60 protein-coding genes and 1 riboswitch are annotated in these 57,671 nt (G+C 36.7%); of the genes, 30 read left to right on the top strand and 30 right to left on the bottom strand.

Annotated elements, in window-relative coordinates:
* Window positions 1-668 precede the first annotated feature (668 nt).
* From WQ54_RS18805 to WQ54_RS18795, 3 genes are all read left to right on the top strand, one after another.
* Window positions 669-1,091: an HIT family protein gene (locus tag WQ54_RS18805; protein WP_046586249.1), complete on the top strand. Its 423-nt coding sequence runs from the start codon at window positions 669-671 to the stop codon at window positions 1,089-1,091.
* Window positions 1,092-1,294: 203 nt separating this feature from the next.
* Complete coding sequence (gene serC / locus WQ54_RS18800) at window positions 1,295-2,374, top strand: 3-phosphoserine/phosphohydroxythreonine transaminase (RefSeq protein WP_046586248.1); 1,080 nt, start codon at window positions 1,295-1,297, stop codon at window positions 2,372-2,374.
* A 182-nt stretch (window positions 2,375-2,556) separates the two neighbouring features.
* Window positions 2,557-3,081, top strand: coding sequence for a tryptophan transporter (locus tag WQ54_RS18795; RefSeq protein WP_046586247.1), 525 nt, complete (start codon window positions 2,557-2,559; stop codon window positions 3,079-3,081).
* Between the two features lie 314 nt (window positions 3,082-3,395).
* On the opposite strand, the gene WQ54_RS18790 is transcribed toward WQ54_RS18795, so the two are convergent.
* Window positions 3,396-3,587 (bottom strand): hypothetical protein, encoded by a 192-nt coding sequence (locus WQ54_RS18790; protein ID WP_046586245.1) that lies wholly within the window; start codon window positions 3,585-3,587, stop codon window positions 3,396-3,398.
* A gap of 424 nt (window positions 3,588-4,011) precedes the next feature.
* On the opposite strand from WQ54_RS18790, the gene WQ54_RS18785 reads away from it, so the two are divergent.
* Together WQ54_RS18785 and WQ54_RS18780 are read left to right on the top strand one after the other, a co-directional pair.
* On the top strand, window positions 4,012-4,368 hold the full coding sequence (locus tag WQ54_RS18785; RefSeq protein ID WP_046586328.1) for a YtxH domain-containing protein: 357 nt from the start codon (window positions 4,012-4,014) through the stop codon (window positions 4,366-4,368).
* A 297-nt stretch (window positions 4,369-4,665) separates the two neighbouring features.
* Window positions 4,666-5,256, top strand: a complete 591-nt coding sequence (locus WQ54_RS18780; protein WP_046586243.1) for an HTH-type transcriptional regulator Hpr — start codon at window positions 4,666-4,668, stop codon at window positions 5,254-5,256.
* A gap of 19 nt (window positions 5,257-5,275) precedes the next feature.
* On the opposite strand, the gene WQ54_RS18775 is transcribed toward WQ54_RS18780, so the two are convergent.
* Window positions 5,276-5,605: a DUF1878 family protein gene (locus WQ54_RS18775; protein WP_046586241.1), complete on the bottom strand. Its 330-nt coding sequence runs from the start codon at window positions 5,603-5,605 to the stop codon at window positions 5,276-5,278.
* Window positions 5,606-5,933: 328 nt separating this feature from the next.
* On the opposite strand from WQ54_RS18775, the gene WQ54_RS18770 reads away from it, so the two are divergent.
* A complete protein-coding gene (locus tag WQ54_RS18770; protein ID WP_046586239.1) occupies window positions 5,934-6,113 on the top strand; it encodes a hypothetical protein in 180 nt (59 codons plus the stop codon).
* Between the two features lie 162 nt (window positions 6,114-6,275).
* Here the strand turns inward: WQ54_RS18770 and WQ54_RS32875 are convergent, their stop codons facing one another.
* Together WQ54_RS32875 and WQ54_RS33785 are read right to left on the bottom strand one after the other, a co-directional pair.
* The gene (locus WQ54_RS32875; protein WP_084822163.1) at window positions 6,276-6,359 is read right to left on the bottom strand and encodes a YjcZ family sporulation protein; all 84 of its coding nucleotides are present in this window, start codon (window positions 6,357-6,359) and stop codon (window positions 6,276-6,278) included.
* Window positions 6,360-6,466: 107 nt separating this feature from the next.
* Window positions 6,467-6,553, bottom strand: coding sequence for a YjcZ family sporulation protein (locus WQ54_RS33785; RefSeq protein WP_046586238.1), 87 nt, complete (start codon window positions 6,551-6,553; stop codon window positions 6,467-6,469).
* A gap of 327 nt (window positions 6,554-6,880) precedes the next feature.
* On the opposite strand from WQ54_RS33785, the gene WQ54_RS18760 reads away from it, so the two are divergent.
* A complete protein-coding gene (locus WQ54_RS18760) occupies window positions 6,881-7,768 on the top strand; it encodes a peptidylprolyl isomerase (RefSeq protein WP_046586236.1) in 888 nt (295 codons plus the stop codon).
* 43 nt (window positions 7,769-7,811) lie between these two features.
* Here WQ54_RS18760 and WQ54_RS18755 read toward each other — a convergent pair whose 3' ends face one another.
* The 6 genes from WQ54_RS18755 to WQ54_RS18725 form a co-directional block, all read right to left on the bottom strand.
* Window positions 7,812-8,024, bottom strand: a complete 213-nt coding sequence (locus WQ54_RS18755; protein WP_046586235.1) for a sporulation YhaL family protein — start codon at window positions 8,022-8,024, stop codon at window positions 7,812-7,814.
* 105 nt (window positions 8,025-8,129) lie between these two features.
* Window positions 8,130-9,074: a 3'-5' exoribonuclease YhaM gene (gene yhaM / locus WQ54_RS18750; RefSeq protein ID WP_046586232.1), complete on the bottom strand. Its 945-nt coding sequence runs from the start codon at window positions 9,072-9,074 to the stop codon at window positions 8,130-8,132.
* A gap of 516 nt (window positions 9,075-9,590) precedes the next feature.
* Window positions 9,591-12,575 carry an AAA family ATPase gene (locus WQ54_RS18745; RefSeq protein WP_046586230.1) on the bottom strand — a complete coding sequence of 995 codons (2,985 nt, stop codon included), beginning with the start codon at window positions 12,573-12,575 and terminating at the stop codon, window positions 9,591-9,593.
* Window positions 12,572-13,819 (bottom strand): DNA repair exonuclease, encoded by a 1,248-nt coding sequence (locus WQ54_RS18740; RefSeq protein WP_046586228.1) that lies wholly within the window; start codon window positions 13,817-13,819, stop codon window positions 12,572-12,574. The genes WQ54_RS18745 and WQ54_RS18740 overlap by 4 nt, the downstream gene beginning before the upstream one ends.
* A gap of 148 nt (window positions 13,820-13,967) precedes the next feature.
* Complete coding sequence (locus WQ54_RS18735) at window positions 13,968-16,496, bottom strand: bifunctional diguanylate cyclase/phosphodiesterase (RefSeq protein ID WP_046586226.1); 2,529 nt, start codon at window positions 16,494-16,496, stop codon at window positions 13,968-13,970.
* Window positions 16,497-16,829: 333 nt separating this feature from the next.
* Complete coding sequence (locus tag WQ54_RS18725; protein ID WP_046586222.1) at window positions 16,830-17,684, bottom strand: MBL fold metallo-hydrolase; 855 nt, start codon at window positions 17,682-17,684, stop codon at window positions 16,830-16,832.
* Window positions 17,685-18,211: 527 nt separating this feature from the next.
* Between WQ54_RS18725 and WQ54_RS18720 the strand changes: the two genes are divergently transcribed.
* Both WQ54_RS18720 and WQ54_RS18715 read left to right on the top strand, forming a co-directional pair.
* Window positions 18,212-19,306 (top strand): YibE/F family protein, encoded by a 1,095-nt coding sequence (locus WQ54_RS18720; RefSeq protein WP_231597578.1) that lies wholly within the window; start codon window positions 18,212-18,214, stop codon window positions 19,304-19,306.
* A complete protein-coding gene (locus tag WQ54_RS18715; protein WP_046586219.1) occupies window positions 19,303-20,067 on the top strand; it encodes a YibE/F family protein in 765 nt (254 codons plus the stop codon). Before WQ54_RS18720 ends, WQ54_RS18715 begins: the two co-directional genes overlap by 4 nt.
* A gap of 106 nt (window positions 20,068-20,173) precedes the next feature.
* On the opposite strand, the gene WQ54_RS18710 is transcribed toward WQ54_RS18715, so the two are convergent.
* Entirely contained in the window at window positions 20,174-21,427 is a 1,254-nt protein-coding gene (locus WQ54_RS18710; protein ID WP_046586217.1) for an ABC transporter permease, read from the bottom strand.
* Entirely contained in the window at window positions 21,420-22,319 is a 900-nt protein-coding gene (locus WQ54_RS18705) for an ABC transporter ATP-binding protein (protein ID WP_046586215.1), read from the bottom strand. The genes WQ54_RS18710 and WQ54_RS18705 overlap by 8 nt, the downstream gene beginning before the upstream one ends.
* 129 nt (window positions 22,320-22,448) lie before the next feature.
* Between WQ54_RS18705 and WQ54_RS18700 the strand changes: the two genes are divergently transcribed.
* Complete coding sequence (locus WQ54_RS18700) at window positions 22,449-22,634, top strand: YhzD family protein (protein ID WP_046586212.1); 186 nt, start codon at window positions 22,449-22,451, stop codon at window positions 22,632-22,634.
* A gap of 161 nt (window positions 22,635-22,795) precedes the next feature.
* Here the strand turns inward: WQ54_RS18700 and WQ54_RS18695 are convergent, their stop codons facing one another.
* The gene (locus WQ54_RS18695) at window positions 22,796-23,572 is read right to left on the bottom strand and encodes an enoyl-CoA hydratase (protein WP_046586210.1); all 777 of its coding nucleotides are present in this window, start codon (window positions 23,570-23,572) and stop codon (window positions 22,796-22,798) included.
* Window positions 23,573-23,877: 305 nt separating this feature from the next.
* Window positions 23,878-25,374: a coproporphyrinogen III oxidase gene (locus WQ54_RS18690; RefSeq protein WP_046586209.1), complete on the bottom strand. Its 1,497-nt coding sequence runs from the start codon at window positions 25,372-25,374 to the stop codon at window positions 23,878-23,880.
* Window positions 25,375-25,571: 197 nt separating this feature from the next.
* Between WQ54_RS18690 and WQ54_RS18685 the strand changes: the two genes are divergently transcribed.
* On the top strand, window positions 25,572-25,901 hold the full coding sequence (locus WQ54_RS18685) for a hypothetical protein (protein WP_046586207.1): 330 nt from the start codon (window positions 25,572-25,574) through the stop codon (window positions 25,899-25,901).
* 459 nt (window positions 25,902-26,360) lie between these two features.
* Here the strand turns inward: WQ54_RS18685 and WQ54_RS18680 are convergent, their stop codons facing one another.
* Entirely contained in the window at window positions 26,361-27,275 is a 915-nt protein-coding gene (locus tag WQ54_RS18680; RefSeq protein ID WP_046586206.1) for a phosphatidate cytidylyltransferase, read from the bottom strand.
* 105 nt (window positions 27,276-27,380) lie between these two features.
* Between WQ54_RS18680 and WQ54_RS18675 the strand changes: the two genes are divergently transcribed.
* Window positions 27,381-27,938 carry a hypothetical protein gene (locus WQ54_RS18675; RefSeq protein WP_046586204.1) on the top strand — a complete coding sequence of 186 codons (558 nt, stop codon included), beginning with the start codon at window positions 27,381-27,383 and terminating at the stop codon, window positions 27,936-27,938.
* Between the two features lie 225 nt (window positions 27,939-28,163).
* Here WQ54_RS18675 and WQ54_RS18670 read toward each other — a convergent pair whose 3' ends face one another.
* From WQ54_RS18670 to WQ54_RS18660, 3 genes are all read right to left on the bottom strand, one after another.
* The gene (locus WQ54_RS18670; RefSeq protein ID WP_046586202.1) at window positions 28,164-29,033 is read right to left on the bottom strand and encodes a Cof-type HAD-IIB family hydrolase; all 870 of its coding nucleotides are present in this window, start codon (window positions 29,031-29,033) and stop codon (window positions 28,164-28,166) included.
* A 350-nt stretch (window positions 29,034-29,383) separates the two neighbouring features.
* A complete protein-coding gene (locus tag WQ54_RS18665) occupies window positions 29,384-29,731 on the bottom strand; it encodes a YlbF family regulator (RefSeq protein WP_046586200.1) in 348 nt (115 codons plus the stop codon).
* Window positions 29,732-29,956: 225 nt separating this feature from the next.
* Window positions 29,957-30,211 (bottom strand): hypothetical protein, encoded by a 255-nt coding sequence (locus WQ54_RS18660; RefSeq protein ID WP_156178018.1) that lies wholly within the window; start codon window positions 30,209-30,211, stop codon window positions 29,957-29,959.
* A gap of 129 nt (window positions 30,212-30,340) precedes the next feature.
* Between WQ54_RS18660 and WQ54_RS18655 the strand changes: the two genes are divergently transcribed.
* From WQ54_RS18655 to WQ54_RS18620, 8 genes are all read left to right on the top strand, one after another.
* Window positions 30,341-31,720: a YheC/YheD family protein gene (locus WQ54_RS18655; protein ID WP_084822160.1), complete on the top strand. Its 1,380-nt coding sequence runs from the start codon at window positions 30,341-30,343 to the stop codon at window positions 31,718-31,720.
* Between the two features lie 110 nt (window positions 31,721-31,830).
* Complete coding sequence (locus WQ54_RS18650; RefSeq protein ID WP_052737866.1) at window positions 31,831-32,919, top strand: YheC/YheD family protein; 1,089 nt, start codon at window positions 31,831-31,833, stop codon at window positions 32,917-32,919.
* A gap of 1 nt (window position 32,920) precedes the next feature.
* Window positions 32,921-34,291 carry a YheC/YheD family protein gene (locus tag WQ54_RS18645; protein ID WP_046586193.1) on the top strand — a complete coding sequence of 457 codons (1,371 nt, stop codon included), beginning with the start codon at window positions 32,921-32,923 and terminating at the stop codon, window positions 34,289-34,291.
* Window positions 34,278-35,339: a YheC/YheD family protein gene (locus tag WQ54_RS18640; RefSeq protein ID WP_046586190.1), complete on the top strand. Its 1,062-nt coding sequence runs from the start codon at window positions 34,278-34,280 to the stop codon at window positions 35,337-35,339. Before WQ54_RS18645 ends, WQ54_RS18640 begins: the two co-directional genes overlap by 14 nt.
* A gap of 133 nt (window positions 35,340-35,472) precedes the next feature.
* Window positions 35,473-35,682 carry a YheE family protein gene (locus tag WQ54_RS18635; protein ID WP_046586189.1) on the top strand — a complete coding sequence of 70 codons (210 nt, stop codon included), beginning with the start codon at window positions 35,473-35,475 and terminating at the stop codon, window positions 35,680-35,682.
* Between the two features lie 53 nt (window positions 35,683-35,735).
* Complete coding sequence (locus tag WQ54_RS18630; RefSeq protein ID WP_046586187.1) at window positions 35,736-35,927, top strand: hypothetical protein; 192 nt, start codon at window positions 35,736-35,738, stop codon at window positions 35,925-35,927.
* Between the two features lie 121 nt (window positions 35,928-36,048).
* Entirely contained in the window at window positions 36,049-36,948 is a 900-nt protein-coding gene (locus tag WQ54_RS18625) for a CdaR family transcriptional regulator (RefSeq protein ID WP_046586185.1), read from the top strand.
* A 129-nt stretch (window positions 36,949-37,077) separates the two neighbouring features.
* Window positions 37,078-38,190: an ABC transporter ATP-binding protein gene (locus tag WQ54_RS18620; protein WP_046586183.1), complete on the top strand. Its 1,113-nt coding sequence runs from the start codon at window positions 37,078-37,080 to the stop codon at window positions 38,188-38,190.
* An 84-nt stretch (window positions 38,191-38,274) separates the two neighbouring features.
* On the opposite strand, the gene WQ54_RS18615 is transcribed toward WQ54_RS18620, so the two are convergent.
* Window positions 38,275-38,517 carry a hypothetical protein gene (locus tag WQ54_RS18615; RefSeq protein ID WP_046586181.1) on the bottom strand — a complete coding sequence of 81 codons (243 nt, stop codon included), beginning with the start codon at window positions 38,515-38,517 and terminating at the stop codon, window positions 38,275-38,277.
* Window positions 38,518-39,014: 497 nt separating this feature from the next.
* On the opposite strand from WQ54_RS18615, the gene WQ54_RS18610 reads away from it, so the two are divergent.
* On the top strand, window positions 39,015-39,224 hold the full coding sequence (locus WQ54_RS18610; RefSeq protein ID WP_046586179.1) for an alpha/beta-type small acid-soluble spore protein: 210 nt from the start codon (window positions 39,015-39,017) through the stop codon (window positions 39,222-39,224).
* Between the two features lie 208 nt (window positions 39,225-39,432).
* On the top strand, window positions 39,433-39,555 hold the full coding sequence (locus WQ54_RS35315) for a hypothetical protein (RefSeq protein ID WP_269431579.1): 123 nt from the start codon (window positions 39,433-39,435) through the stop codon (window positions 39,553-39,555).
* A 90-nt stretch (window positions 39,556-39,645) separates the two neighbouring features.
* Here WQ54_RS35315 and WQ54_RS18605 read toward each other — a convergent pair whose 3' ends face one another.
* Both WQ54_RS18605 and WQ54_RS18600 read right to left on the bottom strand, forming a co-directional pair.
* Complete coding sequence (locus WQ54_RS18605) at window positions 39,646-39,963, bottom strand: YbjQ family protein (protein ID WP_046586178.1); 318 nt, start codon at window positions 39,961-39,963, stop codon at window positions 39,646-39,648.
* Window positions 39,944-40,147 carry a hypothetical protein gene (locus WQ54_RS18600; protein ID WP_046586176.1) on the bottom strand — a complete coding sequence of 68 codons (204 nt, stop codon included), beginning with the start codon at window positions 40,145-40,147 and terminating at the stop codon, window positions 39,944-39,946. The genes WQ54_RS18605 and WQ54_RS18600 overlap by 20 nt, the downstream gene beginning before the upstream one ends.
* Window positions 40,148-40,335: 188 nt before the next feature.
* Here WQ54_RS18600 and WQ54_RS18595 point away from each other — a divergent pair, with 188 nt between their 5' ends.
* The 5 genes from WQ54_RS18595 to WQ54_RS18575 all read left to right on the top strand — a co-directional run bounded on the left by WQ54_RS18595 (window position 40,336) and on the right by WQ54_RS18575 (window position 47,976).
* Window positions 40,336-40,653: a hypothetical protein gene (locus WQ54_RS18595; protein WP_046586173.1), complete on the top strand. Its 318-nt coding sequence runs from the start codon at window positions 40,336-40,338 to the stop codon at window positions 40,651-40,653.
* A gap of 341 nt (window positions 40,654-40,994) precedes the next feature.
* Window positions 40,995-41,501: a universal stress protein gene (locus WQ54_RS18590; protein ID WP_046586171.1), complete on the top strand. Its 507-nt coding sequence runs from the start codon at window positions 40,995-40,997 to the stop codon at window positions 41,499-41,501.
* A 728-nt stretch (window positions 41,502-42,229) separates the two neighbouring features.
* Window positions 42,230-43,606 carry a Na+/H+ antiporter NhaC gene (gene nhaC / locus WQ54_RS18585; RefSeq protein WP_046586170.1) on the top strand — a complete coding sequence of 459 codons (1,377 nt, stop codon included), beginning with the start codon at window positions 42,230-42,232 and terminating at the stop codon, window positions 43,604-43,606.
* 182 nt (window positions 43,607-43,788) lie between these two features.
* Window positions 43,789-43,968: riboswitch (cobalamin riboswitch) on the top strand.
* A gap of 130 nt (window positions 43,969-44,098) precedes the next feature.
* Window positions 44,099-46,381: a ribonucleoside-diphosphate reductase subunit alpha gene (locus WQ54_RS18580; RefSeq protein ID WP_231597575.1), complete on the top strand. Its 2,283-nt coding sequence runs from the start codon at window positions 44,099-44,101 to the stop codon at window positions 46,379-46,381.
* A gap of 548 nt (window positions 46,382-46,929) precedes the next feature.
* Window positions 46,930-47,976, top strand: coding sequence for a ribonucleotide-diphosphate reductase subunit beta (locus WQ54_RS18575; RefSeq protein ID WP_046586169.1), 1,047 nt, complete (start codon window positions 46,930-46,932; stop codon window positions 47,974-47,976).
* Window positions 47,977-48,071: 95 nt separating this feature from the next.
* Here the strand turns inward: WQ54_RS18575 and WQ54_RS34345 are convergent, their stop codons facing one another.
* Window positions 48,072-48,185: a YhdX family protein gene (locus WQ54_RS34345; RefSeq protein WP_197089626.1), complete on the bottom strand. Its 114-nt coding sequence runs from the start codon at window positions 48,183-48,185 to the stop codon at window positions 48,072-48,074.
* Window positions 48,186-48,424: 239 nt separating this feature from the next.
* On the opposite strand from WQ54_RS34345, the gene sda reads away from it, so the two are divergent.
* Window positions 48,425-48,574, top strand: coding sequence for a sporulation histidine kinase inhibitor Sda (gene sda, locus WQ54_RS32865; RefSeq protein WP_084822154.1), 150 nt, complete (start codon window positions 48,425-48,427; stop codon window positions 48,572-48,574).
* Window positions 48,575-48,663: 89 nt separating this feature from the next.
* Here sda and WQ54_RS18570 read toward each other — a convergent pair whose 3' ends face one another.
* Window positions 48,664-49,083 carry a universal stress protein gene (locus WQ54_RS18570; protein WP_046586167.1) on the bottom strand — a complete coding sequence of 140 codons (420 nt, stop codon included), beginning with the start codon at window positions 49,081-49,083 and terminating at the stop codon, window positions 48,664-48,666.
* Window positions 49,084-49,334: 251 nt separating this feature from the next.
* On the opposite strand from WQ54_RS18570, the gene WQ54_RS18565 reads away from it, so the two are divergent.
* Complete coding sequence (locus WQ54_RS18565; protein WP_046586165.1) at window positions 49,335-50,804, top strand: SulP family inorganic anion transporter; 1,470 nt, start codon at window positions 49,335-49,337, stop codon at window positions 50,802-50,804.
* Between the two features lie 60 nt (window positions 50,805-50,864).
* Here the strand turns inward: WQ54_RS18565 and WQ54_RS33780 are convergent, their stop codons facing one another.
* The 6 genes from WQ54_RS33780 to WQ54_RS18545 all read right to left on the bottom strand — a co-directional run bounded on the left by WQ54_RS33780 (window position 50,865) and on the right by WQ54_RS18545 (window position 56,447).
* Window positions 50,865-51,035, bottom strand: coding sequence for a transcriptional regulator SplA domain-containing protein (locus WQ54_RS33780; RefSeq protein ID WP_156178017.1), 171 nt, complete (start codon window positions 51,033-51,035; stop codon window positions 50,865-50,867).
* Between the two features lie 166 nt (window positions 51,036-51,201).
* Window positions 51,202-51,801, bottom strand: coding sequence for a DedA family protein (locus tag WQ54_RS18560; protein ID WP_046586162.1), 600 nt, complete (start codon window positions 51,799-51,801; stop codon window positions 51,202-51,204).
* A gap of 331 nt (window positions 51,802-52,132) precedes the next feature.
* On the bottom strand, window positions 52,133-53,029 hold the full coding sequence (locus tag WQ54_RS18555; protein ID WP_046586161.1) for a YitT family protein: 897 nt from the start codon (window positions 53,027-53,029) through the stop codon (window positions 52,133-52,135).
* A gap of 253 nt (window positions 53,030-53,282) precedes the next feature.
* Window positions 53,283-53,414: a hypothetical protein gene (locus WQ54_RS35310; protein ID WP_269431578.1), complete on the bottom strand. Its 132-nt coding sequence runs from the start codon at window positions 53,412-53,414 to the stop codon at window positions 53,283-53,285.
* A 144-nt stretch (window positions 53,415-53,558) separates the two neighbouring features.
* Entirely contained in the window at window positions 53,559-55,148 is a 1,590-nt protein-coding gene (locus WQ54_RS18550) for a catalase (protein WP_046586159.1), read from the bottom strand.
* A gap of 315 nt (window positions 55,149-55,463) precedes the next feature.
* The gene (locus WQ54_RS18545; RefSeq protein ID WP_046586157.1) at window positions 55,464-56,447 is read right to left on the bottom strand and encodes a Gfo/Idh/MocA family protein; all 984 of its coding nucleotides are present in this window, start codon (window positions 56,445-56,447) and stop codon (window positions 55,464-55,466) included.
* Window positions 56,448-56,649: 202 nt separating this feature from the next.
* Here WQ54_RS18545 and WQ54_RS18540 point away from each other — a divergent pair, with 202 nt between their 5' ends.
* Window positions 56,650-57,507: a Cof-type HAD-IIB family hydrolase gene (locus WQ54_RS18540; protein WP_046586156.1), complete on the top strand. Its 858-nt coding sequence runs from the start codon at window positions 56,650-56,652 to the stop codon at window positions 57,505-57,507.
* Between the two features lie 70 nt (window positions 57,508-57,577).
* Here WQ54_RS18540 and WQ54_RS32860 read toward each other — a convergent pair.
* Window positions 57,578-57,671, bottom strand: a 94-nt coding sequence (locus WQ54_RS32860) for an IS3 family transposase (RefSeq protein WP_156178016.1), incomplete at its 5' end; no start/stop codon positions are given.

The raw sequence follows: 57,671 nt of genomic DNA, 5'->3' as shown, positions 1-57,671 counted from the left end.
TAACACTTAACAAGGGGATGATCGCTTTGAACAATGGTGATTTTCACATCAGATAGCATTTACTAAAATGTTAAATGAGGTGTTTATCAAAGCAAACTTCTTATAAAAGAAGTAAAATTGTAACCATTGATAGAACAACCTTACGAAATGAGGTGTCTACGGGCCGCAATTCTCTGAATTAAACGCTCGAGTTGTAATCATTTTGTTAAATGAGGTGTTTGTCAAAGACATTTTCTAAACCTGTTAAGACGGATAATCACTTAACAAGGAGATGGTCGTTTTGGACAATGGTGATTTTCACATCAGATAGCATTTACTAAAATGTTAAATGAGGTGTTTGTCAAAGACAATATCCCAAATTTTGAGTAATTTTTCCCTTCTTCAAGAACAGGGTGAGCAGCGTTCACCTTGTTCTTTTTTCTTTTCTTCAAAAAATTATGATAAAATACGATTATCATCAAACATAACATAATAGCTCTGAAAAGGATGTTGAAAATTGTTCTCCCAATTTGATTTTGTCACTTGTTGATTAGAACGTTTTCGCGAGACTCCTGCAGGGAGCATAAGGACAAGGTAACCAAACAGGCGCCTAACGCCGAGGAAGTTCACTGCCCACTCTCTATAAAGTTTTAACAGAGCAAAAAAATGAAAAGAAGGTGTGTGAGGACATGAGTAATTGTATTTTTTGCAGAATCGTCAACGGAGAAATTCCTAGTGCAAAAGTATTTGAAAACGAGCATGTATATGCATTTCTTGATATTAGTCAAGTAACAAAAGGACATACATTGGTTATACCAAAGGTACATAAAGAAAATATTTATGAACTGACACCTGAAATAGCAAGCAAAGTATTCGAGGTTGTTCCGCAAATTGCAAATTCAATTAAAAAGCAATTCCAGCCTGAAGGGTTGAATTTATTAAATAATAATGGTGAAAAAGCCGGTCAATCCGTTTTCCACTATCATATGCACATCATTCCTAGATACGGACAAGGAGATGGGTTTGGTGCAGTTTGGAAAACTCATGCTGACCAATATACACCTGAACAGCTTCAAGAAATTGCAACAACGATTAACGAGGGTATTTCCTAAAAGGGTCTGTCTGTTTAGACCCTTTTTTTACCACATAAAATCACTCTTCGTTTTGTGCCTAACCTCTCGTTTTTACCTTTTAAAATTGATAACGTTTTCCTTTTTATCTTTCACAAAGATGAAAATATTCAGTCTATATTTCCTGCAATTTTCATGTTAGGATATGAGTATTATTTAACGTACAACCCAAGGAGGCAAAACAGTTGAGAGCTTATAATTTCAATGCAGGACCAGCGGCGATTCCATTACCTGTGCTTGAACGTGCACAAAAAGAATTAGTTAATTTCCAAAACACAGGAATGTCTGTAATGGAGCTTAGCCATCGCAGTAAAGATTACGAGGAAGTACACAACCGAGCAAATACTTTATTAAGGGAGCTTTTAGGAATTCCTGACACATATGAAGTCCTATTTTTACAAGGCGGGGCCAGCCTGCAGTTTTCAATGATTCCAATGAATTTTCTCCATGAGAATAAAACAGCTCATTTTATTATGTCTGGGGCATGGTCTGAAAAAGCACTAAAAGAAGCACAGCTTTTGGGAGAAACTCGCATCTTAGCTTCAAGCAAAGATGAGAACTATTCCCATATTCCTAAGGACTATTCTTTAGCTGGGATTGAAGATGGAGCTTATTTGCACATCACATCTAACAACACCATTTTCGGTACTCAATGGCAAGACTATCCGACTAGTCCGATTCCATTAATTGCTGATATGTCCAGCGATATTTTATGCAAAGAAATCGATGTGGAGAAATTCTCACTTATTTATGCAGGGGCACAAAAAAATCTTGGTCCTTCAGGTGTAACAGTCGTTATCGTGAAAAAAGACTTTTTGGAAACAGCACGTACGAATGTCCCTACCATTTTAAATTACTCAACACATGCGAAAAATAACTCTTTATATAACACACCGCCAACTTTTGCAATCTATATGCTTTCTCTAGTATTAGAGTGGGTTAAAGAGCAAGGAGGCGTGAAAAACATTCAAAAAATTAACGAAGAAAAAGCAGGCTATATTTATGCCGCTATTGATGAAAGCGAAGGGTTTTATAAAGCACATGCTACTAAGGACAGCCGTTCTTTAATGAATATTACCTTCACTCTTCCTAACGAAGAGTTAACGAAGGAATTCCTTCAATTAGCAAAAGAACGCAACTTTATTGGTCTTGCAGGCCATCGCTCAGTGGGCGGCTGCAGAGCTTCTACTTACAACGCAGTTCCTAAAGAAGCATGTATTGCACTAGCTGAATTCATGACTGAATTTAAGAATCAACATCAATGATTATTTTTCTAAAAGGGCTGACATAAACCTTAAGAGTCAGCCCTTTTCCCTTTTTACATGGCGAAAAATTCTGTACGTCCTGACATTTTACTGCTATAATATGACTAACTTCTCCCGCATTAGGAAAATAGTTCACTATTGGGGAGAAACTAGTTCATAGTTTAGAAGAGGAGAGTTGAGAAATGAATACAAGAGTGTTAGTTATCCTTTCTTTATTTGCAGCAATTGGAGCCGTGCTTCATATGGTGATTCCGCCTTTTTACCAAGGGATGAAACCGGATATGATGCTGATTATGATGTTTATTGGAATCCTTTTATTTCCTAGTTTAAAAAATGTCACATTACTTAGCATTGTGACAGGAATTTTGTCCGCTTTGACAACATCGTTTCCAGGCGGTCAACTTCCAAATCTTGTAGACAAATTCATTACAGCGTTTGTGTTCTTCGGTTTATTGTTAGCAGTAAAGAAAATAGCGCAAAAAGTAGTAACGGCTACGGTGTTAACTGTAATCGGAACAATTGTTTCAGGAACAATTTTCTTGTCTGCCGCACTTGTTATTGTTGGTTTACCAGGTGGCGCAGCATTTACCACCCTGTTCTTAACTGTTGTTTTGCCAGCAACATTATTTAATGGAGCAGCTATGATCATTATTCTGCCAATTGTTCAAGCTATTTTTAAACGCTCAAATTTAATCACAACTGCATAAGAACTGTAACCCGATCCATTCTGTGATCGGGTTTTCTTTTTATGCTTTTTTGCCAACAGGATTTGTTCTGACAGAGACGAAAGGATGGACCTTTATTCTCTTCCAGGCCGGTTCTGTCCGTCATACATAGCTCGTATGACGGACTTTTCCTTCGCTCCCCAGCACGGTACTGTCTTTCACATATGGCTCATATGACGGACTTTTACTCTGCTTCACTGATTTCACAAGCCACAAGCTGACGTTATAAGTAACCCATAAATTTTAATATCAGTTTTAGTTTCAAGAACTCTCAAAGACTTATTTGCTGCCAAACATTATTGAAAATAAAGCAGGATCACGCCAATAAACAATGCTACTGCCCCTCCTGAAGCAAGAACAGTTACTTTTTGTTTGACAATCTTTTTAGGCGGATAAGATGCTGATTGCTGGAGAAGTTTCAAAAAATGAAAAGCTCCAATAAATAGTAATAAACTAATTAAAAAAAATAAAAAGATCACACCTGCCATACTCATCCCCCTTTAAATTTTTATGCTTTTTTCTAAGTTGCTGACCAATAACTAGTCTGTTGTTTTCCGTGCTGCAATTATCTTAAAAAGGCAGTCCTGGAGCCTCCTGAGCGAATCTTCCCTGTCCTGTTACTCCCCGCAATAATCTAAGTATTAGTTCTAATTACCACACACTGATTCGAACACACTGAAGCTGAAAAAGAAAAGCTAGTTTAACAGACCCCTTTTTAAAAACCTAAACATGTCCATTAATAATACCCTGCGAAATAAACCAAGCCCTTAACTCTTATATAAATAACTATGCCAGGTCCGTTTATTCTATGTATAATGTTTAATGAGGAAAGATTTGGGTACTTTGGTAAGAAGGATGTTTTTTATTAATGGAGAAAATTTACATATACAAGTCATGATTGGAGTGCTGAAAATGTCAAATAACAAATCATTATTATGCGGTTTAGTTGTTGGCGGCATTATTGGAGGAATTGCTACGTTACTGACGGCTCCCTCGTCTGGAAAGGAGCTTCGCGGCCAGCTGAACCTTAACCGTCATAAGCTTCAGGAAACATTAGATCAGCTGAAGTCCGAGAGTATTGCTTTAAAAAATCAAGTGATGATAACAGCTAAAGAAAGCTCTGTTGTCATAAAAGATGTTTCCAATGATCTAAAAAGAACCATTAATCAATTTCAGCAAGAAATCGAACCACATAAAAAAGATCTGCAAAAGGAAATAGAGGAAGTAGAACAAAAAATAAAGCAACTTGAACAAACGTTACAAGCATAGGACAAGAGCCTCTGCTTCAAAACCGCATAAAGACTCATTTTATTAGCTAATCCCTTGTCTATTAATAAAATTTATCCCTAGCTTGGTTTAACATTTGTTCACCTAAATATTTTTGTTTTCAAGTAAAAAGTGTGTAAGACAAAATTTGCTAACACACTTTTTTTATGCCGTAAAGTCTTGATATATAAGGAATTATGAAAATATTTAAAAATTTCGTAAATTTACATCTTTATTAATCTTTATTTTATTGGCATAATAGAGAATAATACATTTTGGGAAGAACAGGGGTGACCGGTGATGAAGCATAATGAAAAGGAATATACAATAAAAGAAGCCTTATTATTTAGTCAACGCGTTGCGCAGCTTAGTAAAGCTTTATGGAAAACGATCGAAAAAGATTGGCAGCAGTGGATCAAGCCCTATGATTTAAATATCAATGAGCACCATATTCTTTGGATTGCTGACCATTTAAATGGAGCTTCCATTTCAGAGATTGCTAAATTCGGAGTGATGCACGTATCTACTGCATTTAATTTTTCGAAAAAGCTTGAGGAAAGAGGCTATTTAGAGTTTTCTAAAAAAGTTAATGATAAGCGAAATACGTATATTAAGCTTACTAAACAAGGTGAGGAAGTTCTTGCACAGCTTTTAGAGGATTTTAGTCCGGATAGGAACTCTGTATTTAAAGGAGCTCTCCCGCTTCAAAATTTGTACGGGAAATTTCCTGAAATGATTGAAATGATGTGCATCATCCGCAATATTTATGGTGATGATTTTATGGAGATTTTTGAACGCTCCTTTAATAATATTGAGGATTCATTTTATGAGGAAAATGGAACCCTTACAAAAAAAGAACGTAAGACGGAACAATTATTATCCTCGAGCTGACATTATATACATGCATCATTCACATGAGGGCAAGAAATTCATTCATTAAAGAGCGATACAAGCCCTGTTTTGACATAGCTTGAACGGTTTCGCCAATTTCAAGCTTTTCATTCAACTGACCTGCAAACTGCGTAAGGAGATCTGTAAAGATCACTAATCCTTGCGCTTTTTGTTCCTCATGGTGAAAAGCAAGCTCATCACATATTTTATATAGTTCCTCTATTTCCCCTCTCGTTAATCCTCTTTCCATGACTAAGCGATAAAAAGGAAATCGGTTGGTTTCAACCATTTGCAATAACAACGTTTGATAATATTCCAAGGTCTCCAAACGCTTTTCTAATGAATCCATGCCTTACCTTCTTTCTAATCACAATTCTTGACCTTTATTGTATAGTATTTCCTGTTAATTAGAAAGCTACAATAGAAAAACGAAAGCATATTTTTACATTTTTCGTAAACAGTTAGATTTATAGTCATTTGATGCAATCTGTTGTTCTTTTTATTATACTGTCTTTGATTTACAAAAAATTAACATCTTACTCGTTATTAATTGATTATAACGGTTGGATATATTTGTAACTTTTTTACATTTTCATCATTTTACCGAGATTCAAAGCTATCTTTTTCATAAATAGTTTGGTAATCTAATATGTATAGTGAGGGAAGGGGGATCTCAAATGTTAATTTTCTTCATTTTGTTTGCAGTCTTTATCTTGTTTTATATAAACAAGCTTACAAATGCTTTATGCTTAGTACGTGAGATTCCTGAAGACCGCCAAACAAAGGTATTTAGAACAATAAATGTTCTTATTACAATTTTGTTAATTTCTTCATACATAGAAATCTTGTTTACCTAAGTGCCTGGCTAGATGAGTTAATATGGCAATATAAAGCTTAATTAATGATCGGCTGTTTCCAAAAGGGTCTGCATCCTTAAGCAAACATGATATAAGGAATTTTAAAATCCCTATATATGTTGTGGGACTGCCCCTTTGTGTGAGACAGCCCCATTTCTCATCTTATAACCATGCTGCACCAACAATGATTAACAAAATGAACAATACAACGATCAAAGCGAATCCGCCTGCGTATCCTCCGCTCATTATGACACCCCCTTTCAATATGCTTACGGTATCCTATGCTGAAAAGCCTATATTTGAATAGGCAACTGCCACATTTATGAGAAAATTATCTTTTTTCCGGTCCTCTTTTAATAAAGATAAGAAGCCCCAATAATAATTAGCAAAATGAATAATACGACAATCAAAGCAAAGTTGTTAGAATATCCTTTACCCATATCCACTACCTCCTTTATCTTTTCAAAATATCCTATGATAAATGTTCCTATTTGTTTGGACGTTTGCCCAGTTCCTTTTAAATTCATTTTGCTGGTTCAGCCCTGCTCTCGGAAAGTAACGTCTAAAAATGTTGAATAACCTTGAAAAAACTTTTTGAATTTGTCACATTATGGTATAGTATTTCTTGTACTATCTTGGAAGGTTGCGATTCTACATCTGAGGCAGTATAAGATTAAAAACGTCTTTCGCCATTTGCACTTGGCACTTAGCCAGGTTTTTCTAATGGAATACAATCTAAATATCATGACTAGGAGTTGTATCAAAAGATGAAAAAGGTAGCAATTGCACTAGCAGCAGCAACAAGCCTCTTTGCTTTAAGCGCTTGCAACAACGGAAATTCAGAGGCTGTTGTAGAGACGAAAGCAGGTAATATTACAAAAGAAGAATTTTACGAAGCAATGAAGGAACGATTTGGTGAAGATGTTCTAACAGAGCTTGTTCATGAAAAGGTGTTAAGCGAAAAATATAAAGTTTCCGATAAGGAAGTTCAAGCTGAGTTTGATAAATATAAAGCGCAATTAGGCGCTCAATTTACAAGTATGGTTGAAATGCAAGGAGAAGATGTTGTTAAACAAATTCTCAAAGTTGACTTACTTAGAAAAAAAGCAGCTGAAGCGGAAGTAAAAGTGACAGATGGGGATTTAAAGGCATACTACGATACGCTTAAGGGCAAAGTGAAAGCCAGCCACATCTTGGTAGAAGATGAGGCAAAGGCAAAAGAAGTGAAAGATAAGCTTGCAAAAGGCGATAAATTTGAAGACCTTGCAAAAGAATATTCAACAGATACAGGCTCAGCTCAAAATGGCGGAGAATTAGGCTGGTTCGGCAAGGGTCAAATGGTGAAGGAATTTGAAGATGCAGCCTTTAAGCTAAAGGAAGGACAAGTAAGTGAACCAATCAAAACAGATTACGGTTATCATATAATTAAGGTTACCCAAACTGTAAAACCTTTTGATGAAATGAAGGAATCCTTAACGGAAGATGTACGCAGCCAAAAAATCCAGCAACCTGACACAGTCCAATCTGCGTTAGATAAAGCGATTAAGGATGCAAATGTTGAAGTGAAAGATGATGAATTTAAGGATTTATTTAAGGAAAAAACAGCAGAATCTGAAACAGATACAGAAAATGAAGCTAATACTGAAGAAAAGTAATAAAAAAGAGGCTGAATTCAGCCTCTTTTTTGCATTAAACAGTTTAGATCGCAGTTTGATCATTTTGAACTTGTTGTTCCAATGTTTCTCGTTTTTTTTGGCGCTCTTGTTCGATTCTCTCAATAAATACTTGCCCTTCCTTCTCGATAAACTCATGATCAATCTGTTTATCTTCCCGAGCAGTTTTAAACGCCATATAACCACTAATAAGGATCCCGATAATACATACATATATCCACCATGGCAATAAAAGCATATATGCTCCCCCTTTTATTACTTGTATAAATGATATGACAAGCCCTTTTATTAAAACTTATGCAGGGGAAGCAATTGTTATTCCAACTATAGATGTGTCAATTAATTATTTATGAAAGGTTGGCTTGTAAAACGATCGATTATCTAATGCAAATACTCTCTCTGTATATTCACCTGGCTTTACTCTTTCAAGGGCGCGATCAAGCATGTTCATCTTTGCATCAAGGTTATCGATATAATGGAGAATTTCCGCCTCCTTAATCATTGGCGGCTTCGGACTTCCCCATTCTGCCTTGCCATGGTGACTCAACACTAAATGCTGAAGGACAATTACTTCTTCTCCTTCAATTTGCAAATGCTCAGCAGCTTTTGCAATTTCATTTACCATGATCGAAATATGACCTAATAAATTCCCTTCTACCGTGTACGTTGTGCTAATGGGACCAGAAAGTTCAATTACCTTACCTAAGTCATGAAGGATGACACCTGAATAAAGCAAATCAGTATCCAGACTTGGATATAAAGAAGCAATAGATTTGGCTAAATCAAGCATTGAGACAACATGGTATGCTAAACCAGAGACAAATTCATGATGATTTTTTGTTGCAGCCGGATATTCCATAAATGCTGTTCCATGCTTTTTTAAGAGATAGCGTGTAATCCGTTGAATTTTAGGATTTTTCATTTCAAAAATATATTGTGTTATTTTATCGTTCATGACATCCTTAGGGACTGGAGCCGTTTCTAAAAAGTCAGAGATATTAACAGTTTCTTCCTCATGCTTAGGACGAATGTTGCGAATCTTTAATTGATTTCGGCCACGATAATGATGGATATCTCCGTAGATTTTCACAATGCTTTGGGGAGCATAGGCGGCCTCATCTTCTGCTGTAGCGTCCCAAAGCTTTGCTTCAATTTCACCAGATGTATCCTGTAAAATAAGGGTCAGGAATGCCTTTCCGTTGCTGGCAATCCCCTTTGTAGCTGACTTAATAAGCAGATGTACATCCACTTGCTCCCCAACATCATAATAGAGTATTCCTTTAGCCATAATCAAAGCTCCTCTCAGTTTTAACAATTTCTCTTTTAGTACAGTTCTTTTTATCATTAACGCGATTTTGGCATTTCCGGCAAATCAGCCTTTGCCAAATGCATATCTTTTTTCTTAAAGGCTGTTTTTCGCAAGCTTAATTATTCATTTACGTGTTCTCTTGAATAAAAGTGAGACTATTAAGGAATTACCCAATGAAGGCATATAATTAACCATGTTTTGTATGACGTCCCGCTTTAATTTGCCTGTTGATTTCCGTTGCAAGCACTCTCTTCCTAAGGCAGGTGGCCACGAGAGCCTCCTTGACTTGCTCAGGTCTCTCCCCTGTCTCGTTACTCCCACAGGAACCTCACTCCTTAAGCTCCAATCATTATAGTGGAAAAATCAACTATGTGCATGACAGCTTTTAAAGAAACAAAAATCTTTTTAAAAAAGAGACTTTTTAAATTATTACTTGTGTATGATTTAGTATAGCATAGGAATCAATTTACAGCTTTAAATCACATAAATCTTTCCTTATCCGGCATGTATCTCTGACAGATTGATAACATGATGGAACAAAGCTGATTTCGCCATATGCTGATGACAGGTAAAGTAAATGACTTGGTTTTCCTGCTTAAGCTCCTGTAAAAGCTTTACGCTATTAGCTGTTCGTTGATGATCAAAATGTACAAAGCTGTCATCAATCATAATGGGTAATCGGATTTGTTCATTGATTGCTTTTATCAATGCTAAGCGAATCGATAGATACAGTTGTTCGGCAGTTGCTTGGCTAAGTTCTTCCGCATAAAAGCTTATTCCATCTTTGCGCTCAACAATAAACGATTGCTTATTTTCAGGTAAAAACACATGCCGATATTTATTCGATGTGAGTTTCTTAAAATAGGCTTCAATATAGGTGATTAATGACGGAAGCTTCGTTTTCCGATGCCGTTCTACTGTTTGGTTTAATAAATCCTTTGCCAGGGCCCGAATCACCCACTGTTCAGCAAACTCCCTTACGATAGCCTTCTCATTTTCAAATGCATGGCGGAGGTGTGAATACATACCGCTTTGTTCCATTTCCTTAAGCTTAATGATTACATTGGAGTATTTTTGCTGTGCGGCCTTTTCATTTTTTACAACAGCTTCTATCATTTTTTCTAACTCAAATAATTTTCCATCAGGATCCTCGTATTCATCCATCTGAATTGTCTCAAAATCAATCTGCTTGTCTGTTTTCAGCTGTTTTTCAATCCAAAGCAGTTTCTTATTTATTTCTTCTCTTTCAAGGTGGCATTTGGCAAGCTTACGGAATTCTTCCTCATCAGCCACGCCAACTTTTGTGATTAACGTCTCCTTTTCCTGCCTCAAAAAGCTCACCTTTTCTGATAGTGTGTTCATCGCTTCAATTGTTTCTGATATACGATCCTTCACTTTCATTCGCTTCTTATTTTTATCAGCTTCTTTGCTGGAAAGGTTCATTAACTCATATACTGCTTCCTCAATCTCAGATTGTTTAATGCCACAAACTTCCTGTGCTTCTGCTACTATTTGTTCAAATTGTTCTAACTCTTCCTTTATTCCTTTAAGCTCTGAGAGAACCTGTTGTTTTTTTAGCAGCAGCAGTTGAATATGCTGCAAAAGTTCAAATGCTTCTAACAAAGCCTCTGCTGATGTATGTTTCTCTAGTTTTAACTGATGCACTAATTGAGCAATTCTCTCTGAATGTTGAAATTGATCTTTTTCCCATTCCTCATAAAGCTTTAAAACACGATCATAGGTTCTTTCATGCTGTTTATGTAAAAGCTCCTCATGATGAATAGCCTGCTTTAGTTTATTATCCTTTTCAAGTAAATTCATCATTTGGGACAAAGATTGATTGTCTCCATCTCTTTCCTCAAGTGATGATAAATCCCTTTCAAGCTCCTGCTGTCTCTCCCTTAAATGAATGATCAAAGGATCCTCTTTTTTCAGAATCCGCTTTAATTGCAGGCATGCTATAATCATACCGCCTATCAGGATACTAACGACCATCCAGTTTTGGTGAGTGACAAAATAAAGGGCGCTTATTAATAATAGGATAGACAAACTGCCAAGCAGAATGCCGCGCTGTTTTTTCTCTTGCCTATGGTCACCTTTTCTCTGTATTATTTTTAAGAGAATTTGCTGATGCTCTGCTTTTAAATGGGAGGGATTCGCCGCTTCTTTTCTAGCAATTTCATTTTCTAATGACGTTCTTTTCTCATCAGGTAAAACATCCTTTTCGAATTCGCTCAGATTCCATTCAGATTCTTCCAATGACGTCTTGGCTTGATCAAATTGTCTGTCTAACATTTCCTTCCGCTGTCTTAAGTGCTGGTCCTCAGTTATTATCTTTTTGATTGCCTCTTTTATCGGGACTGTTGCAGGAATCTTTATCATCTCTTCATCTTGAAGATGGGGGTATAACCTCTGTTTGTAAAGAGCTAATTCATTTTGCAGCTGTTCAAGACTTTGTTCCTTCTGATGTCTTTTTTTGTTTTTTTCCTTATATAATGGAAGCTGTTCCCGCAAAGAGTGAATAGATGGGAGCATTTGCAGCAATGTCTTATTAACAATAAGCTCCTTCTCCTCAGCTTCATATTGCTGAATTTTACTTTGTAAGGAATGAAGCTGCGCTTCCATTGGCTGAAGAGTCAATAACAGATGATCCAGCTTTTTTAACCCATCCTCTGGAAAACCCTCTGTATCAGGAAGCAGCCTTAATTGTTCTAGGCACCAATCTTTTTCCCTGATCATCGGGAGAACTGATTGCAGTTTTTCAAGCTCTCTTTGCCTTGTTACATATCGCTGTTTTTCCGCTTCTAATGAATCGAGCTGTTTTTCTATAGAATCTTTTTCATCTAATAAATGTTGGTACTCATTATTTTTTCGTTTTGCCTCCAGCAATTGGCTATTGCTCTCTTTTAGTTTTGAAAGGGTCTCATTAAGTAACGGTCTTTTTCCGCTAGGCTTATAGAGCGTGTCTTGTTGCCTGATAAGGGAATGTTCAACTGCAAATAGGGCATCCGCTCCATAAATGCTTGATAGAAACAAAAACTTTCCAATTTGATCTGAATTTAGTTTTTGAACCTGTTGAAGCCCGTGTATATCAAACGAGAAAATGGACTTATACGTCTCTCTGTCGATCCCGCCTAGTAATGTTTGTAAATGCTCTTCATTTAAAATATCCCCCTGTTCAGATTTAATTTTTAGTTCCCCACCAGATTTTCCAGGGCGTCTTTCTATTTTTAATCGGATATTGTCTAATGAATTTACAATCAAGTAACCACCATATGCAGCGCCATTTTTTGGTTCATAACGATTTTCGGTTTGCAGTTTTGAAGGGAATCCAAATAGAATGCTATGAATAAAGGACATAATCGTTGATTTCCCTGCTTCGTTTTCACCATAAATGACCTGAAGCTCTGGATCCTCTAATATAATTCTTTGATTCTCAAACTTTCCATAACCATATATCATTAGTTCTTCAATCTTCAAGCCTTCTTCACCTCACTTTGCGCGAGTAATTCTTTATGTATAAGCTGCTCTGCTTCTGCTAATAACTGTTTTTGTTCCTCCAGAGTAAACGCGGCAATATATTTTCGGTAGATTGGATGCTGTGCGAGCGGCTGAATAACCTCATCAAAAGACTGATAGTTTTCAACTGTCATATGCAAATCATTGAAAAAGGAAGAAAGCTTTGGACTTTTTTCAATCAAATCAGTTGTTTGATTAACGATTTTGACTACCCATACAAAAGGGTCATATTCAGCTTCCTCTTCATTAAGAGCATCTATTAAATCGTCAATCGTTTCTTTTGATTGTAGGGAGCGGGATAATTCACCAGCTCCTCTTAATGTTATCGTTAAACAAACTGAGCGTTGATTTTTGCGAAATTGTTCATTTACATTTTGACACGTTCTTATTAATTCTGAAAAACTAGTAAGGCTGGCAATTGAGAGTTCAACAACTTCCCAGATCACTTCCTCTGCGGAAATGAACTCTATATTCGCATCCTCTTCATGCATATCAACTAAATAAAACCCTTTTTCTCCTGACTCCTTACGATGCCTTCCTTGAATATTTCCTGGATACGCAATGAATGGATTTCGTTCATGGAGAATTTGACGCTTATGAATATGTCCTAATGCCCAATAATCAAAATCCTTGCTGAGTAAATCACTGATTTTGAACGGGCAATACACTTCATGCTCCTTATTTCCTTCTATTGAGCCATGGAGCATTCCAATGTGAAAAACAGAATGATTATCTTTTTTCTGATAGTGCGCCGTCATATTTTCCATGACAGAACGGGAAGGATAGCTATATCCATATATATAGGCATATGGGACCTCGCCTTTTGAAAATACCTTCATTTCAACCTGCTTGCATGAGAAAACATGGACATTGCCGGGCCACTCAAGATCCAGCCAATTTCCTCCCATATGATCATGATTGCCATGAATAACGTATACTTCTATACCAGCTTCTGCCAACCGTTCAAATTCCTTTTTCAGCCTTAGCTGTGCCTTTAGACTTCTCTCCTCACCATCGTATAAATCACCTGATAAAAGGACGAAATCAACCTGTTCTTTTATCGCGCTTGAAATTAACTTCGAAAAAGCTAGAAACGTGCTTTCCTTTATTTTTTCAAATAGCTCTGAAGGCAAATGCTTTAAGCCTACAAACGGGCTATCAATATGTAAATCTGCAGCATGGATAAATCGAATTGATTTCCTCATATATTTGTTCCACCTTTATATTTGGACCTGTTCTACCTGTAACCATCTTAATGATGAAAATCTTACTTTATTTTACCATTGTTAGAATGCGAATGCACGTTCCCAACATATAATAATAGGGGCAGCCTCAATAAGGCCAGCCCCTACTTTATCTTGAAGCAACTATACGTGCAAATTCGGTCTCACATAAAGGCATATAAAAGTAATACCCCTGCATAACCTGACATCCATTATTCAGTAGATATTCCTTTTGATGCTCTTTTTCAACTCCTTCTGCAATAATGTCTAATCTTAGACTCCTTGCTAAGTGAATAATCCCCTCTGGAATTTCAGTATTAGAACCATTTTCATCCATTTCTTTAATGAATGACTTATCTATTTTAAGGCTGTTAATCGGTAAATTGCTTAAGTAGCTTAACGATGAATAGCCGGTACCAAAATCATCAATAGAAATGGTTACCCCCAATTGACTTATTTCTTCAAGAGCAGCTTTCGTCTCTTTAAGATTCTTCAGCAAGGTACCCTCAGTAATTTCAATTTCTAAAAGCTCAGGGGGAAAACATAAATCGCTTAAAGCAAGCTTTATACTCTTTATAAACTTAGAGGGTTCTGTAAACTGCTGAGCTGAAACATTTACGGAAATACTCATTCTTTCTAGAAAATTTTTATTCCACTCCATCATTCTGGACATCGATTTCCTTAAGACTAATTCAAACAAAGATTGAATAAGGCCTGATTCTTCAGCAATTGGGATGAAGACTGAAGGTAAAACATACTGATGGTCATGGTCTTTCCACCTTGCGAGTGCTTCAGCACCGATAATTTCCCCTGTATCTCCCTGTACCTTTGGTTGATAGTACACTTCAATGTTTTGATCTTGAATTGCTTTTCTAAGACGTGCTTCAATATGCAGCCTTTCCTTATTTGTATTTCCTTCATTCGGATCATAAATGACTACTTTATTTCCTCCTTGCTTTTTTGCCTTATACATCGCTTGATCAGCATTCACAATAAGCTTGTCTATATCGTTTGTATGGGCGGGATAAAAGCTTATTCCGCAGCTTGCGCCAATATATATCTCCCTATCGTTTAATTCAAAAGGCTGTTTGAGTTGATCGACAATTGTAAAAGCAAAATGACACACCATTTGTTCGTTTGTATCCTCAAGCAAAATAATAAATTCATCACCACCCTGTCTTGCAACAAAGCTAATGCCCTCTGGTAAACAATTCGTTATACGTTCAGAAATAAGTTTTAATAACAGATCACCTGATTTATGACCCATTGAATCATTAATATGTTTAAAACGATCGATATCCATAAAAATCACACCAACGATCCCATTCATCAAATTGGCCTTATGAATCATTTCTGCCAGCTTTTCTTGAACAAACCTGCGATTAGGCAAAGTTGTTAATGGATCATGATATGCCTGGTATTTAATAACCTCCTGACTTTTCTTAAGGTCATCAGTGTAGGTTTTTAAATCATTTGATAATGAATTTATATTTGTTGCCAAATGGCCAAGTTCATCCTTTCGATTCAGGCTTATCCTGTTGTTAAAATGTCCTTGTGCAATCATATTTACATGGTCGGCAATCATAGCTATAGGATTAGTAATTGATTTTGAAAAGACCAAACTTATTAGAATAACAAGAATCATAAAAACAAGTGATGATAAAAGATAATCGATCAATTCCCTGTTTAATTGCTTTTGGATTAGATCATAATCATAGGTTATACCAATGACATATGGTTCCTTTGAATTTAGATCAACGGGGACAAAGGTTTTGATGACATGTTTATTTTTTAATACTTGATTATACCTTTTATCTTTTCCTGATTTTACTGCAGCTTGAATATAATTTGCGTCTTTTTCTTTATTTGTAAATAGATATGTCCCATACCAAATGGGCTGTGCTGAAATACGAATATAGCTATTTCCGTTTAAATGAACAACTTCTTTTTCTTTTCCAAAGTTTTTTGGATTAAAAACGGTTAATTCAAGTACTCCTTCAAGATTTTTCGTTACCTCTTCCATGACATTTCCTGGTCCAAACCGTTTCTCATATTCTAAGACTTCGTTATCTCTTAAATAAGGATTGATAATATAATTTGCCTTTCCATCATAATAATAACCCCATTTATCTGTGTGATCAGGATTACTGGAGGCAACTTCAATTGGACCTGACCAATAATTTGGCAAGGTTTGCCCTTTCCCAACGTTAACCGGTTGTTCGGAAAAAAGCTGCTGAAATGCTGTATACCAGTATCCCCACCCCTTAGTAGACATATTGATTTCATATGGATCTGAAGATTTAATTCCGACAATATCAGTTTCTGTCTTCGTTAAAAGAGTTATATGTGATACCATAAGCTCCGTTGCAAGCTCTTTTAACCTGTCATTGGAAACGTCCTGATGGGTGGATGGGAGTGAATTTCTGATCGCAATTGAAGCAGTTCTCAGTTCCCTGCCGATAATGTTTTCTACATAGAGAGAACCTTCTTTTGCAGTCTCAACCAGATAGGAAAGCTGCTGAACGATCAATGAAATTTCCCTTTCATTCGATGATATTAAGTTATTTTTGGAGCGTATATAATGGAGGGTATTGTTTGCAATTAAAATACAAAGAACAAGTGTTGAAAAAATTAAAGGTAATTTCTTTTTTATAGACATCGGACTACCTCCGTTACCTTTTATACCGAATGAGAAAATTCATAAATTAGAATTCCCAAATATTTTCGTGCTGAATCACCTAATAAATAAAAAAGCAGCATTACATTCGTGTAATACTGCTTTCATTCAAAGTTATTTCCTTCTTTTAATGGCAATATTATTGCCTGATCAATTGCGCGATTGTAACATTTCTTAAGCTAGCCTTTAAAGCCCCTTATAAATTAACTTTGCGGTTCCTCCAACTAAAAAAACAAAGATTCGCTTTTCTTATTTGCAGCTGCTATTCTTTTTAAGTTCCTTGAGATTCTCTAAATAATTTGACCAGAAAGCTAATTATTTTTTCCCGAACCCATTCACAAAGTATTCAATCGTTTCAAGCTCTTCTTCATTCAGATCCCTATTTATGTGCAATTGATAAGCTTCCTTAATATCTTCAATGCTTCCATCCAGTTGCTCTGTCAATGCAGCTACAGTCCTCAATAGTATGGCTTCTTGCTGATACTCATCCTTTGAAATTGGTTTCCAATGTGAAAGAACATAAATTTCAGCATCAAATTGATCGATCAAATCTAATAATTGAATCGTATGTTTTGTCGTATAATTCCGTTTATTTGAATAAATATCTGCATAAATAGAATCACCGAGAAATAGTATTTTTTCTTCTTTAATATAAACGACAATTGAGTCTGGAGAATGATCGCCACCTACATGCTGCAGAAGGCAAGATACTCCTCCCAAATCAAGCTCCAGTCTTTGTTCAAAGGTTAAATCCGGTAAGGATATGCTAATATTTCTATTACTTCCAAATTCCTCTTTGATTGCATTGGCACAAAATTCAATCTCCACTCCAGATTCCACTCGTTCTTCTAAAGCAGCATCTGTCCACTCATAGGAAACAAGCTTTTCCATTTCAGCTTTCGTTTGTATGGAAGCAACTGAAAGCATATTCAAAGCAGACAAACCAAAGATATGATCCCAGTGCCAATGTGTAAGCACAACTATGCTGGGAATAAGAATGCCATTTTCTTTAAGCTCATCAAGAAAATAGCTCGCATGTGCTTCTGAATTTCCAGCATCAATCATTAATGATCTATTATCACCAATAACAACTCCTAGAATAGGTCTATCTGTTTCTGAAACAGGTGTTTGATACCAGCATCGATTGCTTAGTTTTTTTAACATTTGCATATACCTTCCCCCTAAAACAACTATCCTTCAAAAACCTTTACTTATTTTAAGTAAAACGAAAACGCTAAAAAACCTCCAAACGTTTTTATGAAAATATGGAGAAACATTTGGAGGTGGCTCAATTATTTATCAAAAACACTATCACAAAACAAAAGCGCCTTGACCAGTCAAAACAAGTATAAAACGTTATCCTTGTTTTGGAAAATGTCTCTATCGAATTATTTCAAAAATTTCTTATTTTGCTTCGAAGAAATTTATGATAAGATGATCTGTCTTTTGACTAAATCTTGACTGTTTAAAAACATTCCTGTTATCCTATGTCCATTGTTAACTAAATACAGCCATTTAGGGAGAATCCTTTGCTATAGATACGCTCTTGCAAAGATCAATGCACTTTTTTAAAATATGTAAATTTCAATTATGTCCATAAAACCACCAATTTTCCAAATTAATAATCAATCCCAATAATTGGAGGATTTTTTTTGAATATTATCTTAAAGAAACTAAAAAAAACAACTTACAAACAAATATTTCTGTACACCATAATAGGACTTTGTTTTGCCGTTTCAGTTATTTTTGTTAACAACAATTATTCATTCTACAAACGTCCAATAGCCGAAGTCATCAAAACCAGCATGGAAAATTCAACTGAAATAATGGATATACATAATAATGAGGATCGTCTATACGTTCAGCATTTAATCGCACAAATAAAAAATGGAGAAAAGAAAGGGAAGCTTATCCATTTAACTAATGAGTTTTCATCATCTGGAGCTTATGATCAGGAATACCATGTCGGAGATGATTTAATTATTTCAATTGATAAGAAACCAAAAGAAAATTCGGATTTAACTGGCACTATAAAAGATGTAAAGCGGGATAAACATGTTTTGATGATCGCATGGATTTTTATTTTTACTTTACTGATTGTTGGAAAAAAGCAAGGGCTTTTTTCGATTATCAGCTTAGCGGTCAATGGTGCTTTGTTATCTTTTGCGTTAGATGTTTATATGACTGCATCAACCATGAGTTTGTTATGGATATGCGGTATTAGTGTGGTTTTATTTACAATAATTTCTTTGTTGCTTGTTAACGGCTTTAATGGGAAAACGTATGCCGCAATTATTGCGACTCTTTTAGGAACGTTTATATCTCTGCTAATTACGTTTCTTGTTATGAAGCTAACGTTAGAAAACGGTCTTCATTATGAAGAAATGCAATTTCTGACTCGCCCTCCTCAATTGGTGCTTATGTCGGGGGTATTGGTTGGATCGTTAGGGGCCGTAATGGATGTAGCGATTACCATGTCTTCTTCTATATTCGGGTTGTACGAAAAGAATAACAATATACCTGTAAAAGCACTTAAAAAGTCAGGAATGGACATTGGAAAGGATATTATGGGGACTATGACGAATATTTTGTTTTTTGCTTATATTAGTGGTTCCATTCCAATGCTGATCTTGTATTTAAAAAACTCTTCTCCATTGGGATTTACACTTTCTATGAACCTTTCATTGGAATTGGCTCGAGCCCTAGCTGGCGGGATTGGGATTGTGCTGACGATTCCAATCGGTCTCTATATGTCTATTTTTTTCATTAATCGAAAGAGGGCAAGATCATGAATGTATTAGTATTGCTAGCAGCTATTTTATTGCTATTAATGATCCTCATTGGCGGAGAAAAAGGGGCAAGATCATTTATTGCCCTTTTCTTTAATTTTGCTGTATTGTTTCTTACGATTCTTTTTATGACAGATCCACACGTCAATCCAATTCTCTTAACTGTGATTGCATCTGTTTTGATTAGTTGTATTACTCTCTTTTTTATAAATGGGGCGAACCGTAAAACAGCAACAGCATTCTTTTCTACTATTATCACAATTGTTATATTACTGTTTTTTATTCTTTTTGTGACAGAAAATGCAATGATTCAGGGGTTTGGTGAGGAAGAAACAGAGGAACTTAGCGCTTTCTCCCTATATATCGGTGTGGATTTTGCTAAAATTGGAGCAGCCGTGGTGATTATGAGTACAATAGGGGCGATTACGGATGTAGCAATTTCCATTGCCTCACCCATGCGCGAGATATTGAATCATAATCCACAAATAAGCAGGAAAGAGCTATACAAATTTGGAATTAGCATTGGAAAGGATATATTAGGAACCAATACGAATACATTATTTTTTGCGTTCTTTGGAGGCTATCTCGGACTGCTTATCTGGTTTAAGGATTTATCCTATTCGATAGGAGATATCGTAAATTCAAAAGTATTTAGTGCGGAAATGATCACGATATTTTGTGCCGGAATAGGTATAGCTCTGATAATTCCAATTACATCATGGATTACTGCATATTTTTTAACGAAGACAAGTGAAAATAACTAGCATTAAAATAAGCTTTCAAACAGGAAAACTAAGAAATAAATTCTGGCAATAATAAAGGATCCTAATGTAGGTTCATTAGGATCTCCTTTATTTAAGTAAATGCTGACTACTTATCCTTAGACATCATTAAAGCCCTTTTCAAATCTTTAAAGGACGAAGATTTTCCATAAATAAGAACGCCTCCTTTGTACACACGGGCGCCAAAGATAGCCAGCAAGGTAATGGAAGCTAACAGAAGTGCAATTGATAATCCGATTTCCCAAGATGGTATATTTAACATTCCTACACGCAAAAACATAATCATTGGTGTAAAAAACGGAATGTAAGAACTGATGGTAATAAAAGTAGTATCCGGGTTTGATAATCCAAACATCGCGATCATAAAGGCTCCAATAATTAAGAAAATCATTGGTGAGATTAATTGCTGAGCATCTTCAATTCTGCTGACAAGCGATCCAAGAAAGGCAGCGAGTGTTGCAAATAAGAAGTATCCTAATAGGAAGTAAATTCCTGCATAAATAAACGTTGAAAGCGGAAGCTCAGTAAAACCTAAAAATCCCCCTGTTAACGTATTTAAATTTTCAAATTGGGACCGAACCGATAAATAGCCGCCAACAAGAATAATAACCATTTGTGTGATGCTAACCAATCCAATCCCAATTAATTTTGCAAACATTTGCTTTACTGGAGATACACTGGATATTAGGATTTCCATTACACGAGATGATTTCTCTGTTGCTACTTCAGTTGCAATCATACTGGCATAAAAGATAACAGAGAAATAGATTACAAACAGCAAAACATAGACAAGCCCTCTCGCTTGATTTAATTCCTCTTCTGATTTCGCATTATTTTCTAGAGCAACTTTATTCACTTCAACAGGCTGAAATAATTGAGTTAACTCGTTAGACTCAATCCCAAGCCGCTCTTTGCCAATTCCAAGCTTTGTTTGCTGGAGGACCTGCTCAATTTGAGTAAAGACCTCTTGATTTGTTATTGATAACGTTTTGACTGTTGCTGTTGGGAACTGGTTTCCATCAAGAGCTAAAATAATAAAGCCATCCAGCTCCTCTTCTATTACTTGCTTTTTCAGCTCGGATTCTGAGGCTGTAGACTTTTCCACCTCAATCGGTACTTTACTTGAATCTAAATTCCTTTCAAACACTGGATACAAATTTTCTGTTTGATCAAGAACTGCAAAGGTTTTTGGGCCATCGTCCTTCGAGAATGTATCAATAATAGTCGTGATATTCGATAAGCCGTAAAGTATAAGGACCGTCAGTAAAGTTGTAATAATGAAAGATTTTGTTTTAATTTTCCTAAAATACGTGTGTGCAACCATAATCCAAAACTTATTCATAGGAAGCACCTACCTTCTCTACAAAAATATCATGTAACGATGGTTCTTCAAGTGCAAACTTTCGAACGAACCCTTTGTTTTGGAGTTTCTGAAAAATATGCTGTGAGATCTCCTTATGTTCAACTTGAAGCTCGGCACCTTCAGAAGTTTTTTTGAACTTTGTCACCCCTGTTGTTTCCTTTAAGAAGCCCATATCAAAATCACCTTGTACAAACACATTCTTCTTTCCAAATGATCGTTTAATCTCACGGAGTGAACCATGAACAACAGGCTTTCCATGATGCATGATACATAAATGCTGGCAAAGCTCTTCAACATGCTCCATACGATGGCTCGCAAACACAATTGACGTACCAGATTCTTTTAACTCAACTACTGATTTCTTTAATAACTCAACATTTACTGGGTCCAACCCACTAAAAGGTTCGTCTAAAATAAGAAGCTTTGGTTTATGTAAAACAGCAGCAATAAATTGAATTTTTTGTTGATTTCCTTTTGATAGCTCCTCGACCTTTTTATTTGCATAATCAGGAACTTTAAACCGCTCAAGCCAACGTTCCATTTCCGTTAATGCTTCATTCTTGGACATTCCTTTTAATCTGCCTAAATAAATGAGCTGATCTTTTACTTTCAGCTTAGGATATAAACCTCTCTCTTCAGGTAAGTATCCAATTTGGTCACTTTCTTCATAGGAAATTTTTTTACCATTCCATGTAATTGATCCTTCAGATGGGGTTAATAATCCCAAAGCCATACGAAAGGTTGTCGTTTTCCCGGCACCGTTCGCCCCAAGAAAACCAAAAATCTCCCTTTCTGGAATCGCAAGCGATAGCTGATCAACTGCAGTATGTGAACCGAACCGTTTTGTTACATGATCTATATACAGACCCATACGCTCTCCTCCTTTGTAACTATTTATACGAGTGACTTTGGTAAAGGTTTCAATCTCCCATGCAGGAAAACGAAGGAAAAGTAAGAATTATATAATAATAATGTTTTCTTGCTAGGGAGGAATGGGAGAATGGCCCTTTACTATTTAACAGTTTTCGAGAAAAATGGGGAAAAGCTCTGTGACGAAAGTTTTGAAGCTCAATCTGAGCAAGAAGCAAAACAAATCGGTCAGCGTAAGCTTGAAGAAAATAATTGGGTAGTAAAAACGCACCGCTGCACTTCGGCGGCTGGAAAGCTCTTATTGTTTGGACGGTAAAATCAACTGCCTTCAGTAATGGTTTTAATGCACGTTATGTTTGATTAAAGCGAGACTTATCGGAGCTTTACGGGCAGTTTCTCATTGCTTCTATTTTAACAGTTACTGCCCGTTTAGTTGGGATAAAAAAGGCTGAATCTGCTTCAGCCTTTTTACATTCTTTAATTTTCGTTAAATTGCGGCACTCGTTTCTCTAAAAAAGCCTGAACCCCTTCACGATGATCGTCTGTACATCTCATCTCAAGCTGTTTTTTCGCTTCCTGATTAAGTGTATCAATTAATAGAGGTAGCGCTTGTTTGCTAAAAATCGCTTTTGATGCGATCATGGCTTTTAATGGCCTTGCTCCCATTTTGAGCTTTATTAGTTCAAGCTGCTCTTCTGTATCACCCTCATACACCGCATCAATCACTCCTGCCTGTAAAGCTTCAACTGCAGTCATTGATTTTCCTTCCCAAATCAACTGTTTAGCTGCATTCTCACCAAGTCGATTTTTTAAGAAGAAATGGCCCCCGCCGTCGGGAATAAGTCCTATATTAATAAAATTCATCGCTGTCTTTGCATTTTTTTCTGCCATGACATAGTCGCAAGCTAATGCAAAGCTAAGTCCTAAACCCGCAGCAGCACCATTTAATAGACTCACAGTAACAGCAGGCATCGTGTAAAGGGTCATGATCATCTTTTTTATATCGTTCATGACAGGCTGAAATTCTTCATCATTTGTGCTTGATAGCATTGTTTTTAGGTCTCCTCCGGCTGAAAAGGCGCGGCCTCTTCCAGAGATAAACAACAGTTTGACATCAGATGCTGCTATTTCCTCTAACCCTTCTGACAATTCTTTGATCATCTGCACATCCATTGCATTTAAGGAATCCACTCTGTTTAAATAAAGAGAAGCCGTTTTTCCATCCTTCACAAATTCAACCGTTTTGAAATCCATCCCATCCACCCCTATACTTTATATTAGCTCTGGTAAATATGCCTGTTGATTCCCCGCTCCAAGCACTCGCTTTCCATTGGTGACCCAGGAGGCTTAAACCTTCCACTTCACTCAACATAGCAGAAATAAACAACAATGAACATTAACATAGCTTTATATTAGAATACCATTTCGGAATATCACTCCTTTATTCCTGCTTTTTCGAATAAAAATAAATAGAAAAAAACAGTGAGTCACTATTTCAGTACCCACTGCCTATTATGCTGATATTATTTTTGTAAGATGGCCTTTTATTGAAAATAATCTTACTTTGCAAATAATTCTTCCAAAATGGAAATTTTCTCTTCTGTATAATGCTTAAATCCATCATTATATGATTTTGGATCTTTCGGATTCGCAAAGTGAGTGATTTTCTTTGTTTCAGGATGAACAAATTTACTTGAAGCACCGCAGCCAATTCCAATAATCGTCTGCTGCTCTTCCATAATCATAATATTATATATACTGTCCTGTCCCTTTAAGGAATAACCAACATTTTCCAAATTTCCTAGGATGTTTTTTTGCCGATATAAATAGTACGGTGCATAGCCATGCTCCTTCGTCCATGTTACCGCATGGTCCATCATCGTGCTAATTTCATCGCGGCTGGCCACCTTATATTTATGTTTGTTTTTCGTCATTTCAGAAGCACGTTTAAAGGATAAGGTATGAACCGTTAATGACTCTGGCATAAGCTTAGCAGATTCTGCTAAAGTATAATCAAATTCATTCACACCTTCACCTGGAAGCCCAATAATCAAATCCATATTAATATTATTCATTCCCATGCTTCTCGCTAAATGGAACTTTTCGATGGTTTCTTCAACAGTATGATGGCGGCCAATCGCCTTTAATGTATCCTGGATATAGGATTGCGGATTTATACTGATACGGTCAATATTCCATTTGTTTAAAACATCCAGTTTTTCCTTTGTAATAGTATCAGGTCTTCCTGCCTCAACCGTAATTTCTCGAATGCTTTCAACATCTGGGAACGATTCGACCATTTCTTCATAAAGCATATCCATTTCTTCTGCTGTAATACTTGTAGGAGTTCCGCCGCCATAATATACGGTTGTAATCTTTATACCTTTTTTCTTAAGCCAGAGACCGATTTCCTTCATTTCATAATGCAGACCGCCCAGGAATGAAGTAACAGAGCCTTGACGGCCGTTTATTGCATATGCCGGGAACGTACAGTATGCACATTTTGTTGGGCAAAACGGAATACCAATATAGATGCTGACTTCATTAGAAAGAGAGTCAAGGTCAGGAACGACTTCCAATTGACGTTCTACGATTTGCTTCATCAGTTGGATTTTTTCGTCTGATAGCAAATATTCAGCTTTAAACATTTGATGAATCGCTTGCTCTGACATGCCTTCCTGACGTTTTTTATGATAAAGCTTTGTAGGACGGACTCCAGTAAGGATCCCCCATTTTTGAACGATTCCGGTATAATCCTGCAGAATGGTTAAATACACATAGGATAGCGTATTTTTTACTAGCTTTAACCGCTCCTTTTCTTCAAGTTGAGCAGGAATAAGCTGTTCTCTACTGGCTGTATATTCTTTACCATCCTCCGTACGTAAAAAGCCTGTTATCCTAACACCTTCATGGCTCTCAACAAAGGAAAACTCAGCTTCAAGCTTTGCCTCACCTTCTGTAAAACAAAGCTCAGTTTCTTCAAAAAATAAATTCCCGATCAAGCGCAGCGGCCGATGGAAACGTTCGTCCTCTATACCTTTTATATATATTTTCATTTATGATCACCTTAACTTATTTTCAAAACTTCTTTAAGTGTACAAAAAAGTTTCTATGCTGGTCAATGTTAGATGTTAGAAGTGCGGAATTAAGATAACGATCTTTTTTCCAGCAAGATATCTCCAGACAAATGCATATTCTTAAAAAGGACAAACATACAATGGTAATAACAAAACCAATTAGGAGGCAGCACCCCTTGAAAAAATTTGCTCCTATCTTTATTATTGTTGCAACGATCGCCATTATTGGATACTTTGATTCTGCTAGCTTCGCAGAAAAAGAAGAAGCGATTACAAGCACTCCGCTGCCAGTTGAAGAAACAGCTTCAGCGGCTGCTTCAAATGAAGACAGTGATAAGCAATCTCCAAAAATACCTACACTCGAAACAAGACTGGTTGATAGGACAGAGGAAGATGGATATATCATTGAGGTTTACCGCGAATATGAGATTTACAAGGACGAGAAAGGGAATATCATTGACACTGTTGCAACCGATAATTATCAGTACTTACGTTATAAGGAATAGATAGAAGGGCTGACTCAAATCGTCAGCCCGCTTCTTTTTAAGACAGACTTCTTGGAAGTGAAAATCAACTTCCTAATGAAATTGAAACTTAGGTTTTTCTTTCTATACAATGTTCCAAGCTTATGTGAACATATTCGAAGTTTCTTTTTGAAAGAAGGATCAGATCATTATATTTCATCTATAAGTTGTAATATTAACTCCTATTTCGATAGGTTATCGGTCACTAAGCTACCCTCTAAAAATTTATTCTATTTTTCTCCAATAATTCAGTGGTAAGTGAGTTTTGTCCGATAGCGCCTTCCTATGGGACAGTTTCCATTGTGATTAAACTAGGTTTTGTCCAATAGTGCCTTTCTATCGGACTTTAATGCAGAGCTTACACCTTAGTAAGAACTGCGATTTCCGGATATAGAAGAAGGTGACAGGGTTATAACCGCATGGCATTAGCAATGTGGTGTATTACATAAAGTCAAAAAAGTATCGTATCACATGAAAAAATATCGGTGAGGTGTATGTTAAGCTATCAACTCGATTTAAATAACTCTTCTTCAATGTATTGAACTTCTCATTATCACCTATTAATAAATCCCGTTTTAAGACAGAAACTGTTAAGCTTCCAAAAAAACCGCTGAAGCTTATCAGTAAACCTGACCAAATCCCAAACGTTACATTTAATGGGGTTAAATACGGATATATAATATAAGAAACGATTGTCGTTACGATAGCAGCACAAATGAACCCTTCCCATGTAATAATGGGATTGGCCGAAGGAACGACCCTTCTTTTCCCAAAATAAATGGATATGACATAGTGAACGACATCATTTATTTGGGTTAGAACAACTAGGAATAAGACAAGGTTTGCCCCATATTCAGGTGTAGCAAATTGATAGTAGGCTAAATGACTTAGCCCGAATACCATCAGCATTAATCCCCATTGTGTAGAACTTACAGACCGCAGAAATCCGCTTGTTCCTTTTCCTAATAATCTTGGCAGCGGCATAAACAAAAACACATATACTGGAATAAAAACAATAAACATGCCATACCAGCCAATATAAATCCAATAAAACTGCAAAGGAATCATTAGATAAGACCAAAGAAATAAGCGTCGATCCGCTTTCCTCGTTTTCATCATTGAAAAATATTCTTTTAACCCAAAAAAACATAAAACCATTAATGAGAGTAAAGAAACCACGGGGTTAAACAAGGTAGCCAAGCAAAAAACAAGAAACATTCCCCACCACGTGTTTACTCTTATCGTTACAGCCGAAAAATCTTTGTTTGGTGCTTTCCTTTTCACAATATAAAGTACCCCGCTGAAGAAAGCCAAACCCAATAATATGAGTGAAAGCGTCCAAAGAGCAGTAACCAATTCTCTCACCTCCTTTAGAAAAAACAATTGTATAATAGTGACTTTAGGCATATTGTTATATTTAAGAATAGAATAAAATGGAAACATATAAAAGAGGGAATTTCTATGAATCAAAAAAGCTATGTTTATATTTTACTTACAGACACTGGAACTCTCTTTACAAAATCAATTAAGAAATATACAAGGGCTCCCTATAACCATGCATCTATTGCTTTTGATGAGAAATTAAACGAAATGTACAGCTTTGGAAGGAAAAATCCGAATAATCCAATAAATGGAGGGTTTGTTAAAGAAGATATTCATACAGGTACCTACAGCAAGTATCCTGAAACAACCTGTGTCATTTATAAGCTGAAAGTAACAGAACGTGATATCATAAAAATGAAGCGTGTATTAAACGTGTTCATTAAAAATCAGAAGAAGTTTTTGTATAATCTGATTGGGGTGATTGGCGTATCCTTAAATGAGCCCGTTGAATTTAGCAATTCTTATTTTTGTTCACAGTTTGTTGCAGAGATCTTATACCGCTCGGGAATAAAACTATGGGATAAATTACCCGCACTGGTTACTCCTGATGATTTCAGAAATCATATAAACTTAGAATTGGTTTATGAGGGGAAGCTATTTGACTATAAAATGATAAAGGAAAACTTCCCTCAGTAAGGTTTGCCCGAAGTACAGGATTTATTTATAAAGTACCTACTTTGCCACAGGACGCGGCGAAATTAGTCCGCCATCCCCTACTGATAGATAGCTAAACATATCGGAACTAGACAGGCAGTTATCTCCCTTGATTCTAATATTTAACAGGTTAAACTTCATAAAGAGGATTACTGAATGTTAAAATGAGGATAAAAAAGTAAGAAGGAGAAGCATAGCCTCCCCTTCTTACTTATCTACTTTTATTTTCTCTAAGAAATCTAATCTTTGCTGCTTGCGAAAGTGCTCTTTCACCATATATGCTACACCCTGTTGATTGTTTGATCTCGTAACCCAGTCAGCCACGCGCTTGACTTCAAATGGTGCATTCCACATAGCAACGCCCAAGCCTGCTGAGCTAATCATACCAATATCGTCCTTTGCATCACCAATTGCAACTGTTTTTTCTAAAGGGATTTTAAGATGACTGGCTAAAGCACGAAGTCCATTTTCTTTTGAAACACCTATTTTCACAATTTCAAGATTTGTTGCTTGATGATCTCGCACATCAATTAAATCAAATGCTTCACGCATTAACCCTGCAGCCTCTTCCTTTTCTTCCTTGCTGGAGAAATGCACATCAATTCTCCTTGCAGCTACTGGCTCATCCCGCAGGGAATCACCTAAAGAGTCAACAAATTGTACTGGATAAAACATCGAGTCAGATGTATTCAAAATGGATTTACTAAGTAAGTTTGATGCAATCTTTTTTCGGTTTCCGATTGAAAAGCGTTCATGGGTAATTCTAATATTACATTTAAAATTCTCTAACACTTGCACGACATTAAATGTCTGCTCCTCAGAAATACTTTTTTCAAATAAAGGCTTATCTAGATTATCTGAAATAAATGCTCCCCCGTGTGCCACTAAAATCGAATCCAGCTTTAATGCCTTTGCAAGCTTTTTGGCAGATTGAAAATGTCTATTCGTTACAAGAGTGACATAGATCCCTTTATCCTTAACATACTCAATCGCTTCTTTCGTTGACGGCTGAAGGCGACCATTCGAACGAAGCAATGTCCCATCAATATTTAGTGCAAGCAACCGATAATGAGTCACTGTGGTTCCCCCTTCTACTGATGTCTAACCTAATAAGAGGTTATGTCCTTTTTCACGAAAATAGAACAACAGTAGATAAATGATAAGAAATGCGTAAGGGGCTTTGCATTTGGCGATAAGCATAAGACAAATTAGGAATAGAAGGTGTACTTTACCCTCAATTCCTAATTGAGCAGACCATAGAAGCAGTTATAAATGCGATGTACTTATCTCTTAACTGAACTTGTACGTCATGTGCTTCAGAGTCTAACAACGGAAACTATGTATAGGAATATTTTTGATAAAAAAACAGAATGGAAAAATACCCATTCTGCTTACACATTATTTATTTTATTATGTATTTGACTTGTTTACTGAGCTCCGTACATTTCTTCAAGCGGCTTCATGATAATTTTATTCAAATCTGTTATCACCATGCTTAAACGCTGCTCAGCAGCCATAAGCCGGGAAATTTTTTCATGTTGTTGAACCAATTGAACAGATTTTTGTGCTTGTTCGATTTCTTCTTGTGTGATCTCTTCTCCAGTCATTTGCTTTTGCTGAAGGTTTAATTGAATATCGCGGAAGTTCTCAAACATTTTTCTTGATGATTCATCTGCATTTACTTCATCATAAAGACGTTTTAACTCTTTGAAATCGTTACTTTCACGTAATGCCTTCTCTAAATTGTATGCAACATCATATAAATTATTTGACATATGATGAGCCTCCTTTCTTGTTTTAACCCATGCAGGCTCTATCTACACTATAACAAACTATTAATAATATTTCATTTTATGCTTAAAGGAACTCCATTCATACCGAAAATTTAAAATGTTCAATTTATTGCAATATCACGAAAATTGCTTGTAATCCGCCTATGGTTTACCTGAAAGCGCACCAAATAGGTAATCACTTAAACTCCTTTCTCAAAATAGATAAAATCAAATCCTAAAAGACGCTCTGCAGCAACCGTTCACGAAAAATCCCTCTAATTTTGACAGGTTTAAGATAGCATCAAGATGTGTAGCAAGAAATTCAGGCGCCAACTCAATAACCCGCGGAAGCCATTCATCCATAACTTTGCTCTTTTGGTTTTCAATAAGTAGACTTTGTACGGGCAAAAACATCTTAATATCCAAATGATTGGTTACACCGCCGATCGCTGCGCCAGCTACAATCATCATTATTATTGTCACAAAAATTGATCACAAACATCTCCCTTCCAAAACTTCACCGATTATGTCTAGATAACATACGATGTTTTATAGAATATCTGCCTATGAGCATTATCGTGCTTGTCCGTATGGCGTTCAAATGAGGGGTTTATGATGAAACACGAAATAATAGAAATTACACCTTTACAACATGCTCCCAGATCCACTCGGTGTGAAATGAGTGAAAAGCTAAGACAAAGATTAAATCTTCCTATAAATCTCCACTTCTTGAAAATTGGGTGTGGAATGCATACTGTTACCTGTCCAATCGTATTTATTAAAGAGGATCACTTTGGTTTATCTCTTAGTGAAAATGTGTTAAATAAGCTTTGTTTACCCATACATTCACTATCACTTCAAGGAACACTAAAAAATAATCAGCATCTTCAGCTCGGACCTGTTATCGGTTTATTAACCGAAATAAAAACTACCGAAGACGGTGTGAGATTTGGATCCATTCACGAATTTTGCAAGGAGCTTGCATCATATTGTATGAATAATGGGATCTTTTTTTATATTTTTTCATTAACAACGTACAACAAACATCAAATGGAAGGGTACTACCTCCATGAATCGGAATGGAAAAAAGGCATTGTTCCCTATCCAAACGTCGTACACAATCGTATAAGTTCAAGAAAGCGTGAGCGCTCAAAAGAATTTTTACAGGTTACCTCTGATTTCATTGAAAATAAGGTCCCCTATTTTAATGATCGGTTTTTAAACAAATGGGAGGTTCATCAAATATTATCCGGATCAGAACATCTTAGGCCGTATTTACCAATGAGCCAATTATTTGAGTCAAAATCTACTTTAGAGAATATGTTCAATATTAAAAAGGATGTATTTATCAAGCCGATTAATGGCAGCCAAGGGAGAAGGATTTTTCGGGTAAAGGAAAAGGAGAATCAAACATATCATCTAGACTTCACCACTTTTTCCGGCGAAATCAACACTGAATATACTACCCTGCAAAAACTATATTCCGCTCTTTCTCCTCGTTTAAAAAGAGGACCATTTTTATTACAAGAAACAATTCAACTAAGTAAATACCAAAATCGTACACTTGATTTTCGATTCCTCTGCCATAAAAAAGATTTTCAGCAATGGAAGGTTACCTCAGCTGTGGCAAGAGTCTCAGGAGAAAATCAGTTTGTCGCAAACTTGGCAAGAGGCGGACAGATTTATCCCATTAAAACCGTTTTAAGTGAGTTGTATGGGAAAGACGAGAGCCGCCATCTACGAAAAATGTTAGCTGAACTTTCTCTTGAAATTGTAAATATTGTATCGCTTCATGCTGGTGGAGAATTTGGAGAATTTGGTATCGACCTGGGCCTAGACCCAAAAGGACATCCTTGGATCATTGAGGTGAATACGAAGCCATCTAAATTAGAGAATGAACAAAAAAGCGAAAGAATCCGGCCATCAGCACGTTCAGTAATAAATTATTGCCTATTTTTATCCCAGCTTAACGGAAAGAAAGAACCTGCTTAAGATTCAAAGAAGCTAAGAAGTTAAGTAATAATATTGCCCATAAAAATCCGACGAAGGGCAGGATTCCCAAGTCTTAAAGATAAGCATAGTATGTGATTGGAGTGAACAGTTTGGAACAAATAACATTAGGTTTTTTAGCCACTAACAAAAATCATGAAAATCTATATGCTACTGAAATTGCAAAACGAAGTGAACCATTTCAAATTGAATGTGTACGATTTGAACCTACCTCCATCAATCCTTCCACCTTACTAATTGATGGTGAGAAGTTTGATCATCATTCACAAAGCTGGGTACAAGCAGAGTTTCCAATCCCAACGTTTATTTATGATCGCTGTTATTTTAATCGGAAGCAGGTTATTCAAAAAAGTAAACCGATTGTGGAATGGCTTAAAAAAAATCCGCAAACAACCTTTTTAGGTATAGGATTACCAGATAAGTGGAAGGTTTACAACTTGTTACAAAGTGACCCGATGATTAGCTGCTACCTTCCAAACACAGAACTTGTGCAGGAGGCTGTTCAAATTATTCACCATTTAAAGTTACATTCTACATGTCTTTTAAAGCCAACTACAGGTTCTCGAGGTGCCGGGATCATCGCAGTAAGACTATTATCTGACTCTATTATTATTACTTATCATAAAGGGCGGGATAAAAAAACAAAACAATTCCATTCATTAAAAGAATTTGCAGAATGGTGCGAAAAACTTATCCAACAGCAAACATACCTTCTCCAGCCATTGCTGCCGCTTCTAGATAATCAAGGGTATCCATTTGATATTCGGTTATTCCTGCAAAAAAACCGGCATGGAAAATGGGCCCTTGTTGGCAAAGGGGTTCGCAAAGGGTACTATGGCTCCTTTCTTTCAAATTTAAATAGCGGCGGTGAAGCAATCACCTATGAAGAATGGTCCTCCTCCCTTTCACAAAAGCAAATTATTGTATTAGAAGATGAGCTTCGCACGATCGTTTCGAAATTACCACCGTTGCTTGAGGAAAAATGTGACCGGTTATTTGAAATCGGGCTTGATATTGGCTATGCAAAAGATGGCTCAGTATGGATCTTAGACATCAATTCAAAGCCTGGCAGAAAAACAATGATTGAAACAAACCCCAATTCAACTGAAAAACTTTATAAAGCACCTTTAGCCTATTGCAGCTATTTACGAAATCAAGCAGTCATAAAGGAGTCGAACTAATATGAGTACAACATATACCATCCAAGTAACGAGCTCCAAAGATAGTCGTATCCACTTGCCATCAACTACAATGAAAGACGGGCCTGTCAATCAAATATCATTCGGATCCAGATCAGTTCCTTGTAAGGTTCTGTATAAGAGGAATATTGAGAATCGTATTGTACTACCAAAAGAAATAGCAACAAATCTGATGCTGCCTGATAAGGGAAAAATCCATCTTTTTTTTAAGGATGGAAGCTTGCATTTAGGGGCTTTAGTAGGAGTATTCACAGCAGGCTTTACGGGATCCATTCTTCGCCCGCTGGGGGAACGTTCGTTGTTTTTCGCTAAATATTTATCCATGGATCAATCTGTCGGCGTCTTTTCATTTGTGTTCGGGTCCAACCATATTAACTGGGAGGACGGCACAATAAATGGCTTTATTTACGATACCGATGGGTGGAAGCAAGCACTTTTTCCGTTTCCAAACGCAGTTTATGACCGGCTGCCAAATCGCCGTGTTGAAAAACATCAGAAATTTAAATTAGTAAAAAAGCGTTTCACAGAGGACTACTCTATTCCGTGGTATAATCCTGGTTTTTTTAACAAATGGACCATCCATAAACTCTTAATTCACGACACACTGGCAGCCAAATATTTACCGGCAACCTACCACCCTCCTTCGATTAGCAGGATGGAAGAAATGCTTGCTTCATATCAAAGCATTTATTTAAAGCCGGCAAATAGCAGCTTAGGGAATGGAGTCTATCAGCTTATGTATTCAAGAGAAGATAATCACTACTATTGCAGATATCGGGATGAAAAGAAAAAGAATCGTTTAGTAAGACATCCTTCAATTGAACATTTTTTAAAGAAAACGTTTAAAGATGAGCTTTCTCATTTTATTGCCCAGCAGGGAATTAAGCTGCTGCGTATTGACGGAAAGCCAGTTGATTTTAGGGTCCACACGAATAAGGACGAAGAAGGTGTTTGGAGAGTAACTGCTATTGCGGCAAAAATAGCTGGAAAAGGCAGTGTGACGACACATTTAAATAATGGCGGTGTTGTAAAAACCATTGAAGAAATCTATGAGGATGAACAGGAACGGAAAATAGCTCTTCAGAACCTTACAAACTCCTCCATTATTTTAAGCAAAAGCATTGATGCTAAAGTTCGAGGATTTGTCGGGGAAATTGGGTTTGATCTGGGCATTGACCAAAACGGGGGTATCTGGATGTTTGAAGCAAACTCCAAGCCTGGCAGATCAATCTTCTGTCATCCTGAACTCAAGGAAGCGGATATCCTGTCCCGTAAAGCATCACTTGAGTACGGATTATTCTTATCAAAGCAGGCAATTTACAATCCCGAGGAATTAATTTATGAAGAAGTTTAGCTATTTTCCGCTTGTTGGGATTCTTACAAGTCCAGGCAAAACAGAAGACTCATTTCGTGGTGAGCAGCAAGTTTTTAAGGCACTTCAAAAGGAACTATTGAGAATCGGCGGTCTGTCGTTTATTTTTACAACCGAAGACTTCAAGGAACACTATGTAAACGGGTATATTTATAATGAACATGCTGACAAATGGGGAAAACGTACTTTCCCCATCCCCGACCTCATCTATAACAAGATTTCATTTAGGAAAGAAGAGTTATCTGCCTTATTTCTTTCTTTAAAGCAAACCTATGAAAATAATGGGAAATTTTTCTTTAATCCGAGCTTTTTTGATAAATGGGAAAGCTATTGTGCCCTTGAAAAGTCAAGCAAACTAAAATCCTACCTTCCAAAAACATGGATGTATAGAACAATAAATGATTTGCTTGCAAAATTGGCAACCTACCGCTCCCTTTATATTAAACCTGTTAATGGTCATAAAGGGAAAGGTATTTATAAACTATCATTTGATGGTATGAATTATTACATTCACAAAAAAAATCAAACATCCACGTATTTATATGCTGATTTTATAAAGGCAGCAGAAAAAATCTTAATGAGAAAACCTTATCTCCTTCAAAAAGAAGTGATAACCGATACCCTTGATGGTTGCAAATATGATTTACGAATCATCTGCCTATACGACAAAGGAATTCACAAAATCATCGGAATTGGTGTTCGGAAAGCGGATGAAAACTCGATTATCACCCATGTTCCAAATGGAGGAGAAATTATCCCCTTTCAACAAATCAAAGATCAATGTTCTAAGGATAAATTAAACTGGCTGGCTGAAATCGTCGGCAGTCAGTTAACGAAAAGGTATGGCTTTGTTGGTGAATTCTCAATGGATGTGGGGATAACGCCTCGAGGAAAACCAATATTATTTGAAGTAAATTCAAAACCAATGATTTTTGATGAGATTGATATCCAAACGAAACGAATTGAGCAAACTGCTAAATTGTTTGCAGAATTAGCAAATAATACCATCCATAACAAGAAGGAATTTTAACTTTTTTTGCCGTATTATTTACAAGGAAGGCAAGGTGGCCAAACTGGACAATACTTTCGTTTTCCTTTTAGTTTATTCGCATTTCTCCAGACAACTAACCGCCTAAAATCAGTTAGGAAAGGAGCAATAAGGTTTGATTACACATTTTCAATATAAACCATTGATTAAACAGGCAAGCTTACCTGGTTGGCGAATTTCCTTTTACTTCAGAGGAATTCATTACGATGGAATATATCATAAAAATGGACAAATCGAATGGGCAGCGATGACACCGCCAAAAGAGGAAGAAACAGAAATACAGTCACAAATACATGAGCTCATGCTCTTCCATGTGTACGACTAATGAATGATGAAACCTACTCATGCGCAAGCTAACAGAGATGAGGAGGTTTGATAATGGTGAAAAAGGTCGAAGGTGTAAAACAAGATTTAAACTATGAAGGAAAAGATGAGGTTTATTTAGATATTGACCGAATCATTAATGAAGGCCTATCTGGCGGCTCGGTCCATCGAAAAGATAGCAAAGCCAATATTGAAGAAGCACGGGACCTTGTAGAAGAGGAACCGCCATATGATGTAGAAGAATAAGGCTGTTGGTTTAAACCTGCAGTCTTTTTTTGTTTGCTTTACGTGTATACTATTATAGCTTTCATGCCTTGGCAATCTTTTCTATAATAGAAGAAAGACCTATGCATTAAAGGAGATATCAATGTTAGAAAATTTGTTGCGACATTATAAAGATGCAATGATCATGACCTATAATCCGAAAGACACAAATTATGAATGGTTCCAAACAGAGTATGGACAAACCTTTGGAATTCTTAAAGCGTCTCTATCAGAGAAGGAGATAGAGCTGCTATCTTCTTTGTTCAAATCAGTAGAAATCGTCAATGAGGATACCTTTTCACACTCTCAGCGCAAGTGGTTTGATTACCTTTTTTTAGATAGAAAAAATAGTGAACCGCCTCTCCCAGCTGATCATGCAACCATACGCTTCTATTATTTCTATTTAAAACAGACTATTGATGAAAAACAAAATTTTGAAGAAGCTGTCCAGGGAATTCTTGACTCTGAACTTATCATATGGTTAAGTCTTTCACACGGCATCATTATTGAAGAAAAACCATCTATCACATTAGATGCTGAATCATTAAAGAATTTAAGTGATACTCTTACAACCGATTTTTATGTTGAACCCTATCTTTATATTGGACAGCTTCAGAAAAATGATGCTGATCTAAAAGAAAAATTCACACTAGAGCAAAGCTGCTTCCAAGCCTTGCACCGTTCAGTCCATCGGGAAAAAGCCCTGACCTTTTATGATGCGATGCCGCTTTTAATTATGACATCGCCATCTGCCATAAAAAGAGATATTCTCTCTAACCAACTAATAGAAGCAATTGAGGATAAAGAACTCCATCATACGATTGAGGCCTTTTTGCAGTCTAATTTAAATGCCTCCTTAACAGCTAAACGATTATTTATTCACCGGAACAGCCTGCAATATCGCTTAGAAAAACTTCTAGAAAAGACAGGTTTAGACATCCGGACGTTTTCTAATGCAACATTTATCTTTCTAGCAACGATTCTCGTTCGACATGAAAGCTAGAAAAGCGTTTACAAGTTGCACAAAAGAGCCTAGTATTTTTCGTGCAACTTGTACGTTTACTTTCTTTCCTGAAATCCCTTACAATGAAAACATAATAAAACGCTTTCAAAAACGGGGAGGAATTCAAAAATGGCAGAGTTAAGATTAGAGAATATTTACAAGATTTACGACAATAAAGTTACAGCAGTAGAAGATTTCAACCTTCATATTCAAGATAAAGAATTTATCGTATTCGTTGGTCCATCTGGTTGCGGTAAATCTACTACACTTCGTATGGTTGCAGGATTAGAAGAAATTTCAAAAGGAGATTTCTACATTGATGGAAAGCGTATGAACGATGTTGCTCCTAAAGATCGTGATATCGCAATGGTATTCCAAAACTATGCACTTTATCCACATATGAACGTTTATGATAATATGGCATTCGGATTAAAGCTTCGTAAATTACCAAAAGATGAAATTGAACGTCGTGTTAATGATGCTGCTAGAATCCTTGGTCTTGAGCAATACTTACAACGTAAACCAAAAGCATTATCAGGTGGTCAGCGTCAGCGTGTTGCATTAGGCCGTGCAATCGTTCGTGATGCAAAGGTATTCTTAATGGATGAGCCTTTATCTAACCTTGATGCGAAGCTTCGTGTACAAATGCGTGCTGAAATCACAAAATTACACCAACGCTTACAAACAACAACAATTTACGTTACCCATGACCAAACTGAAGCGATGACAATGGCTACTCGTCTTGTTGTTCTTAAAGATGGTATCATCCAACAAGTAGGATCTCCTAAAGAAGTATATGATAAGCCAGAAAACGCATTTGTTGGCGGATTTATCGGATCACCTGCAATGAACTTCTTTAAAGGAAAACTTTCAGACGGCAAATTCTCATTTGGTTCGACTAGTGTTGCTGTTCCAGAAGGTAAAATGAAATATCTTCGTGAGCAAGGCTATGTAAACAAAGAAGTTTTAATGGGTGTTCGTCCTGAAGAAATTCATGATGAGCCAGTATTCATTGAATCCTCTCAAGGTTCAAAAATCTCTGCTAAAATTGAAGTTGCAGAGTTAATGGGTGCTGAAACAATGCTTTATTCTGAAATTGACGGCCAATCATTCGTAGCACGTGTTGATTCACGTACAGATGTTAAGCCTGGTCAATCACTTGAGTTAGCATTAGACATGAACAAAGCTCATTTCTTCGATACTGAATCAGAAAAAAGAATTCGCCCAGCTGGTGAAAAATAATAACTAAACTTAGGGTCAGACCCCTCCATCAAACACTTATATTTGGTGTTTTAGGGGTCTGACCCTTTCCTTTTTTTATTCTCCTCATTCTTTAATAGCATTTGTCTCTTCATGCTGACAATTTGGGCAATAATAATAATGAATGCAATGATGAGTCTCGAGTGATGTTGGATCCCCATCAAAAAGTTTCATTATATCAATATCCAGATATGCACTATAATCATCCAGATAATCAGTAATCTTCCCTTGGTCCTCCATAATTGTCTGGCAACTTGGGCATTGAATCATTCGAGTTTCTAATCCATTACATAAAGTACACAAATCCATTTCTTCATCCCCTTAAATAACCTGCATACTTTTAGAATCTCAATACTATCCTAATTTATGTATCACCTAAAACAAAAGCGCAAGCGCCTTGTTCAGCCTAGACAAATAAGCTGATTTAGAATCGAAGGCGCGTTCTTTGCCTTCAATTCTAAATTGGCTGGCTCCAAGATGGTCTGTCTAGTCGACTGGCAGTCAAAAGCGCGACGTCATGTCGCTTTTACATCACTTGCAGTCCTCTGCTTCGGAGCTGGATGCCGAATTGCTTTTCCACATTACCTATATAGAGTTTTTATATCAAGGTGATTGAAAAAATTACCATTAAAACATTGCATATAAACAAAAAAATCAACCATAATACTTAGTAACAACGGTGCAACAACGCACACACCAATGGGTTAAGCCGAGTAAGGCGATGAAATCTAAAAATAGGTTTCATATGTTTGGTGCAAATCCAACTAACCCAGCCAAAATATTCTTATTGAGGAGATGAATGACAGATGGCACAAAACAATTCAAACTCTAATCAACTTTTAGTACCAGGCGCATCTCAAGCAATTGATCAAATGAAATATGAAATTGCTACTGAGTTTGGTGTAAACCTTGGTGCTGAAACAACTTCTCGCGCTAACGGTTCTGTTGGTGGGGAAATCACTAAACGTTTAGTATCAATGGCTCAACAATCTATGAGCGGTTTTTCACAACAATAATAATTAAATAAATTGGCTAAGAGGCTGACACTTTGTGTCAGCCTCTTCCCATTTCTTATGTATCAAACAAGGATCTCTCACCATATATTATAGGAAAACGTTCATGTGATTTTTCCCCCTGAATCATCACCCGTTTCCCATCCTCTAATAAGAATATAACATTTTGCTAACATCATGTTCGTTTCAAACCATAAAGGAGCGGATAGCTATGTTTGATGTAATTGATTGGAAGCTCATTGGTTTTGTCGGTTATACTTTATTCCACGAATATGTTGTTTATATACGTATTCCCCAAATTCATTATTGGGAACAAACAAAGAAAAAAACATAAATCGTATTCCTTATAGAAGTTAAAGAGAAAGACTCAGGGTTCAGCTATTAATTGCATAAGTCTTTCTCTTACCATTAATACAGGATATCCTTATTCCTCTATTATGACGGCCGTTCCGTAAGCAATAATTTCTGAGGCATTCTGCATAATAGCTGATGATTCTAGTCTCATACATACAATGGCGTTAGCCCCTTTCGCCTTTGCATCTTCAACCATTCTCCCAATCGCCTTTTGCCTGGCTTCATCCATCATTTCGGTATATTCTTTGAGTTCACCGCCAACAATTGTTTTCAATCCAGCCATAATATCTTTTCCGATATGCTTCGATTGAACCGTACTTCCCTTTACAAATCCTTTATATTCCTTCGTTACTTTCCCAGGCACTGATTCAGTAGTCACAATAATCATGCTGAGCATCCTCCTTTTTTTCATCTAATCTTGTTTTTATAAACAAAGCAAGCAATACAAGTAAAGAAAAGAAATATACGCAAAATAGTCCTATAGCCAATCTTATGTTAAAAAATAAAAAAATAATTCCTGTAAACTGAGTAAAAATTGCCATCAACATACTTACATACTTTACAATTTCCATGCTTGCCCCCCTTTCCATCCCTATTTTTACTATATCTTCTTTTTTGAAAAAAATGAATATCTCCCTCTAGGCACTAACACCTAAAAATCCAAAAATCTAGTACTATATCACTATTTTCGTTTTAATGAGTTTTCGAAATGAATTTTTGAGGTATGTAATGATTAACTACTACTTCTCGGAGGGTATATATGAATAAATTAATGACATTAGACTTATCTATAAAGAAGCAATTAAGGATTGACCAATTGCTAAGAGTGAGTCAGTTGGCAAAATCATACGACGGAAAAATTTATTTTCTGCTTAGAAATAAAACGATCATTGATGCGGCTAAACTCCCATCCTTAGTTACCTGTTTTCTAACTGTAAAGGATGGACAAACATTGAAAATCTTAATCGATGGTCCTGCACCACAGCAAATCATAAATGATTTAATAGAAATTTGTTCTAGAACCATTACCTTACAACAACAACACCTCTTACAACCTGCAATGAAAGTAAAGCTTTAATTAAATTTTACAGTTTTTCATTCGCCAGGAGGTGGTATATATGTTGAGAACAATCTTTTTAATTGTCGGAGCAATCGTTGTAATTGGCTTTTTACTTAATTTAATTTTTTAATAAGATTCTATGATGAAAACAGTTTAAATGTTGATTGGAGCTGGTTGCGAGACTCCTGTGGAAACTCGGGAAAGCTGAGACTTGGCGCATGTGGAAAGCAAGTCTCCCTCGCTGCAATCAACCATTCAGCATTAATTACCAGTAACAAAGTTTGTAAAACCAGCTTTTAATATACAATTATCATCCAGAAAATTTCACCGATTATAAAAATTTTGAAAGGATGATTAAAATGAAGACCTTTGAACGAATAGTTGTAGCTTATAATAGTTCTGAAGATGGTAAAGAAGCGCTTGAATTGGGAATTCAGCTCAGCAAACAACTGAATTCAGATCTTTCCGTCGTTCACATTCAAAAGAAAGCGCTTTTAGATGATGTTCCTGTTAGCAATAATTTTGGATCAATGATACCAAATAACAGCTATGATGCAGAAAACACGAGACATTTCCCTGTAATACCTGATCCTGGCGAACACTCTGAAATACAAGAATATGATAAAGCAACCATGGCATTGCAGAGTGAAGCAAAAAGAATGCTTGATCACCATCATGTCGATGGAGAGGTGACAATCCTAGATGGAGACCCGGCTGATGTCATTGTTTCATTTGCAAGGGAAAACAACGCAAATCTAATTGTAGTCGGAAGCCGGGATCACAGCGGCTTAAAACGACTATTATTCGGAAGTGTTAGTGAAAAAGTTTCCCAACAATCAAATATCCCGGTATTAATCGCAAAATAATTTTTGCAGCTTTCTCAAAAGGGTAAGATCTTCCAAACACCAGTACGTGCTTGGGGGTCTTACCCTTTGGTTTTGAGCCAGTCATTTTTTTACATCTACTTTCCTTTTCCTGCTATATTTTTGCATATCTTTAAGATGTGCACAGAATTCGAAGAATCGCCCAATGATGCCTCTAAATCAATCATGCAAATCGCCGAAACATCTGAAAGCTTAAAAGAAATGGCAAAATCCATATAACATAATGAACGTATACTTTGCTCTCTAGACCGTGATTTGTCCTTTATGCTATATAAAGGACTTTTTACTTTTCTTTCCTCTCCTACCTCGTTTTATCCTTTATAAGCGTTCTATTGGACTTTCCCTTTTCTCTCCAATCTCATTTTGTCCTTTATAAGCGTTCTATAAGACATGATCTTTCCTATCTAACCGCTTTTTGCCCCTTAATCGTGTACTTTGCTATTGTTTAACCACTATAAATTATCCGAGAGACAAAATCTATTTTTTATAAAGTAATCTCAAGTTGAATCATTATTCTAAAAAACTCTAATTTCCTCTTGTTCCATCAATTAGAAAGTAATAAACCGCCAAATTCATAGGATTAAAACAGAAAAAACCAAAACTAAGATCCTTTAAATAATTGACAAAGAATATTAGATTGATATAATATTCTTTGTTGTGCTTTTATGCAAAAAAGCATAAAAGCGTTTAAGTTATAAAGGAGCAAGTTTATGATAAAAAATACAGCTACGTTTCAATTTAAAGAAGCAGTTTTCATTTTATTTCTTATATTAGCGATTATTATTTCCAGTTTATTCGTATTAAAAACAGAGCCGCATCTGGCACTATTTAATTGTTTGATTGCTGTCTCTTTTCTTGGTTTGATCAAGGGTTATACATGGAAGGACTTAGAATCAGGGATCATCATGGGGATACAGAGAGGCATTCAGCCAATTATCATCTTGGCCTTAATTGGGATTTTAATTGGGGCTTGGATGTCCAGCGGTACGATACCAACCGTTATGGTATATGCTCTAACCGTGATCCATCCTGACTTTTTGCTGATTACCTCCTTATTTTCTTGTATGGTTATCTCAAGTCTTGTCGGAAGCTCCTTCACCACTATAAGCACAGTTGGAGTAGCTCTTATGGGTGCTGGGATGGCAGTTGGCCTCCCTGCCACTTGGGTCGCAGGTGCAATTATTTCTGGAGCTTGCCTTGGAGATAAAATGTCACCTATGTCTGATACAACGAATTTTGCATCTGGGGTATCTTCTGTAAAGCTTTTCACCCATATTAAACATATGACCAGAACAACGACTCCCAGTATTCTTATTACTATTGCTCTCTTTTATTTATTAGGCAGAATAGCACCGTCCCATACAGTATCTCTTATTGAGATGACAAATATGGTAACGATTATAAAAGACTATGTTCAAATTAGCAGTCTTACGTTGCTTTCACCACTATTGGTTATCTTTTTAGCTATTCGAAAGGTGCCTGTAATTCCTGCATTGATCGTTGGTATCATTTCGGCGGGAATCACTTCTTTCTGGTTGCAGGATGTACCTGTTGGCGACTTTTTTCATGTCTTACAAAACGGAACTACGTTTACAATCGAAAATGAACAGGTCTCAAATATGCTGAATCGCGGCGGCTTACAATCAATGATGTGGTCCATTTCACTCATTATAATCGCCTTTGCATTTGGCGGTATATTAGAAGCATTAAATATTATCCCTGCTTTATTGAACGGATTGATCGAACATATTAAATCTAAGGGTCAGCTTATTCTCTCAACAGCTGCTTCCTCCTTTGGGGTGAACCTTTTAACCGGTGAGCAATACTTATCGATTCTCATCCCTGGTCAATCCTTTAAAGGCTTATATGATAAAATGAAAATCGAACGAAAATATATGTCACGGACATTAGAGGATGCTGGTACATTGGTGAATCCTCTGATTCCTTGGGGAGTTAGCGGCGCCTTCTTTGCACAAACACTTGGTGTTTCCGTAATAGAATATTTGCCCTTTGTATCGTACTTATATTTATCACCATTCTTTTCAATCCTTTTTGGATTTATGACGAAAAGGAAAACCACTGTCTAATTACTATTGAGCGGATCTGGATTAAGCCAGATCCTTTTTGTTCCTCTGCAAAATTCTATGAATCTAGATAAATTTCGACAATTAGTAAGTATTGGTTGATTAATTTATATCTGTGCCTTATTATTGATATAGACGAATCATAACTATATATTGATATACTTATAAAATCAAAAACTATATATTGTATCTTTGCAAGTAAAGGCGCCTAACAGGCTGAAAAGGGAATCTGGTGAAAATCCAGAACTGTCCCCGCAACTGTAAGTGTGACGAACTGAGATTGCCACTGTACACATGGTGTATGGGAAGGCCTCAAAGTAGGACGAGCACAAGTCAGGAGACCTACCTTTTACATGCTAAGTTTCAATTTCTTCGGGGGCTGAGAAGATGAAACGATAGTAAGGATTAATGGGCTTTTTCTCCAATACTGCCCTGCTCTCTTATCTGTCGTTTTCCCCTCCCCCTTAGCAAAACGAACAGATGGAGGAATTTATTATGAATACAACTATAACCCCAGTTATTATTAGCGGGAATCATCAAGAAGCATTTGACCTGAATAAACTTACATCATTTATTAAAAACATACATCAGCATTTCCCTTCCCTGCAAATAGACGATTATCTTACTAGGATCGAAAACACCATTCTCCAAAGAGATTCATATACGTCTGAACAACTCACAAATTTGCTCATTTTAGAAGGACTATCAAATATTCATGAACTAGAGCCCGATTGGACCTATTTTTGTGCACAAATCTATTTAACTAAGCTTTACAAGGAAGCTGCTGCAAATAGAGAATATGATAAATCGCAAAAATACGGAAGCTTTTATCAATTGATTGAGATCTTAGTTACGAAGGGCCTTTATCACAGCAAGCTTCTTGATCAATACACTAAAACAGAGATTGAAGAAATTGGTTCATACATCAATCCAGAAAACGACAGATTATTTACATACATTGGCTTAAGAACCTTAGCTGACCGCTACTTAACACGTGATTTCTCAAAGCAAACCTATGAGCTTCCCCAAGAACGATTCTTACTCATAGCCATGACCCTAATGGCTAATGAAAATAAGCAACAACGCCTTGAGCTCATAAAAGAAGCGTATTGGGCAATGAGTAATCTCTATATGACAGTGGCAACCCCAACCTTATCAAATGCAGGTAAACCTGTCGGACAGTTATCAAGTTGCTTTATTGATACGATTGACGATAGCCTGCAAGGAATTTTTGACAGCAATACCGACATTGCGAACCTATCAAAATCAGGCGGAGGAATTGGAGCTTATTTAGGAAAAATTCGCAGTCGGGGAAGTGATATTAAAGGATTTAAAGGTGTTTCATCTGGGGTTATTCCATGGATGAAGCAGCTAAACAATACAGCGGTCAGCGTAGACCAGCTAGGACAGCGCAAAGGTGCAATTGCTGTTTATTTAGATGTTTGGCATAAGGATATTTTCTCCTTTCTCGATGCTAAGCTGAATAATGGTGACGAACGCATGCGGACCCATGACTTATTTACAGGCGTTTGTATTCCTGATGTTTTTATGGAGCAGGTGGAAACACGCGGTGATTGGTACTTATTTGACCCTCACGAGGTTCGCAAAGTAATGGGCTACAGCATTGAAGATTTTTATGATGAGGAAAAAGGAAATGGCAGCTTCCGTCAAAAATACTGGGAGTGTGTCAGCAATGATCAGTTATCGAAAGAAAAGGTCCCAGCAATTGAAATCATGAAACGTATCATGATCAGTCAATTAGAAGCAGGTACTCCATATATGTTCTATCGCGATGAAGTAAACAGACAAAATGCGAACGCACATCAAGGAATGATCTACTGCAGCAACCTTTGCACGGAAATCACGCAAAATCAAAGCGCAACGACAGTTGAAGAGCAATATACAGAGGATGGAAAAATCATTACCGTCAAAACGCCAGGAGATTTTGTTGTATGTAATCTCTCCTCTATTAATCTTGCAAAAGCTGTCACAGAAGATGTGTTAGAAAAACTGATTCCGATCCAAGTAAGAATGTTAGACAATGTGATTGATTTAAACACGATTCCTGTGCTTCAAGCCAAGTTGACCAATCAGAAGTACCGTTCTATAGGTGTCGGTACGTTTGGATGGCATCACCTGCTTGCATTAAAACAATTAAGATGGGAGCACGAAGAAGCAGTTCAATATGCTGACGAGCTTTATGAAAAGATCTCTTATCTAACGATTCGTGCAAGTATGGAGCTTGCAAAAGAAAAAGGCTCCTACTCCATATTTGAAGGTTCAGATTGGCAAACTGGCTCTTATTTTGAAAAGCGAGGCTATCTGTCAAAAGAAAGCAATCTTGACTGGGAGCAATTGAAGGAAGAAATAAAAACGCATGGAATTCGGAACGCATACTTAATGGCTGTTGCACCAAACGCATCGACATCAATTATTGCCGGAAGCACAGCAAGCATTGATCCGATTTTCCAAAAGGTTTACTCAGAAGAAAAGAAAGATTATAAGATTCCTGTTACCGTACCTGATTTAAATTCTACGACAACATGGTATTACAAATCAGCTTATTTTATAGACCAGCGCTGGAGCATTAAGCAAAATGCTGCTAGACAACGCCATATCGACCAATCGATATCCTTTAACCTTTATGTACAAAACACAATCAAAGCAAAGGACTTACTAGACCTGCATTTAACTGCATGGAAAGAAGGACTAAAAACAACCTATTACTTACGCTCAACATCAAGTGAAATAGAAGAATGCGAATCCTGCGCGAGTTAACCCGAAAAGCGCAAGGCGCCCGCCTATCGGTGACAAGCATAAGGCGAATAGGAATAGAAGGTGTTCTTTACCTTCAATTCCTATTTGACTTATGCCCTCGAGCCGATGGCGCCTGGAGCTAGACACCAATACTAAGTACAGACGTTTTTTTATTTTTCTAACACCTAAGAGCCTCGAACAGCCCCGACAAGCATAAGACGATTTAGAATAGAAGGTGTTCTTTGCCTTCAATTCTAAATTGGCTTATGACTCGAGGGGCTAGGCGCTGCAGCTAGACATTAAGACTGAGTACAGAGAGTTTTAGATTCTTCACAAACTAATGAGCCTTGCCATGCCCTGACAAGCATAAGGCGAATAGAAATAGAAGGTGTTCTTTACCTTCAATTCCTATTTGATTAGACCCTAGAGCCGATGGCGCCTGGAGCTAGACACCAATACTAACTAAGTACAGACGTTTTTTTATTTTTCTAACACCTAAGCGTCAGGTATACTCTTACGCAAATGCGTCTAATCTTCTAAATAGAGAATAGATAAAAGGAGCTCACTAAATGGAAAACACTACACTTATGAAACGAAAAATCATGGATGCTGCTGCTCCGAATCGTTCAACTGCGATTATTAACGGAGAGAGCTCGAATGTATTAAACTGGGATGATGTTGCCTATCCTTGGGCATTTCCGCGTTATAAAAAAATGCTTGCTAATTTTTGGACGCCATTTGAAATTAATATGGCTCAAGATATTAAGCAATATCCGGCCTTAACAGATGATGAAAAGGATGCTTTTTTAAAAATTATTGGACTTCTTGCCCTACTTGACAGCATTCAAACTGATTATGCTGGAAAAGTTGCTGACTATATAACAGATTCGAGCATCAATGCTTTAATGATCATCCTTGCCCAGCAGGAGGTTATTCACAACCATTCCTATTCATATGTCCTTTCAAGCCTTGTACCGAAACAAACACAGGATGAGGTTTTTGAGTATTGGAGAAATGAACCTATCTTAAGAAAACGGAATGAATTTGTAACTAATGGCTATCAGTCCTTTGCTGAACAGCCAACAATTGAACACCTGTTAAAATCGATCGTATATGATGTCATTTTAGAAGGACTCTTTTTTTATTCCGGGTTTGCTTTCTTTTACAATTTGGCACGAAACCAAAAAATGGTCGCAACAAGCACGATGATTAACTATATTAACCGTGATGAACAAATTCATGTCGATTTGTTCGTTCAAATCTATAAAGAAGTTTTAAAACAATATCCGGAATATGACACTGAAGAACTTGCAGAATTTGTAAAAAATACATTTATTAAAGCTGCCGAGCTCGAAATCGAGTGGGGACGTTTTATTATCGGTAATAAACTTGATGGAATCAATATGAACGATGTCAGTGATTATATCAAGTTTTATGCAAACGTCAGATGTAATCAACTTGGATATGAACGTCCTTTTGAAGGATACCGTACAAACCCTTTAAAATGGATTAAAGCTTATGAGGAAGTTGATTTAGGAAAATCTGATTTCTTCGAACAAAAATCACGTCAATATACAAAGGTTAACCATGTCGATAATGGATTCGACGATCTATAAGAAAAGGCGCAAGTGCCTTGACCTACCATAGTTAGTTTTATTACATTATCATTTCCTAAGAAAAAGAAAAGGGGAGCGAAATCGCTCCCCATTTTCTACTTATCGTTATCTCTATCTCTAACCTTTTCTTCTATTAGCTTAGCCTCAAAAATTTCTTCGTCTGTTTCCTGTTTAATACGTTCTTCCACTCGGATTCTACCTTTACCCATAAGATATCCCTCCTAAGAAAGCTTATATTCATTATGAAAAAGACATGACAAAAAGTAAACATAACAAAAGTACTAATCTACTGAAAATTTACAATTAAAATCAAAAAGTGACGTTTTCAATCAAAAACTTTACAACAATTTTCAACATTTGTTTGAAAATTGTTTAAAATCTATTTATTTGTGGTAAGAACCATTTAGTAAAGCCAATTAATAACTATTTGATTAAAGGATGATAAAAAATGAGGTTTTCAAACTTATCTAATGAAATATTACTGGAAAGCTATCAAGAATCCTGCAGATTGCAAATTAGCAATGATTTTATCAAAATGCTTGAAAGAGAGATTTTTATGAGAGGCTTGCCTTTACCCGCCAAATATGTAAAGCAATAAAAGAGAATGGATTAATATTTGCTGGGCTGGCACAAGAAAATAAATAGATTTTTTTGTCAGCCTTTTTGAACAAAATACCTTGAGCATAGCTATTTAACGATCATAACCGGGCACTCTGCACGTTTTGCAACCTTATGACTTACACTGCCTAATACCAATTCCTGCAATTTATTTAAACCTCTGCTGCCAATTACAACTAAATCAAAATGTTGATTATTGGCATACCTCACAATTTCTGGTCCAGGCTCACCCCTTAGTATTTCTACTGTATAGTTTATCTGCTGCTGCTTTAAAATTTCTTCAGTGGGTCTAATCCTGCGTAACCGCCTTTCATAGACAGCCTCCTTGCTTCCCTCAGATAATACATCAGATTTTGAGGTTGAATCATCTACAATATAAATGACCTTTATATGAGCATCATTACTTAATTTTGCAACTTCAGCAGCCTTTATTGCAGCTCGAAAAGCATGCTCAGATCCATCAGTTGCCAACAAAATGTCTTTGAACATCCATTCTCCTCCATTTTGCTTTACTACTATTCTACAGTACCGCTTACCTCTTTAATATAAAATTAGTTCTACAAAATTCTGCTTAAACCGGAGAAAATTCGAGTTAATCAATGAAAACAGCACAAGTACACGCTTACATAATAATATATATTTTCAATAAATGATGCTATAATGTTCTCCGTTATCAACGACCCGACTTTCATGAGAGTTGAAAGTCACCTAAAAATTTAATAAGAAGAAGAGGTGCTGTATTGAATACACAAACATTAAAACAACAATGGTTCGGAAATATCCGCGGGGATATCCTTTCAGGCATCGTGGTCGCCTTAGCCCTTATTCCTGAAGCAATTGCGTTTTCGATTATCGCTGGTGTTGACCCGATGGTTGGATTGTATGCCTCATTTTGTATCGCCGTCGTAATTGCATTCGTAGGCGGAAGACCGGGAATGATTTCTGCAGCTACAGGGGCAATGGCGTTAGTAATGGTTACGTTAGTAGCTGAACACGGGCTGCAATATCTCCTTGCCGCAACGATCTTAACTGGAATGATTCAAATTATTCTCGGTGTTCTTAAAATAGGCAGATTGATGAAGTTTATTCCACGTTCTGTTATGGTTGGCTTTGTAAACTCCTTAGCCATTTTAATTTTTATGGCACAACTGCCCCACTTTGTTGGTGAATCATGGATTATGTACGCAATGGTTACCGGATCATTAGCCATTATTTACATTTTTCCTAGGTTTACAAAAGTTGTTCCATCACCGCTTGTAGCCATTATCGTGATGACGATTTTTGCAGTTTTATCTGGCGTTTCGGTTCGTACTGTCGGTGATATGGGAGAATTAACACAGGCATTACCAATGTTCTTAATTCCGCAAATCCCGTTTAATTTTGAGACGTTGCAAATCATCCTTCCTTATTCTATCGCATTAGCACTTGTCGGATTATTGGAATCACTTTTAACCGCACAAATTGTTGATGATCTGACAGATACGGAAAGTGATAAAAACAAAGAAGCAAGAGGACAAGGAATCGCCAATATTATCGCTGGATTTTTTGGAGGTATGGCAGGCTGTGCGATGATTGGCCAATCTGGTATCAACGTTAAATCTGGCGGGCGCGGTCGTTTGTCTACTCTTATTGCTGGTGTTTTCCTGATGATCTTAATCATTTTGCTAAACGATATTCTAGTGCAAATTCCAATGGCTGCTTTAGTCGCTGTTATGATTATGGTATCAATCGGTACATTTGACTGGTCTTCACTGAGAAAGCTGCACGTTATGCCGATTACGGACTCAGCTGTGATGATCGTAACAGTTGTCACTGTCGTCTATACACATGATTTATCTAAGGGAGTAATTGCAGGTGTAATCCTTAGTGCGGTTTTCTTTGCAGCTAAAATTTCAAAGGTCCATGTGGAAACAAAACTTGATGAAAGCTATCAGAAAACCTATATTGTAAAAGGGCAATTATTCTTTGCCTCTGCTACAGATTTGGTGGCAAGCTTTGACTATAAAGAAGATATTCAGCATGTGGTTATTGACTTAAGCCAGGCACATTTATGGGATGATTCAGCTGTTGGAGCGATTGATAAAATTGTTTTCAAATTTAAACAAAATGGTACTGAAGCGAGAATTGTTGGTTTAAATCAAGACAGTTCAATACTTGTCAAAAAACTCGCTGTTTATGACAAAGCAAATGCTAAAATGGCAAATCATTAATCGTAAGAGAGCCTGATCCAAAAACGGATCAGGCTCTTGTTAGTTTTTAAGGAAACCATGTTATTGTTCATCTTCTGTTGATGTTTCTTTTGCAGATACATCCTCATCTGATAAAAGATGAAACGATTGCGTTAAGATTAATGCCGAGCGGTTTTCATCCTTTGGGTGAGGCACAACTTCAGCCTGTGCAAAAACTTCATTATTATAAAAGTCTTCTTCTTTTTGATCCATATCACTTAGTCCTTTCTATTTAAGGTTGTTTACATTTTTACCTTTGAATAGAAAATTATGAGGAAAAGAATCTATAATTATTTTAACAATTGCACAGAAAGAGACTCTTTTCATAAACTTTGTTGCTAGTTACCAAGTAGTCCTAAGCCAAAGTCCGACTTACCTTTCATTCAGTTGTACGGGGTGTTTTATACCTCTTTACTAAGTAATAGACAATGGCCATAAGCACAGCAAAGCTCGTGATAGGAATAAGATATGGCCGGGCAACTTCTTTTATATACATCCAGTTGCTGCCTAACTCGATCCCTAAATATAAAAAGAAAATCGTCCAAGGAATCATCGCGGCAACAGTGTAAAATGTAAATTTCCATAAAGGCATTTTTGCAATTCCTGCAGGGATACTTATCGCATGTCTGACTACTGGAATAAATCTTGCCCCGAAGATCACTCCAGAGCCATATTTTTCAAACCATGATTCAGCAACATCTAAATGGTGATTTTTTATAAGCAGAAATTTTCCGTAGTTCTCAAGAAAGGGTCTTCCTCCATAACTGCCAAGCCAATATAAGATTAGTTGAGCAATGGTTCCGCCAATCACACCTGCTGCAAACGCTCCTAAAAAGCCGACTTTTCCAATAACAATTAAGTACCCGCCATATCCAAGAACGATTTCACTTGGTATTACCTCAAGCATTAATCCAATTGCTATTCCCAAATACCCAAGGCTTGTCAGCCATTCTAATATATCGAGAATTGCTTCCTCCATTCATTCACACCCCTACCCTTTATATCGTTGGGAAACTGCAAAAGCCCTGTACAGTTGATTATCCATTTGACCGCCAGCTCCGAAGCATAGGAAGTGCAAGTGCAGTCAGTACGACAGGACGTTGACTGCCAGCTGCTAGCCCCCCAAGTCTAGCCACTCTGGAATTGAAGAAAAAACGTCTCCATTTCTAAGCTTCTCATGCCTTTTGGGTCTGTTCAAGGTACTTGCGTTTTTGTATAGTCCAAGCATCTCTTGTCCCTATATACGTATGAATGAATGGGGGAAAATAATCCTTTTCCCAAAAACTTTATGAGGTGAATTTGTAGCCTTATTAGTGAATATCCTTTTTCTTGAATCTTCCCCCGCGAACCTCTGCAATATTGGCCACCGCTAAAAAGGCAGATGGATCATGGTCTTCTACAATCGATTTTAATTTTGCTTCCTCTAAACGGGTAATGATACAGAAAATAACCTTCTTATCATCTCCTGTATAAGCACCTTCTCCATTGAGGTAAGTAACACCGCGTCCCAGCCGGGCTAAAATAGCATCTCCAATTTCCCTGTACTGATCACTTATAATCCATGCAGACTTTGATTCGTCAAGTCCTTCGAGAACAATATCAATTGTCTTAAATGCTACGAAATAAGCAATTAATGAATACATGGCTCTGTTCCAGCCAAAGACAAAACCAGCGCTTCCAAGTATGAAGATATTAAAAAACATAATAATTTCACCAACTGAAAAAGGAAGCCTCTTATTTGCAAGAATAGCTAATATTTCAGTACCATCTAAAGATCCGCCATATCGGATCACAATCCCCACACCAACACCTAAAATAATTCCGCCAAATACGGTGGCGAGAAGCAAATCCTCTGTAAAAGCAGGTACAGGATGGAGCAAACTTGTAGCAATAGATAGAACGATAATGCCAAACAAAGTTGATAGAGCAAATGTTTTTCCTATTTGTTTATAGCCAATAAAGAAAAAAGGAATGTTTAACAGGAAAATAAATAGTCCTAACTTCCAACCTAATAAATGAGAAAGAATAATCGAGATCCCGACAATGCCCCCATCAATTACCTTGTTGGGAACTAAAAAAATTTCTAAACCGACTGCCATTAACACGGCGCCAATAAAAATGAACAAGATTCTTTTTAATAATTTAGATTTACTTAACCCTTGATGTTGTTTAATTTCTCTCTGTAATTCAGCTGGTATTTCTGTCATAAAAGCCCCCCTAATTTCATTAACGTATACTTTATTTGTCCTTTCATTATAACGTACATTCATAAAATAGTGGATTTTAACGGCTTAGATGTTTTTACTATGACTAAAAAAAGCTTGGGGCCGTTTTCCAATAGTCAAGAACGGACCCAAGCCTTTTTAATTGTTTTATCCCATTCTTAACGGGCAGTAATAGCTTTCACTGTTAATTAGGTGAATTGGGATAACTGCCCCTGATGATCCGATAAGTCTCGCTTTATTTTCTTGACTTTTTTTCGTTGTGCTTTGTTTCGGCTAAATCATTCCCAAAGTCTTTATCAGTATTGATGGCATCACTTGCTTTTTTCATTTTCTTTTGTTGATTTTTGTGACTATCTCTTTCAGCCATTTTCCTTGCTCCTTTCTATTATAGGCTCTATTAAACTTGTCTGTTGATTTTTGCTACAGGCACAAAGCTTTCTTAGGGTGATCCAGGAGACTCCTATTTTATTTCTGCTATTGCACTGATCATTATGCCCTAATACTAAGAATATTAATAAGGATCAGCTTTATGGCCTTTTTCCACAGCATTCTTTGTTGCATGATCCCCTTCTCGATTACCAAGAGGTTTTTGGCTGGATCCTTCCTTAGCAGATTGTGCCAGGCCTTCTCTTAATCTGCGGCCATACTCTTCATCTGCTTCTTCAGCAAGAGCAAGCATTTTATCTTGTATTCTTTGGTCACATTTTGATAGATCGTTTACAAGGTTGGAAATTAATTCATCTTTTTCCCATTGTTCGAATCTGCGATACGTTTCACCAGCTTGTTTTGTATTGCTTTGGCGATCGATTGACTCTCGAACTAAATTCCCTTCAATTTTTGGTGTGTATTCTTTTCCATATTGTTTAGCTTCTTTTAATCCTCCTAATAACGAGGGCTCATAATTAATATGCGGATTTTGTCCTGGTGCACGGTCCACTTTATACTGCATTTGACCACCGCTTTGATTTGTCGCTACCCGTTTTTTCGGAGCATTAATCGGAAGTTGTAAATAATTAGCACCGACCCGATAACGTTGAGTATCTGAGTAAGAAAATGTTCTCCCTTGAAGCATTTTATCGTCGGAAAAATCAAGTCCATCAACTAAAACTCCTGTACCGAAGGCAGCCTGCTCCACCTCTGTAAAATAATCTTCAGGATTTTTATTTAATACCATTTTTCCGACTGGCAGCCATGGGAATTGATCTTCCGGCCACAACTTCGTGTCATCAAGCGGATCGAAATCCAATTCAGGGTGTTCGTCGTCACTCATAATTTGCACAAGTAACTCCCATTCCGGGTAATCCCCCTTCTCAATTGCCTCATATAAATCCTGGGTAGCATGGTTAAAGTTTTTCGCTTGAATTTCTTCTGCTTCCTTTTGTGTCAAATTTTTTATACCTTGCTTTGGTTCCCAATGATACTTTACAAGTACGGCTTCTCCTTCACTATTTACCCATTTATATGTATTTACCCCTGAACCCTGCATCATACGGTAATTAGCAGGTATGCCCCATGGGGAGTAAACAAAGGTTACCATATGGAAGGTTTCAGGTGAATTGCAACAAAAATCAAAGAACCTTTCACTATCTTGAATATTCGTTACTGGATCTGGTTTAAAGGCATGAATCATATCAGGAAACTTCACCGCATCACGGATAAAAAATATTTTTAAATTATTTCCAACCAAATCCCAGTTTCCATCTTCTGTATAAAATTTAACAGCAAAGCCACGCGGATCTCTTAGGGTTTCAGGAGAGTGCCCGCCATGGATAACAGATGAAAAACGAACAAAAAGAGGTGTCCTTTTCCCTTTTTCCTGAAATAATTTTGCGCGAGTGTATTTTGAAACAGGTTCGTTTCCAGCTGTACCATAAGCCTCGAAATAACCATGTGCTCCTGCACCACGAGCATGAACTACGCGTTCAGGAACACGTTCTCTATCAAAATGACTGATTTTTTCGATAAAATCATAATTTTCTAAAGTGGCTGGGCCGCGATTTCCAACAGTTCTTATGTTCTGATTATTAGTTACTGGATGGCCTTGCCTGTTTGTAAGTGTATCCTCGTTTTCTTCATTTGTTTTTGGAATATCATTAGTCACCCGTTTCCCTCCTAATATAGCAATAAAATTTTGGGATTTTATGGTTAATCCGCATTTCCAACTTTACTATACCCCTTTAAGAAAAATATATTCCTTTTTTCTTCTTGAATTATGGAAATAGAAGGGTTTAACTTAAGACAATCGGCTAATAGCCTATTTCTTTAAATCCCCCTTCTAATATCATGCTAAAAAAAGAACACAAATTTTAACATTCACATCTGTGCTCTAATTAACAACAAGGTCTGCAAAAACAGTCAAATAGAAAGAGGACAGTTCCTCATCATTTCCAATGAGAAACTGTCCCCAATACTCTAATTACTTATCTGCCGGATAAACTAACCCTATTTGGTTTCTAGCGTCTTCTATTATTTTTGCTGTCACAATCGAATTTTGATGGGAGTTTAAATCGGATTGTTTTTTCTTCGCTGTAACCAATTCGATAAATTCCTTAGCTTCATAATACATGCTTTCTGAATCTTGCGGTCTTGTAATATCTTCAATACGTCCATCTTTATACTGAATTTTTACATTTTCCGGTGTGTGAATCTTATCAATGATGATACTGCCATTTTCTCCTTGAATTTCAGAAGGAACATAGGAGTTTGTAATTTTAGAATACATGATGACCGCATCCATTTCATCATATGTAAGCAATAAACTTCCCTCTCCGTCTACACCTGACTCGAGCATATAACTTGAAGCTTTTATTTGCTTCGGTTCTCCAAATAACACCACTGCAGGGTAAACACAGTAGATCCCAATATCCATGAGTGCCCCATTTGAGAATTCCGGGTTGAAGGCATTTAAGACAATACCTTCTTTATATTTGTCATAGCGAGAAGAATATTGACAATAGCTTGCAAAATAACGGCGAACTTGTCCAATTTTATGCAGATTTTCTTTGATCGCTAAAAAATTAGGCAAAAAGCTGGTTTTGAGAGCTTCCATCAAGACAACAGAATTTTCATTCGCCGACTTTATCATTTCATTTAGTTCCTTTGTATTTGAAGCAATTGGCTTTTCACAAAGAACATGCTTCCCATTACTCATGCATAAGATTGCTTGTTGTGCATGCAGTGAATTAGGACTTGCAATATAAACCGCATCAAAAGTGTCGCTGCTTGTAAATTCCTCTAGATCTGTAAACGTATGCTTTATGTTAAATTTACCAGCAAATTCTACTGCCTTTTCACTCGTTCTGGAATATACAGCTGTAAGTGAAAAGTCCTCTACTTTGCTAGCTGCTTGAATAAAGCTTTCCGTAATCCAGTTCGTACCGATAATTCCGAATCGAACCATGCTAATCCCTCCATAACACTCATTTCTCTTGGAAAGTATAACTTTTTTTCACAAAAAGAAAAAGCTTTTTGAAGTTTTACTAATTTTTCATGCTTTTTTACTAATTAATTATCGAAAAATATGTCATAATAGATAATTGAGTTATCATGCACTTTATTTTTCATTTATTTAGAATCCAATCGTTGCAAAGGAGACACACCAGATGAAAAAATTAATCGCAATTGACCTTGATGGAACATTGTTATCTTCAAACATTGAAATCTCAAAAGAAAATGTGGACGCGATTCAAAAAGCACAACAAGCTGGCCATGTCGTAATGATTTGTTCAGGCCGAGCACCTGAAGATATCAAACAGCTTATTGAAAAAACACCGCTTGATTGTCCTGTAGCAGGAAGCAATGGCACAAAGGTACTTGCAGACGGTAAATTATTAAGTCAAATTTCCATAGACAAAGAAAGCGTGAAGGAAGTTGCTGCGATCCTTAACGAAAAAAAATACCCATTTAAACTTTATACAAGCCACGGGATATTAGTTGCTTCCACTTGGACAGAGCGTATGCTGGCATTCCTTGAGCAAAATCAGGAATTCAGCAGCGGTCTAACTCCTAAAGAATATAAATTCCTGACTGAACAACCACAAGAAACCGATACAATTAAACTCTTTGATGAAATTGAAGATGTCCTAAAGATTGAAGAGATTGCTATTCAAAAGTTCTTCATTCCAACTATTTCAGGAAAAGACGAACTTATCGCTACTCTTAAAGCCTTTGAGGGCATTTCAATTACAACTTCAGGTCCATTTAATATTGAAATTATGGATACAAATGGACATAAAGGAAACGGTATTAAAGTAATGGCTGAGTATTTTAATATTCCAATTGAAAATACGGTAGCAATCGGAGATAATTTCAACGATGTTCCAATGTTAGAGGCTGCCGGGCTTTCCATTGCAATGGGCAATGCTGACCCAACGGTTAAAGACATTGCTGATGTCGTGACATTAACAAATAATGAGCATGGAGTTGCACACGCAATTGAAACATATGTTTTAGCAAAGTAACCTCACTTTTCTTCTTATCTTAAAAAGCTAACAAGCAGTTGATCTGACCCAATAAAGTTAGACAAAAAGATTAGGCAGCTTCTAAGACCTGAGTCCGGTATTCTATTGGACTTAGGTCATTTAATTTTGCCTTCATTCGTTTGTGATTGTAATAATAAATATAT

Source organism: Bacillus sp. SA1-12, assembly GCF_000981385.1.
GTDB lineage: Bacteria > Bacillota > Bacilli > Bacillales > Bacillaceae > Metabacillus.
This window is presented reverse-complemented; position numbering and strand designations above follow the sequence as displayed.

Excerpts from the sequence above, each read along its gene's own strand:
- WQ54_RS18545 (WP_046586157.1), bottom strand. The coding sequence starts at position 56,447 with ATGGTTCGATTCGGAATTATCGGTACGAACTGGATTACGGAAAGCTTT.
- WQ54_RS18700 (WP_046586212.1), top strand. The coding sequence starts at position 22,449 with ATGGCCCTTTACTATTTAACAGTTTTCGAGAAAAATGGGGAAAAGCTC.
- sda (WP_084822154.1), top strand. The coding sequence starts at position 48,425 with ATGAGGTTTTCAAACTTATCTAATGAAATATTACTGGAAAGCTATCAA.
- WQ54_RS18575 (WP_046586169.1), top strand. The coding sequence starts at position 46,930 with ATGGAAAACACTACACTTATGAAACGAAAAATCATGGATGCTGCTGCT.
- WQ54_RS18605 (WP_046586178.1), bottom strand. The coding sequence starts at position 39,963 with ATGATTATTGTGACTACTGAATCAGTGCCTGGGAAAGTAACGAAGGAA.
- WQ54_RS18735 (WP_046586226.1), bottom strand. The coding sequence starts at position 16,496 with ATGTCTATAAAAAAGAAATTACCTTTAATTTTTTCAACACTTGTTCTT.
- yhaM (WP_046586232.1), bottom strand. The coding sequence starts at position 9,074 with ATGGCTAAAGGAATACTCTATTATGATGTTGGGGAGCAAGTGGATGTA.
- WQ54_RS18570 (WP_046586167.1), bottom strand. The coding sequence starts at position 49,083 with ATGTTCAAAGACATTTTGTTGGCAACTGATGGATCTGAGCATGCTTTT.
- WQ54_RS18725 (WP_046586222.1), bottom strand. The coding sequence starts at position 17,684 with ATGCAAATGTTAAAAAAACTAAGCAATCGATGCTGGTATCAAACACCT.
- WQ54_RS34345 (WP_197089626.1), bottom strand. The coding sequence starts at position 48,185 with ATGGGTAAAGGTAGAATCCGAGTGGAAGAACGTATTAAACAGGAAACA.
- WQ54_RS35310 (WP_269431578.1), bottom strand. The coding sequence starts at position 53,414 with ATGGCTGAAAGAGATAGTCACAAAAATCAACAAAAGAAAATGAAAAAA.
- WQ54_RS18625 (WP_046586185.1), top strand. The coding sequence starts at position 36,049 with ATGTTAGAAAATTTGTTGCGACATTATAAAGATGCAATGATCATGACC.
- WQ54_RS18760 (WP_046586236.1), top strand. The coding sequence starts at position 6,881 with ATGAAAAAGGTAGCAATTGCACTAGCAGCAGCAACAAGCCTCTTTGCT.
- WQ54_RS18555 (WP_046586161.1), bottom strand. The coding sequence starts at position 53,029 with ATGACAGAAATACCAGCTGAATTACAGAGAGAAATTAAACAACATCAA.
- WQ54_RS18620 (WP_046586183.1), top strand. The coding sequence starts at position 37,078 with ATGGCAGAGTTAAGATTAGAGAATATTTACAAGATTTACGACAATAAA.
- WQ54_RS18710 (WP_046586217.1), bottom strand. The coding sequence starts at position 21,427 with ATGAATAAGTTTTGGATTATGGTTGCACACACGTATTTTAGGAAAATT.
- WQ54_RS18805 (WP_046586249.1), top strand. The coding sequence starts at position 669 with ATGAGTAATTGTATTTTTTGCAGAATCGTCAACGGAGAAATTCCTAGT.
- WQ54_RS18595 (WP_046586173.1), top strand. The coding sequence starts at position 40,336 with ATGAATAAATTAATGACATTAGACTTATCTATAAAGAAGCAATTAAGG.
- WQ54_RS18610 (WP_046586179.1), top strand. The coding sequence starts at position 39,015 with ATGGCACAAAACAATTCAAACTCTAATCAACTTTTAGTACCAGGCGCA.
- WQ54_RS18600 (WP_046586176.1), bottom strand. The coding sequence starts at position 40,147 with ATGGAAATTGTAAAGTATGTAAGTATGTTGATGGCAATTTTTACTCAG.
- WQ54_RS33785 (WP_046586238.1), bottom strand. The coding sequence starts at position 6,553 with ATGGGTAAAGGATATTCTAACAACTTTGCTTTGATTGTCGTATTATTC.
- nhaC (WP_046586170.1), top strand. The coding sequence starts at position 42,230 with ATGATAAAAAATACAGCTACGTTTCAATTTAAAGAAGCAGTTTTCATT.
- WQ54_RS18740 (WP_046586228.1), bottom strand. The coding sequence starts at position 13,819 with ATGAGGAAATCAATTCGATTTATCCATGCTGCAGATTTACATATTGAT.
- WQ54_RS18715 (WP_046586219.1), top strand. The coding sequence starts at position 19,303 with ATGAATGTATTAGTATTGCTAGCAGCTATTTTATTGCTATTAATGATC.
- WQ54_RS18780 (WP_046586243.1), top strand. The coding sequence starts at position 4,666 with ATGAAGCATAATGAAAAGGAATATACAATAAAAGAAGCCTTATTATTT.
- WQ54_RS18775 (WP_046586241.1), bottom strand. The coding sequence starts at position 5,605 with ATGGATTCATTAGAAAAGCGTTTGGAGACCTTGGAATATTATCAAACG.
- WQ54_RS18580 (WP_231597575.1), top strand. The coding sequence starts at position 44,099 with ATGAATACAACTATAACCCCAGTTATTATTAGCGGGAATCATCAAGAA.
- WQ54_RS18590 (WP_046586171.1), top strand. The coding sequence starts at position 40,995 with ATGAAGACCTTTGAACGAATAGTTGTAGCTTATAATAGTTCTGAAGAT.
- WQ54_RS18540 (WP_046586156.1), top strand. The coding sequence starts at position 56,650 with ATGAAAAAATTAATCGCAATTGACCTTGATGGAACATTGTTATCTTCA.
- WQ54_RS18690 (WP_046586209.1), bottom strand. The coding sequence starts at position 25,374 with ATGAAAATATATATAAAAGGTATAGAGGACGAACGTTTCCATCGGCCG.
- WQ54_RS35315 (WP_269431579.1), top strand. The coding sequence starts at position 39,433 with ATGTTTGATGTAATTGATTGGAAGCTCATTGGTTTTGTCGGTTATACT.
- WQ54_RS18630 (WP_046586187.1), top strand. The coding sequence starts at position 35,736 with ATGGTGAAAAAGGTCGAAGGTGTAAAACAAGATTTAAACTATGAAGGA.
- WQ54_RS18560 (WP_046586162.1), bottom strand. The coding sequence starts at position 51,801 with ATGGAGGAAGCAATTCTCGATATATTAGAATGGCTGACAAGCCTTGGG.
- WQ54_RS18675 (WP_046586204.1), top strand. The coding sequence starts at position 27,381 with ATGAATCAAAAAAGCTATGTTTATATTTTACTTACAGACACTGGAACT.
- WQ54_RS18655 (WP_084822160.1), top strand. The coding sequence starts at position 30,341 with ATGATGAAACACGAAATAATAGAAATTACACCTTTACAACATGCTCCC.
- WQ54_RS18785 (WP_046586328.1), top strand. The coding sequence starts at position 4,012 with ATGTCAAATAACAAATCATTATTATGCGGTTTAGTTGTTGGCGGCATT.
- WQ54_RS18795 (WP_046586247.1), top strand. The coding sequence starts at position 2,557 with ATGAATACAAGAGTGTTAGTTATCCTTTCTTTATTTGCAGCAATTGGA.
- WQ54_RS33780 (WP_156178017.1), bottom strand. The coding sequence starts at position 51,035 with ATGGATCAAAAAGAAGAAGACTTTTATAATAATGAAGTTTTTGCACAG.
- WQ54_RS32875 (WP_084822163.1), bottom strand. The coding sequence starts at position 6,359 with ATGAGCGGAGGATACGCAGGCGGATTCGCTTTGATCGTTGTATTGTTC.
- WQ54_RS18640 (WP_046586190.1), top strand. The coding sequence starts at position 34,278 with ATGAAGAAGTTTAGCTATTTTCCGCTTGTTGGGATTCTTACAAGTCCA.
- WQ54_RS18790 (WP_046586245.1), bottom strand. The coding sequence starts at position 3,587 with ATGGCAGGTGTGATCTTTTTATTTTTTTTAATTAGTTTATTACTATTT.
- WQ54_RS18770 (WP_046586239.1), top strand. The coding sequence starts at position 5,934 with ATGTTAATTTTCTTCATTTTGTTTGCAGTCTTTATCTTGTTTTATATA.
- WQ54_RS18645 (WP_046586193.1), top strand. The coding sequence starts at position 32,921 with ATGAGTACAACATATACCATCCAAGTAACGAGCTCCAAAGATAGTCGT.
- WQ54_RS18695 (WP_046586210.1), bottom strand. The coding sequence starts at position 23,572 with ATGGATTTCAAAACGGTTGAATTTGTGAAGGATGGAAAAACGGCTTCT.
- WQ54_RS18615 (WP_046586181.1), bottom strand. The coding sequence starts at position 38,517 with ATGGATTTGTGTACTTTATGTAATGGATTAGAAACTCGAATGATTCAA.
- WQ54_RS18665 (WP_046586200.1), bottom strand. The coding sequence starts at position 29,731 with ATGTCAAATAATTTATATGATGTTGCATACAATTTAGAGAAGGCATTA.
- WQ54_RS18705 (WP_046586215.1), bottom strand. The coding sequence starts at position 22,319 with ATGGGTCTGTATATAGATCATGTAACAAAACGGTTCGGTTCACATACT.
- WQ54_RS18755 (WP_046586235.1), bottom strand. The coding sequence starts at position 8,024 with ATGCTTTTATTGCCATGGTGGATATATGTATGTATTATCGGGATCCTT.